Annotated in this window: 53 protein-coding genes and 1 tRNA gene (2 of these 54 running past the window's edge); 19 read left to right on the top strand and 35 right to left on the bottom strand. The window is 74.6% G+C overall.

From position 1 onward, the window contains the following. A protein-coding gene (locus ACZ5NJ_RS12570; RefSeq protein WP_468764808.1) for a TetR/AcrR family transcriptional regulator crosses the window boundary here: on the bottom strand, positions 1-534 show its 5' portion. The gene continues 108 nt to the left of window position 1, outside the view; 534 of the gene's 642 nt are visible here — the first part of the coding sequence; the start codon lies at positions 532-534; its stop codon lies off the left edge, out of view. 201 nt (positions 535-735) lie between these two features. On the opposite strand from ACZ5NJ_RS12570, the gene ACZ5NJ_RS12565 reads away from it, so the two are divergent. The 4 genes from ACZ5NJ_RS12565 (at position 736) to ACZ5NJ_RS12550 (ending at position 5,803) form a co-directional block, all read left to right on the top strand. Then, positions 736-2,424, top strand: coding sequence for a ricin-type beta-trefoil lectin domain protein (locus ACZ5NJ_RS12565; RefSeq protein ID WP_468764807.1), 1,689 nt, complete (start codon positions 736-738; stop codon positions 2,422-2,424). 178 nt (positions 2,425-2,602) lie between these two features. Next, positions 2,603-2,788: a hypothetical protein gene (locus ACZ5NJ_RS12560; RefSeq protein ID WP_468764806.1), complete on the top strand. Its 186-nt coding sequence runs from the start codon at positions 2,603-2,605 to the stop codon at positions 2,786-2,788. Between the two features lie 256 nt (positions 2,789-3,044). Beyond that, complete coding sequence (locus tag ACZ5NJ_RS12555) at positions 3,045-4,634, top strand: molybdopterin-dependent oxidoreductase (protein WP_468764805.1); 1,590 nt, start codon at positions 3,045-3,047, stop codon at positions 4,632-4,634. A gap of 98 nt (positions 4,635-4,732) precedes the next feature. After that, the gene (locus tag ACZ5NJ_RS12550) at positions 4,733-5,803 is read left to right on the top strand and encodes an alpha/beta hydrolase (protein ID WP_468764804.1); all 1,071 of its coding nucleotides are present in this window, start codon (positions 4,733-4,735) and stop codon (positions 5,801-5,803) included. 3 nt (positions 5,804-5,806) lie between these two features. Here the strand turns inward: ACZ5NJ_RS12550 and ACZ5NJ_RS12545 are convergent, their stop codons facing one another. Then, on the bottom strand, positions 5,807-7,069 hold the full coding sequence (locus tag ACZ5NJ_RS12545; RefSeq protein WP_468764803.1) for a cytochrome P450 family protein: 1,263 nt from the start codon (positions 7,067-7,069) through the stop codon (positions 5,807-5,809). Positions 7,070-7,146: 77 nt separating this feature from the next. Beyond that, positions 7,147-7,899, bottom strand: coding sequence for a class I SAM-dependent methyltransferase (locus ACZ5NJ_RS12540; RefSeq protein WP_468764802.1), 753 nt, complete (start codon positions 7,897-7,899; stop codon positions 7,147-7,149). A gap of 282 nt (positions 7,900-8,181) precedes the next feature. On the opposite strand from ACZ5NJ_RS12540, the gene ACZ5NJ_RS12535 reads away from it, so the two are divergent. Further along, entirely contained in the window at positions 8,182-8,925 is a 744-nt protein-coding gene (locus ACZ5NJ_RS12535; protein ID WP_468764801.1) for a TetR/AcrR family transcriptional regulator, read from the top strand. 7 nt (positions 8,926-8,932) lie between these two features. Here ACZ5NJ_RS12535 and ACZ5NJ_RS12530 read toward each other — a convergent pair whose 3' ends face one another. Beyond that, positions 8,933-9,982, bottom strand: coding sequence for an enoyl-CoA hydratase/isomerase family protein (locus ACZ5NJ_RS12530; RefSeq protein WP_468764800.1), 1,050 nt, complete (start codon positions 9,980-9,982; stop codon positions 8,933-8,935). A 232-nt stretch (positions 9,983-10,214) separates the two neighbouring features. Between ACZ5NJ_RS12530 and ACZ5NJ_RS12525 the strand changes: the two genes are divergently transcribed. Next, complete coding sequence (locus ACZ5NJ_RS12525) at positions 10,215-10,796, top strand: hydrolase (protein WP_468764799.1); 582 nt, start codon at positions 10,215-10,217, stop codon at positions 10,794-10,796. Here ACZ5NJ_RS12525 and ACZ5NJ_RS12520 read toward each other — a convergent pair. From ACZ5NJ_RS12520 to ACZ5NJ_RS12505, 4 genes are all read right to left on the bottom strand, one after another. Further along, a complete protein-coding gene (locus ACZ5NJ_RS12520) occupies positions 10,768-11,316 on the bottom strand; it encodes an ATP-binding protein (protein WP_468764798.1) in 549 nt (182 codons plus the stop codon). The two genes, ACZ5NJ_RS12525 and ACZ5NJ_RS12520, sit on opposite strands and share 29 nt — an antisense overlap. 40 nt (positions 11,317-11,356) lie before the next feature. After that, positions 11,357-11,707, bottom strand: coding sequence for an STAS domain-containing protein (locus ACZ5NJ_RS12515; protein ID WP_468764797.1), 351 nt, complete (start codon positions 11,705-11,707; stop codon positions 11,357-11,359). An 81-nt stretch (positions 11,708-11,788) separates the two neighbouring features. Further along, positions 11,789-13,600 (bottom strand): ABC transporter ATP-binding protein, encoded by a 1,812-nt coding sequence (locus tag ACZ5NJ_RS12510; RefSeq protein ID WP_468764796.1) that lies wholly within the window; start codon positions 13,598-13,600, stop codon positions 11,789-11,791. A 142-nt stretch (positions 13,601-13,742) separates the two neighbouring features. Continuing rightward, the gene (locus tag ACZ5NJ_RS12505; protein WP_468764794.1) at positions 13,743-15,575 is read right to left on the bottom strand and encodes a glycoside hydrolase family 15 protein; all 1,833 of its coding nucleotides are present in this window, start codon (positions 15,573-15,575) and stop codon (positions 13,743-13,745) included. Positions 15,576-15,818: 243 nt separating this feature from the next. Between ACZ5NJ_RS12505 and ACZ5NJ_RS12500 the strand changes: the two genes are divergently transcribed. Further along, positions 15,819-17,435 (top strand): serine/threonine-protein kinase, encoded by a 1,617-nt coding sequence (locus tag ACZ5NJ_RS12500; protein WP_468764793.1) that lies wholly within the window; start codon positions 15,819-15,821, stop codon positions 17,433-17,435. A gap of 124 nt (positions 17,436-17,559) precedes the next feature. On the opposite strand, the gene ACZ5NJ_RS12495 is transcribed toward ACZ5NJ_RS12500, so the two are convergent. Then, positions 17,560-18,774, bottom strand: coding sequence for a D-alanyl-D-alanine carboxypeptidase family protein (locus tag ACZ5NJ_RS12495; RefSeq protein WP_468764791.1), 1,215 nt, complete (start codon positions 18,772-18,774; stop codon positions 17,560-17,562). Between the two features lie 169 nt (positions 18,775-18,943). Between ACZ5NJ_RS12495 and ACZ5NJ_RS12490 the strand changes: the two genes are divergently transcribed. Continuing rightward, the gene (locus ACZ5NJ_RS12490) at positions 18,944-20,008 is read left to right on the top strand and encodes an NAD-dependent epimerase/dehydratase family protein (protein WP_468764789.1); all 1,065 of its coding nucleotides are present in this window, start codon (positions 18,944-18,946) and stop codon (positions 20,006-20,008) included. A gap of 101 nt (positions 20,009-20,109) precedes the next feature. On the opposite strand, the gene ACZ5NJ_RS12485 is transcribed toward ACZ5NJ_RS12490, so the two are convergent. Both ACZ5NJ_RS12485 and ACZ5NJ_RS12480 read right to left on the bottom strand, forming a co-directional pair. Then, positions 20,110-21,219, bottom strand: coding sequence for a sensor histidine kinase (locus ACZ5NJ_RS12485; protein ID WP_468764787.1), 1,110 nt, complete (start codon positions 21,217-21,219; stop codon positions 20,110-20,112). Then, positions 21,212-22,006: a response regulator transcription factor gene (locus ACZ5NJ_RS12480; protein ID WP_468764785.1), complete on the bottom strand. Its 795-nt coding sequence runs from the start codon at positions 22,004-22,006 to the stop codon at positions 21,212-21,214. Before ACZ5NJ_RS12480 ends, ACZ5NJ_RS12485 begins: the two co-directional genes overlap by 8 nt. A gap of 124 nt (positions 22,007-22,130) precedes the next feature. Here ACZ5NJ_RS12480 and ACZ5NJ_RS12475 point away from each other — a divergent pair, with 124 nt between their 5' ends. From ACZ5NJ_RS12475 to ACZ5NJ_RS12465, 3 genes are read left to right on the top strand one after another with little or no spacing between them, the layout of a single operon-like run. Continuing rightward, positions 22,131-22,847, top strand: coding sequence for a glycosyltransferase family 2 protein (locus ACZ5NJ_RS12475; protein WP_468764783.1), 717 nt, complete (start codon positions 22,131-22,133; stop codon positions 22,845-22,847). Beyond that, entirely contained in the window at positions 22,844-23,464 is a 621-nt protein-coding gene (locus ACZ5NJ_RS12470; protein WP_468764781.1) for a TIGR04282 family arsenosugar biosynthesis glycosyltransferase, read from the top strand. Before ACZ5NJ_RS12475 ends, ACZ5NJ_RS12470 begins: the two co-directional genes overlap by 4 nt. Beyond that, positions 23,461-24,120: a class I SAM-dependent methyltransferase gene (locus ACZ5NJ_RS12465; protein WP_468764779.1), complete on the top strand. Its 660-nt coding sequence runs from the start codon at positions 23,461-23,463 to the stop codon at positions 24,118-24,120. The genes ACZ5NJ_RS12470 and ACZ5NJ_RS12465 overlap by 4 nt, the downstream gene beginning before the upstream one ends. A gap of 90 nt (positions 24,121-24,210) precedes the next feature. On the opposite strand, the gene ACZ5NJ_RS12460 is transcribed toward ACZ5NJ_RS12465, so the two are convergent. Both ACZ5NJ_RS12460 and ACZ5NJ_RS12455 read right to left on the bottom strand, forming a co-directional pair. Then, a complete protein-coding gene (locus ACZ5NJ_RS12460) occupies positions 24,211-24,672 on the bottom strand; it encodes a hypothetical protein (RefSeq protein WP_468764777.1) in 462 nt (153 codons plus the stop codon). Beyond that, a complete protein-coding gene (locus tag ACZ5NJ_RS12455) occupies positions 24,669-25,811 on the bottom strand; it encodes a molybdopterin-dependent oxidoreductase (protein ID WP_468764775.1) in 1,143 nt (380 codons plus the stop codon). Before ACZ5NJ_RS12455 ends, ACZ5NJ_RS12460 begins: the two co-directional genes overlap by 4 nt. Before the next feature lie 114 nt (positions 25,812-25,925). Here ACZ5NJ_RS12455 and ACZ5NJ_RS12450 point away from each other — a divergent pair, with 114 nt between their 5' ends. After that, positions 25,926-27,374, top strand: a complete 1,449-nt coding sequence (locus ACZ5NJ_RS12450; protein WP_468764773.1) for a glycosyltransferase 87 family protein — start codon at positions 25,926-25,928, stop codon at positions 27,372-27,374. A gap of 6 nt (positions 27,375-27,380) precedes the next feature. Here ACZ5NJ_RS12450 and ACZ5NJ_RS12445 read toward each other — a convergent pair whose 3' ends face one another. After that, entirely contained in the window at positions 27,381-28,193 is an 813-nt protein-coding gene (locus ACZ5NJ_RS12445; RefSeq protein ID WP_468764771.1) for a DUF2182 domain-containing protein, read from the bottom strand. A 255-nt stretch (positions 28,194-28,448) separates the two neighbouring features. Here ACZ5NJ_RS12445 and ACZ5NJ_RS12440 point away from each other — a divergent pair, with 255 nt between their 5' ends. Continuing rightward, positions 28,449-29,102, top strand: a complete 654-nt coding sequence (locus tag ACZ5NJ_RS12440; protein ID WP_468764769.1) for a DUF1326 domain-containing protein — start codon at positions 28,449-28,451, stop codon at positions 29,100-29,102. Positions 29,103-29,336: 234 nt separating this feature from the next. Then, on the top strand, positions 29,337-29,552 hold the full coding sequence (locus tag ACZ5NJ_RS12435; RefSeq protein WP_468764767.1) for a DUF6243 family protein: 216 nt from the start codon (positions 29,337-29,339) through the stop codon (positions 29,550-29,552). A 68-nt stretch (positions 29,553-29,620) separates the two neighbouring features. Here ACZ5NJ_RS12435 and mhpA read toward each other — a convergent pair whose 3' ends face one another. The 3 genes from mhpA to ACZ5NJ_RS12420 are packed head-to-tail and all read right to left on the bottom strand — an operon-like array spanning position 29,621 to position 33,381. After that, positions 29,621-31,240: a bifunctional 3-(3-hydroxy-phenyl)propionate/3-hydroxycinnamic acid hydroxylase MhpA gene (gene mhpA / locus ACZ5NJ_RS12430; protein WP_468764765.1), complete on the bottom strand. Its 1,620-nt coding sequence runs from the start codon at positions 31,238-31,240 to the stop codon at positions 29,621-29,623. A gap of 19 nt (positions 31,241-31,259) precedes the next feature. Next, positions 31,260-32,198, bottom strand: coding sequence for a fumarylacetoacetate hydrolase family protein (locus tag ACZ5NJ_RS12425; RefSeq protein WP_468764763.1), 939 nt, complete (start codon positions 32,196-32,198; stop codon positions 31,260-31,262). Positions 32,199-32,226: 28 nt separating this feature from the next. Further along, complete coding sequence (locus ACZ5NJ_RS12420; RefSeq protein ID WP_468764761.1) at positions 32,227-33,381, bottom strand: VOC family protein; 1,155 nt, start codon at positions 33,379-33,381, stop codon at positions 32,227-32,229. Between the two features lie 135 nt (positions 33,382-33,516). Here ACZ5NJ_RS12420 and ACZ5NJ_RS12415 point away from each other — a divergent pair, with 135 nt between their 5' ends. Continuing rightward, positions 33,517-34,152 (top strand): TetR/AcrR family transcriptional regulator, encoded by a 636-nt coding sequence (locus ACZ5NJ_RS12415; RefSeq protein WP_468764759.1) that lies wholly within the window; start codon positions 33,517-33,519, stop codon positions 34,150-34,152. A 93-nt stretch (positions 34,153-34,245) separates the two neighbouring features. On the opposite strand, the gene ACZ5NJ_RS12410 is transcribed toward ACZ5NJ_RS12415, so the two are convergent. Beyond that, positions 34,246-34,647, bottom strand: a complete 402-nt coding sequence (locus ACZ5NJ_RS12410; RefSeq protein ID WP_468764757.1) for a cytochrome P450 — start codon at positions 34,645-34,647, stop codon at positions 34,246-34,248. A gap of 71 nt (positions 34,648-34,718) precedes the next feature. Further along, a tRNA-Pro gene (locus ACZ5NJ_RS12405) sits at positions 34,719-34,795 on the bottom strand. Positions 34,796-34,878: 83 nt separating this feature from the next. Here ACZ5NJ_RS12405 and ACZ5NJ_RS12400 point away from each other — a divergent pair. Continuing rightward, positions 34,879-35,388, top strand: a complete 510-nt coding sequence (locus ACZ5NJ_RS12400; RefSeq protein WP_468764755.1) for a DUF309 domain-containing protein — start codon at positions 34,879-34,881, stop codon at positions 35,386-35,388. On the opposite strand, the gene ACZ5NJ_RS12395 is transcribed toward ACZ5NJ_RS12400, so the two are convergent. Genes ACZ5NJ_RS12395 through ACZ5NJ_RS12380 form a run of 4 tightly spaced genes read right to left on the bottom strand, consistent with a single transcriptional unit; the run spans position 35,368 to position 38,642 of the window. After that, on the bottom strand, positions 35,368-35,763 hold the full coding sequence (locus ACZ5NJ_RS12395; RefSeq protein ID WP_468764753.1) for a VOC family protein: 396 nt from the start codon (positions 35,761-35,763) through the stop codon (positions 35,368-35,370). The two genes, ACZ5NJ_RS12400 and ACZ5NJ_RS12395, sit on opposite strands and share 21 nt — an antisense overlap. A 4-nt stretch (positions 35,764-35,767) precedes the next feature. After that, positions 35,768-36,400, bottom strand: a complete 633-nt coding sequence (locus ACZ5NJ_RS12390; RefSeq protein ID WP_468764751.1) for a LutC/YkgG family protein — start codon at positions 36,398-36,400, stop codon at positions 35,768-35,770. After that, positions 36,397-37,890, bottom strand: a complete 1,494-nt coding sequence (locus tag ACZ5NJ_RS12385; protein ID WP_468764749.1) for a lactate utilization protein B — start codon at positions 37,888-37,890, stop codon at positions 36,397-36,399. The genes ACZ5NJ_RS12390 and ACZ5NJ_RS12385 overlap by 4 nt, the downstream gene beginning before the upstream one ends. Further along, complete coding sequence (locus ACZ5NJ_RS12380) at positions 37,887-38,642, bottom strand: (Fe-S)-binding protein (RefSeq protein WP_468764747.1); 756 nt, start codon at positions 38,640-38,642, stop codon at positions 37,887-37,889. The genes ACZ5NJ_RS12385 and ACZ5NJ_RS12380 overlap by 4 nt, the downstream gene beginning before the upstream one ends. A gap of 18 nt (positions 38,643-38,660) precedes the next feature. Between ACZ5NJ_RS12380 and cobF the strand changes: the two genes are divergently transcribed. Beyond that, positions 38,661-39,413, top strand: a complete 753-nt coding sequence (gene cobF / locus ACZ5NJ_RS12375; RefSeq protein WP_468764745.1) for a precorrin-6A synthase (deacetylating) — start codon at positions 38,661-38,663, stop codon at positions 39,411-39,413. A gap of 13 nt (positions 39,414-39,426) precedes the next feature. Here the strand turns inward: cobF and ACZ5NJ_RS12370 are convergent, their stop codons facing one another. Next, complete coding sequence (locus ACZ5NJ_RS12370) at positions 39,427-40,578, bottom strand: aminotransferase class V-fold PLP-dependent enzyme (RefSeq protein ID WP_468764743.1); 1,152 nt, start codon at positions 40,576-40,578, stop codon at positions 39,427-39,429. 253 nt (positions 40,579-40,831) lie between these two features. Beyond that, positions 40,832-42,517, bottom strand: a complete 1,686-nt coding sequence (locus tag ACZ5NJ_RS12365) for a glycoside hydrolase family 71 protein (RefSeq protein WP_468764741.1) — start codon at positions 42,515-42,517, stop codon at positions 40,832-40,834. A gap of 316 nt (positions 42,518-42,833) precedes the next feature. Between ACZ5NJ_RS12365 and ACZ5NJ_RS12360 the strand changes: the two genes are divergently transcribed. Beyond that, complete coding sequence (locus ACZ5NJ_RS12360) at positions 42,834-43,307, top strand: hypothetical protein (RefSeq protein ID WP_468764739.1); 474 nt, start codon at positions 42,834-42,836, stop codon at positions 43,305-43,307. 82 nt (positions 43,308-43,389) lie between these two features. Here the strand turns inward: ACZ5NJ_RS12360 and ACZ5NJ_RS12355 are convergent, their stop codons facing one another. From ACZ5NJ_RS12355 to ACZ5NJ_RS12320, 8 genes are all read right to left on the bottom strand, one after another. Next, positions 43,390-45,609 carry an NADP-dependent isocitrate dehydrogenase gene (locus tag ACZ5NJ_RS12355; protein ID WP_468764737.1) on the bottom strand — a complete coding sequence of 740 codons (2,220 nt, stop codon included), beginning with the start codon at positions 45,607-45,609 and terminating at the stop codon, positions 43,390-43,392. A gap of 197 nt (positions 45,610-45,806) precedes the next feature. Then, the gene (locus ACZ5NJ_RS12350; RefSeq protein ID WP_468764735.1) at positions 45,807-46,160 is read right to left on the bottom strand and encodes a DUF805 domain-containing protein; all 354 of its coding nucleotides are present in this window, start codon (positions 46,158-46,160) and stop codon (positions 45,807-45,809) included. A 158-nt stretch (positions 46,161-46,318) separates the two neighbouring features. Further along, on the bottom strand, positions 46,319-47,167 hold the full coding sequence (locus ACZ5NJ_RS12345) for a chitosanase (protein ID WP_468764733.1): 849 nt from the start codon (positions 47,165-47,167) through the stop codon (positions 46,319-46,321). Between the two features lie 123 nt (positions 47,168-47,290). Next, positions 47,291-47,926, bottom strand: coding sequence for a GNAT family N-acetyltransferase (locus tag ACZ5NJ_RS12340; protein ID WP_468764731.1), 636 nt, complete (start codon positions 47,924-47,926; stop codon positions 47,291-47,293). Positions 47,927-48,029: 103 nt separating this feature from the next. Then, positions 48,030-49,112 (bottom strand): magnesium/cobalt transporter CorA, encoded by a 1,083-nt coding sequence (gene corA / locus ACZ5NJ_RS12335; protein WP_468764965.1) that lies wholly within the window; start codon positions 49,110-49,112, stop codon positions 48,030-48,032. A gap of 73 nt (positions 49,113-49,185) precedes the next feature. Then, positions 49,186-49,578 carry a TOBE domain-containing protein gene (locus ACZ5NJ_RS12330; RefSeq protein WP_468764728.1) on the bottom strand — a complete coding sequence of 131 codons (393 nt, stop codon included), beginning with the start codon at positions 49,576-49,578 and terminating at the stop codon, positions 49,186-49,188. A gap of 70 nt (positions 49,579-49,648) precedes the next feature. Continuing rightward, positions 49,649-50,089, bottom strand: a complete 441-nt coding sequence (locus ACZ5NJ_RS12325; protein WP_468764726.1) for a nucleoside deaminase — start codon at positions 50,087-50,089, stop codon at positions 49,649-49,651. Next, positions 50,086-50,901, bottom strand: coding sequence for an LLM class flavin-dependent oxidoreductase (locus ACZ5NJ_RS12320; RefSeq protein ID WP_468764724.1), 816 nt, complete (start codon positions 50,899-50,901; stop codon positions 50,086-50,088). Before ACZ5NJ_RS12320 ends, ACZ5NJ_RS12325 begins: the two co-directional genes overlap by 4 nt. 93 nt (positions 50,902-50,994) lie before the next feature. On the opposite strand from ACZ5NJ_RS12320, the gene ACZ5NJ_RS12315 reads away from it, so the two are divergent. Further along, entirely contained in the window at positions 50,995-51,444 is a 450-nt protein-coding gene (locus tag ACZ5NJ_RS12315) for an Lrp/AsnC family transcriptional regulator (protein WP_468764722.1), read from the top strand. 57 nt (positions 51,445-51,501) lie between these two features. Here ACZ5NJ_RS12315 and ACZ5NJ_RS12310 read toward each other — a convergent pair whose 3' ends face one another. Both ACZ5NJ_RS12310 and ACZ5NJ_RS12305 read right to left on the bottom strand, forming a co-directional pair. Continuing rightward, on the bottom strand, positions 51,502-53,304 hold the full coding sequence (locus ACZ5NJ_RS12310; RefSeq protein WP_468764720.1) for a serine/threonine-protein kinase: 1,803 nt from the start codon (positions 53,302-53,304) through the stop codon (positions 51,502-51,504). A 248-nt stretch (positions 53,305-53,552) separates the two neighbouring features. Next, positions 53,553-53,879, bottom strand: the end of a protein-coding gene (locus ACZ5NJ_RS12305; protein ID WP_468764718.1) for a LysR family transcriptional regulator ArgP. It continues 627 nt past the right edge of the window; only the last 327 of its 954 coding nucleotides appear in the window; its start codon lies off the right edge, out of view; the stop codon is at positions 53,553-53,555.

The raw sequence follows: 53,879 nt of genomic DNA, 5'->3' as shown, positions 1-53,879 counted from the left end.
GAACTCGGCCGGGTCGAGCGCGGCGAGCGCGGCCCGCGAGGCGGCGGTGGCCCCGGCGGGATCGCGGTGGTCGACGAAAGCGGCGCTGCCCAGGGTCAGCAGGTACATCCGGCGGTAGGCGGTCATGGCCTCGGCGCGGGTCATCCCGGCGGCGAGGCTGTCGGCGAGGGCGGGTTCGGCGAGCCGGGCCAGCAACCGGCGGCCGAGCCAGGGGCGTCCGCCGCGCAGGAGGAGCAGGCCGGGGTGGGCGGTCAGCAGCCGGTAGAGGGCCCCGAACCGCAGTTCGGTGGCCTCGGCCCAGTCGGTGCCGGGCGGGACCTCGGGGAGCTGGGCGGCGAGGTGCTCGGTGCACAGGTCCATCAGGCCCGCCAGGTCGGTGCAGCGGCGCTGGACGGTGGCGTGGGAGACGTCGAGGCGGCCGGCGAGGGCGCGGAAGCTCAGGGCGGCGGGCCCTTCCTCGTCGAGGATGCGCAGGGCGGCGGCGGCGATGGCCTCCGGGGTCGCCCGGTCGAGGGCCGCTGATCTTCTGGGCATGAGATACACCGTATCAGCCAGCGTCACATACGGCGTAGCTTCCCGATGGCCGGCCGGCCGGCCCGACACGGGCGTGTGAACCGGCTGCGGCCATATTGCTGGTCATCGGCCCTTCACCCCCGACTCGCGTTGACAGCGAGTGGTCGCGCCGCTGCACTGAGGCACGATCCCCGCCGGTACGCACCACGCCAAGGAGACCCCGTGCCGCCTCGCCTGCGCGCCTCACTCCCCTGTCTGACCGCGGCCGCCCTGCTCGCCCTCGCACTCTGCCCCGCCCCGGCGACGGCGGAGCCGACCGCGACCTCGGACACCCCGCTCGCCCTCACCCCGCCCATGGGCTGGAACAACTGGGCGCACTACATGTGCGACATCGACGAGGCCAAGGTCGTCGCCAACGCCGGGGCGCTCGTCTCCAGCGGCCTCGCCGCGAAGGGGTACGACACCGTCACCGTCGACGACTGCTGGATGCTCAAGCAGCGCGACGCGCAGGGGAACCTGGTCGCCGACCCGGTGAAGTTCCCGCACGGCATGGCCTGGCTCGGCGAGCACCTGCACGCGAAGGGGCTGAAGTTCGGCATCTACGAGGACGCCGGCTCCCTGACCTGCGAGCGCTACCCGGGCAGCGGCGCCCCCGAGGGCGGCGGCGCGGACCACTACGCCCGCGACGCCCGGCTGTTCGCCTCCTGGAACGTCGACTACGTGAAGATGGACGGCTGCAACCTGTGGGTGCCGCCCGGGAAGACGAAGGAACAGGCCTACCGGGACGCGTACAACTCGGTGGCCCGGGCACTGCGCGACAGCGGGCGTCCGATGGTCCTCTCCGCCTCCGCCCCCGCCTACTTCCAGCAGGGCGAGTGGGGCGGCTCCGACTGGCACAAGGTCCTCGACTGGGTCGGCGAGACCGGCCAGTTGTGGCGCGAGGGCAAGGACATCAAGGTCTACCGGGCGACCGCGCCGCAGACCTCCCGCTGGAGTTCGGTCCTCGGGAACTACGGCTACAACCGCTGGCTCGGCCGGTACGCCGCCCCCGGCAACTGGAACGACCCCGACTTCCTGATCGCGGGCGCCCCCGGGCTTACGGACGCGGAGAGCCGCAGCCAGGTGGGGCTGTGGGCGATGATGGCCGCCCCCTTCATCCTGTCCTCCGACGTGTCGGCGCTCAGCCCCGGCGGGCTCGCGGCCCTCGGCAACACCCGTCTGATCGCACTGGACCAGGACCCGCTGGGCCGCCAGGGCGCGGTCGTCTCCTCCGACGCGGCCTCCGACGTGCTGGTACGGCCGCTGGCGAACGGGGACCGGGCCGTGGCGGTGCTCAACCGCTCCGGGGCCGGCCGTGACGTCTCCGTACCGCTGGCGGACGTCGGACTGCCCGCCCCCTGCGCGGTGGACGCCGAGGACCTGTGGACCGGGAAGCGCACGGAGGCGGGCGACGCGCTGACGGCGCGGGTCGGCGCGCACGACACGGCGGTGTGGCGGCTCACCCCGCGCGGCGGCTGCGCCGGGGCCGTGCCCACCGGACAGATCAACGGGCTCGGGGCGAAGTGCGCCGACGGGGCGAGCACCAGCGGCGTCGGCGCGGTCGTCCTGGCCGCCTGCACCGGCGGGAGCGACCAGCGCTGGACCCTGGGCGGCGGCGGACGGCTGAGGCTGGCCGGCCAGTGCCTCACCGCCGGCGGCGGCGCCCTGGTGGAGCTGGCGGACTGCGCGGCCGGGCGCCGGGCGGGGCAGAGCTGGCGGCACCGGCGGGACGGGTCGCTGGTGGAGGAGGCGAGCGGGTCGTGCCTGACGGCCCCGGCGACCCCCGCGGCCGCCGACGCCCCGGCCGAGCGGCTGCGGCTGGCCGCGTGCGGCGACCACCGGGCGGACCAGGCCTGGTCGCTGCCCGTGTGACGGTGCGGCTTCACTCTTCCGGGGGAATCGCCCGACGGGCGGCCCCGCCCGGCACGGGCGCTGGGTTCACTGGCGGCAACGGCCGGAGCAGGCCCTGGGGGCGGCGCCGGAACGATCCGGCGCCGCCCCTTCCGGCGCCCGCTGGGCCGGCCACGCGAGCCGACAGGAGTGCACCGACATGTACGAGAACGCTCAGGAGCGGCCCCGGACCCCCGCCCCGCAGGCCGCCGCCGGGATCACCGACGGGGTCGTGGAACTCCGCAAACGCAGACCGTCCGCCCCGGCCGCCGACCGCTCCGCGGAGCCCGGCCCGCAGAACGGCACCGGCTCGGTCCCGAACCCGGACGCCCCAGGGGGTGCGTGACGCGCGACGCGGGGGTTGCCGCCGCGCGGAGCGGTCCCCTACCCGCCCTTCCACCGTTCCCGGGGGCTCCGCCCCTGACCGCGGTACCGGCCGCTCCTCGCCCGGTGCGCTCGAACGCCGCGCGGGCCATCCACAGCCCCTCCGGCGTGTGAGGCGCGGGGGTTCGGGGGCGGGGCCCCCGGGAGACGGCTCCGTGCAGCGGCAGCGGGGGCGCCGGGGCTATGTTGGCGGAGGGGCGGCCGCGTGGAGGTGGGTCATGGCATCCGTACGGGCGGACCCCGCACACCCCGGACGCCGCACGGCGGCCGGCGCCGCCGCCGGTCTGGCCGCCGCCTTCGCGGGCCTCGCGGCGGCCGAGCTCGCGGCCGCCTTCGTACGCCCGGAGGCGTCCCCGCTCGCCGCGGTCGGCGGGGCCGTCGTCGACCGTACGCCCGCCGCCGTCAAGGAGTGGGCCGTCCGCTCCTTCGGCACCTCCGACAAGCTGGTCCTGACCCTCGGCATCGCCGCCGTCCTGGCCGTCCTCGCCGCCGGAACCGGCGTCCTCGCCGTCCGCCACCCGCTCCCGGGCTGCGCGGCCGCCGCGGCGGTCGGGCTGCTCGGGGCGGCGGCCGCGCTGAGCCGCCCGGAAGCCGGGTGGAAGGACGCCCTGCCGTCCCTGGCCGGCGCGGCGGTCGCGGCTGGGGTGCTGTACCTGCTGGTCACAGCCCTACGGCGGCCCCGTCCGGCGCCGGGTCGGCCCGCCGGGACGTGGCCGCTGGACCGGCGCGGCTTCGGCCGCCTCCTGGCGGCCACCGTCGCCGCCTCCGCCGTCGCCGGATACGCCGGCCGCCGCCTCGGCGCCCACGGCTCGGCCGCGGCCACCGCCTCCCGGGCCGACCTGGTCCTCCCGCCCCCGGCCGCACCCGCGCCGCCGTTGCCCGCGGGCGCGGACCTGCGCGTGCCGGGCGTGGGCCCGTTCCTCACCCCCGCCGGGGACTTCTACCGGGTCGACACCGCCCTCGTCGTCCCCCGCGTCGACGCCGGGGACTGGCGGCTGACCCTCCACGGCGACGGGGTCACCCGGCCGCTGACGCTGACCCTGCCGGAGCTGCTCGCGCGGCCGCTGACCGAGCACGACGTCACCCTGTGCTGCGTCTCCAACGAGGTGGGCGGCCCGTACGTGGGCAACGCCCGCTGGCTCGGCGTGCGCCTGGCCGACCTGCTGCGCGAGGCCGGGGTGCGGCCGCCGTCCCGGGGCGGCACGGCCGACCAGCTCGTGGCGCGCTCGGTGGACGGCATGACGATCGGCACGCCCGTCGAGACGGTGATGGACGGCCGGGACGCGCTGCTGGCCGTGGGGATGAACGGCCGGCCGCTGCCCTTCGCGCACGGCTTCCCGGTCCGGATGGTCGTCCCCGGCCTGTACGGCTACGTGTCCGCCTGCAAGTGGCTGACCGAGCTGCGGCTGACTACCTTCGCCGCGTACGACGCGTACTGGGTGCGCCGCTCCTGGGCGCAGCAGGCACCCGTCAAGACGCAGTCGCGGATCGACACCCCGCGCCCCTTCGCGAAGCTCGCGGCGGGACGGGTGGCGGTGGCCGGGGTGGCGTGGGCGCAGCACCGGGGGATCGCCCGGGTGGAGGTACGGGCCGACGGCGGCCCCTGGCACGAGGCCCGGCTCGGGGCGTCGGACGGGGCCGACACCTGGCGGCAGTGGGTGTGGCCGTGGGAGGCGGCGCCCGGGGAGCACACCCTGGAGGTCCGTGCGACGGACGGGCGGGGCGACGTCCAGCCGGAGGAGCGCCGGGGGACCCTTCCGGACGGGGCGACGGGCTGGCACTCCGTCACGGTGAGCGTCCGCGCGTAGGAGTTCCGGGACCGTACATTGTGGTGGGATGCCGGGGATACCGCTCCACACGCCGCCAAACGCCTCCATTCGCCTCCATACCCTCAGGAGCCGACGCCGTGGAACTGACCAGCACGTCGTTCCTCGCCACGCTGATCGCCGTGACCGCGCTGGCCATGCTCCTGGCGCTGCTGCTGTGGAACCGGGTGCCCGGTCCGGCCGTGCTGCGGTGGGTGGTCCGGGTGCTGATGATCGGGGTGTGCCAGCTGACGGCCATCGGCGTGGTGGCCGCCTGGATCAACGACGGCTACGGGCTCTACGCCTCCTGGGACGACCTGCTGGGCACCGGCGCGGGTGCGAACGCTTCGGCGATGACCGGGCCCCCGCCCGGCCGGGCCCGCTTCACCCCGGGGGAGAACGGCACCCGGAGCACGTACTTCCGGGGCAGTCACTCGAAGCTGGCCGGCCAGGTGGTCGTGTGGACCCCGCCCGAGTACGACGCCCCCGGCGCGCAGAAGACCCGTTTCCCGGTGCTGACGTTGCTGCACGGGTATCCGGGCACCCCGCGTTCCTGGATCGACCTGGGGTCCATGCCGGACGCGCTGGAGCAGCTGGTGCGCCTCGGCGCGGCGCACCCGTTCATCCTGGTCATCCCGGAGCTGTACCCCGGCGGGGTGAACACCGACTGCACCGACACCCCGCAGCGCAAGATCGCGACCTGGCTGGCGGAGGACGTACCGGACCTGGTGCGCAAGAACTTCCGCACCCTGCCGGAGCCGAAGGGGTGGGGGCTGATGGGCGTGTCGACGGGGGCGTTCTGCGCGGTGAAGCTGCCGCTCCAGTACCCGAAGGTGTTCCGTGCGGGCGCGGCCCTGGACCCGGATCCGCTGACCGGGGATCCGCAGGTGCTGCCGGATCCGGTGCTGCGGGAGCGCAACAGCCCGATGTGGCTGGTCGGGCAGGCCAGGGGCGCGGACGTCGGGCTGTTCCTGGCCACTTCCGCGCAGGACCGGGACAGCCCGCCGCAGCAGCTGGCCGCCTTCGGCCGGGCGGCGCAGGGCAGCGGGGTCCGGGTGAAGACGCTGGTCCGCCCGGCCGGGGGCCACAACTTCCAGACCTGGTCGGGGATGTATCCGGACGCGCTGGGCTGGCTGAGTACGGAGCTGTCCCCTCCCGACGGCCCGGCGTAGCCGCTACACGGCCTTGCCGGGCCGGACCGGGAGGGCCTCGACGCTGTTGCCGATGAAGCTGCGCTGGTGCGGGAGCCGGGCCTCGGGAACGGCGAGGTCGAGGTCGGGGAAGCGGGTGAACAGCCGCTCCAGGGCGATGGTGGCCTCCAGCCGGGCGAGCGGGGCGCCGACGCAGTAGTGGGCGCCGTGTCCGAAGGAGAGGTGGCGGGCGGCGCCGGGACGGGTGACGTCGAAGCGGCCGGCGTCGGGTCCGTGGGCGGCCGTGTCACGGCCGGCGGCGGTGTAGCCGGCGAGGACCGGGGTGCCCCGGGGGATGAGGGTGCCGTCGACGGTCAGGTCGCGGGTGGGGTAGCGGAACGGGAACCAGCTGACCGGGCCGTCCCAGCGCAGGGTCTCGTCCACCACGTCGGACCAGCTCGCCCGTCCCTCCAGGACCAGGGCGAGCTGGTCGCGGTGGGCGCACAGGGCGCGGACGGCGTTGCTGATGAGGTTGAGGGTGGTCTCGTGGCCGGCGACGAGCATCAGCCGCATGGTGCCGATGAGTTCGGCCTCGCTCAGCCGGTCGCCGTCGCCGTCCCGGGCGGCGATGAGGGCGCTGGTGAGGTCCTCGCCGGGTGCGGCGCGGCGGGCGGCGGCGATGGCGGCGATCAGCTCGACGAGTTCCCGTGCGGCGGCCATGACCTCGGCCGGCGGGACGTCGGTGGCGATGATCACGGTGTGGGAGAGCGCGTGCAGGCGGCCCCGGTGCTCGGGGTCCACGCCGAGGAGTTCGCAGATGACGGCCATGGGGAGCGGCAGGGCGAAGTGGGTGCGCAGGTCGGCGACGCCGTCGGGGGACCCCTCGGCGGCGCGGGCGAGGTCGTCGAGGAGGGCACCGGTCAGCTCCTCGACGCGCGGGCGCAGCCGTTCGACCTGACGGGCGGTGAAGGCGTTGCCGACCAGGGAGCGCAGGCGGCGGTGGTCGGCGCCGTCGGCGGTGTGCATGCCCTGGGCGTTGGCGAAGACCCGCAGCGGCCAGTCGGCGGGGACGCTCCCGTCGTGCAGTCCGGGGAAGTGGCGGGCGTCCTTGGCCACGTCGGGGTGGGCGAGGAACTCCTTCAGCGCCTCGTGTCCGAGGACGACGGCTCCGGGCACCCCGCCGGGCAGGACCACCCCGGCCACGGCTCCGCCGGCGCGCAGCCGGGCGTTGAGGGCGTGCGGACATCCGCCGGCGGGGTCGATGACGTGGGCGTCGGCGGTGGTGTCGGGTCTGCGGTCGGGTGACAAGCCGGCTCTCCTGGTCCGTACGGTCGGTTCGCCGCCAACAGTGCGGCCTGGAGCCCGGGTTGTACAGGGTCGTCGCGTCAGCCGGCGGCGGGGGCCGGGGCGGGGCGGCGGAAGAGGGCCGTCCAGAGGAAGTCCTCGCCGAAGTGCGGGGAGGAATCGGGTTCGTCGTGCATGCGGCGCAGTTCCCGTTCCTCCAGGCCGGCGAAGATCCAGCGCAGGGACTCCGCGGTGTAGGCGAGTCCGCCGCCGAGTCCGCCCTGCCGGTAGTGCTCGGCGTCGGGGAGCTCGGAGCCCATCGCGCCCGACGCGAAGCAGGTGAGGCCGAGGTGGCCGCCGGGGGCGAGGACGCGTTCGAGGAGGGCGAGGTGGCTGACGCGGCGGTGCGGCGGCAGGTGGTGGAAGCAGCCGGAGTCGTAGACCAGGTCGTACGGTCCGCCGAGTGCGCCGGAGGCGGCGAGGGCGAAGGCGTCGCCGTGGTGGAAGCGGATGTCGGCGCCCGCCTCGCGGGCGCGGTCCCCGGCCCAGGCGAGGGCCGTCGGGGACAGGTCGACGGCGTCCACCTCGAAGCCCAGGGAGGCGAGGTGGAGGGCGTTGCGGCCCGGGCCGCAGCCCAGGTCGAGGGCGCGGCCGGGGGTGATCAGGCCGCGGTCGAGCCAGGAGACGAGGTTCTCGTCGGGCTTCGCCACGAAGAACGGCACCGGCTTGTCACGGTCGGCGTAGAAGCCGTCCCACCACTGCGCGCCGTCGGCCGTCCAGCGGTCCGCGCCCGGCGCGAAGAGCCCGTCCAGGAGGCTGAGCACGTCGTCCACCGCGCGTATGTTCCGGTCCATGAACTCCCCTTTCCCGAGGGGGACATCGTACCGATTCGGGCCGCATCGCCGCAGGTCGGAGCCGTTGCGCCGATCCGCCGAGCGGCCGCCTGGCCGCCGTTCGCCCCCTCCTCGGCCGGCCCCTCCCCCGCGCCGGCCGCACACCCGTCCGCACCCCCGTACAGTCCGCCCCGGGGGGTGTTTCCGGGCGCCGCGGGGCCGCTTTCCGAAGAGATCCGGCCCGTCCGCCCTTCAGCTGTACGCATGCTGCGTACAGCGTGCGCAACGGGGTAGGCTGGAGGCATGTCCTCATCAGAGCAGCAGAGTTCCGCGCCCGTCCCCTCCGTCTGGACCCGGCCCCGCCGGCAGAAGGAGCAGCCCGCGCTCAGCCGGGAGCAGATCGTCGCGGCCGCCGTGCGGCTGCTGGACGCCGAAGGCATCGAGGCGCTGAGCATGCGCAAGCTGGGCTCTGGGATGGGCACGGCCGCCACCTCCCTGTACCGGCACGTGGCCAACAAGGACGAGCTCATCGAGCTGGTGGTGGACGAGGTCTACGGCGAGCTCGAACTGCCCGACACCACCGGCCCGGACGGCTGGCGGGAGGCCCTGGCCCACAGCGGGCACAGCCTGCGCGCCATGGTCCTGCGCCATCCCTGGGTGGCGTCCGTCCTCGGCCAGGTGGGGCTGGCGCACCTGGGCCCGAACCTCATGCGCATGTCGGAGCGGATGCTGGCCCTGGCCCTGGCGGCCGGGTTCCCGAAGGAGGAGGCGGACCTCGCGATGAAGGCCGTCATGTCCTACGTGCTCGGCGCGGCGACCAGCGAGGCCTCCTACCTGTCCCTCCTCGCCCGCAGCGGCAAGAGCGAGACCGAGTGGCTGGAGTCCCTGGTCCCGGCCTCCCGGCAGGCCCTGGAGGAGCACCCGCTGACGCAGGACCACGCCGCGGCCTGGCAGGGCAGGGACCCGGCGCGGATGCGCGAGGAGAACTTCGACTACGGACTCCAGCGGATCCTCGACGGCCTGGCGACCCGGCTCGGCCGCGGCTGAACCCCCCTCAGGGGAAAGTCAGTTCGTCGCCCTCGCCGAGCGGGGCGAAGAAGCGGTCCACCGTCGCCGGGCGGACCTGGACGAGGGCCGCCGGGGACCAGCGCGGCCGGCGGTCCTTGTCGATCACCTGGGCGCGGATGCCCTCGACGAGGTCGGGGGCGGACAGGGCGGCGCTGGAGACCCGGTACTCCTGCTCCAGCACCCGCTCCAGCGAGTCCAGCGCGCGGGCCCGGCGCAGGGCGGCGAGGGTGACCTTCAGGGAGGTCGGGGACTTGGCGTGCAGGGTCTGCGAGGCCTCCCGGGCGGCGGGCAGGCCCGTGGCCAGCAGCCGCTGGTGGATCTCCTCGACGGTGTCGGCGGCGTAGCAGTGGTCGATCCACTCCCGCTCGGCGGCGAGCGGGGCCTCGGGGGCGGTGGCCCCCCGGAACTTCTCCAGCACCTCGGCGACGGGGGCGGCCGTGAGCTCGCGGGTGAACTCCTCCAGCCAGGCCGACGGGAGGCAGTGGTCGGCGAGCCCGCAAAGGATCGCGTCGCCCGCGCCGACCGCCGTGCCGGTCAGGGCCAGGTGGGTGCCGAGTTCGCCGGGGGCGCGCGAGAGCAGGTAGGTGCCGCCGACGTCCGGGACGAAGCCGATGCCGGTCTCCGGCATGGCGACCCGGGAGCGTTCGGTGACGATCCGGACACCGCCGTGGGCCGACAGGCCGACCCCGCCGCCCATCACGATGCCGTCCATGAGGGCCACGTACGCCTTGGGGTAGCGGGCGATGCGGGCGTTGAGCCGGTACTCGTCGCGCCAGAAGGCGAGGGAGCCGGTGGTGCCGGCCTTCGCGTCGGCGTGGATGGCCCGGATGTCACCGCCGGCGCACAGGCCCCGCTCGCCGGCCCCGCGCAGCAGCACCTGCCGGACGGCGGAGTCGTGCTCCCAGGCCGTCAGGGCTTCCGCGATCCGCTGGACCATGGGGCGGGTGAGGGCGTTGAGGGCCTCGGGGCGGTTGAGGGTGATCAGGCCCGTACAGCCCTCGGTACCGATCTGAACGGTCTCGTCTTCGGTCTTCACAACCGCCAGTATGTCGGGCCCGGCGCCCTATGAAGATCGTTTCTGACGATCTTGTCATGTCTGGCCGAATTCGGGCCGAACGCGCCCCGCGGCGCCGGCGCCCTGAGCAGGCCCCGGCACCGAGCGCGGCCGGTCCGCGCGGCCGCCACCACCCGTCGGCCCCGCCGGGCGGCACCCGGCAGACTGAGCCCTCGTCAGCACCCGTACGACGACGCCCGAGGAGCCCACCCCCATGACCGCCTCAGCCCTCACCCTCGACCCCGGCACCGCCCTGGTCCTGATCGACCTCCAGCAGGGCATCCTCGCCCTGCCCACGGCCCGGCCCTCCGGCGAGGTCCTCGCCCGCGGCATCGCCCTCGCCGAAGCCTTCCGCGCGCACAAGCTCCCGGTGGTCCTGGTCAACGTCGCCTGGTCGCCCGACGGCGGGGACCTGCCCACCACGGACGTCGACCGTCCCGGCCCCGCCACCGCCCCGCCGGCCGCGTTCTCCGAGATCCCGGCCGAACTGGCGGCCCTGGGCGACGTCACCGTCACCAAGCGCCACTGGGGCGCCTTCACCGGCACCGAGCTTGACCTCCAGCTGCGCCGGCGCGGCATCCGCCGCATCGTGCTGGCCGGCATCTCGACCAGCATCGGGGTCGAGTCCACCGCCCGCACCGCGTGGGAGCACAGCTACGGGCTGGTCTTCGCCGAGGACGCCACCGCCGACCTGGACGCCGCCTCGCACGCCCACACCTTCGAGAAGATCTTTCCCCGCATCGGCCGGGTCAGTTCCACCGCCGAGGTCATCGCCGCGCTGAACCGCCTCCGCTGAGCCCCGCCCGGTCGCTCGGAGCCGGCGGGCACCGGGCCTCGGGCGGGCAGGGCACCTCCAGCCAGACGCATTTGCCGGCCGCCCCCGGGCGTGAGCCCCACGCCCGGGCCAGGCGGTCCACGATCAGCAGGCCGAACCCGCCCGGCCACCCGGGCCCGCCCGGCCGGGCGCCGGCCCTCCGCCCGTCGGCCCCCGTCCCACGCCCTCCGCCTCCGGCACGGAAGCCGGTGGGAACGGGCGGCGCCGGGTTGATGTCCGTCACCTCGATCCGGAGCCGCTCCGGCGTGCAGTCCAGCACCAGCGCGCCCGCCCCGCCCCCGTGCAGGCAGGCGTTGGCCACCACCTCCGACACCAGCAGCATGACGTCCTCCGCCGCCTGCCGCCCCACCGCCGTGGCGGCGGGCAGCCAGCGCCACGCGGTCAGGGCCCGGTGGGTGAAGTCGCGGCTGCGCGAGACGGGGTCCGCGAGTCCGTCGAGGACCAGGAGCCAGTTCCGGTGGACCGGCCTGCGCTCTTCCATGGCCCCGCTCCCCCTCTCCCTTCGCTCCTCGGCGGCCGGGTCAGGCGCCCAGCGCCTGCGCGACGTCCTCGTGGACGGGGAAGACCCCGTCCGCGCCGGTGATCCGGAACATGCGGGCGACGGGCCCGGCGAGGCCGGCCAGCTCCAGGGTGCCGCCGGCCTCGTCGATGGCGATCCGGCCGTGCAGCAGGGCGTTCAGGCCCGTGGAGTCGCAGAAGCGCAGCCCGGACATGTCCACCACCAGTCGCCCGCCGTGGGCGGCCGCGGCGTCCAGGGCCTGCCGGAGGGGTTCGGCCGTGTCGTGGTCCAGCTCGCCGCCGAGGGTGAGGAGAACCGCCCCGCCGACCGTACGTACCGCGACGCTGAACCGTTCGTCTTCCGTTCCCGGCATCACCATCCGGCATCATCCTTCCGCGCGCTCCCTGCGCCTGCCCCGGTCCCGGCGCCCTATGCATGCATACCCCTTCCACGCCTAGACCAGGTCGGCCCGTGCCGGAGTGTCGTCGAGGAAGCCGCCGGACTGGTGCTGCCAGAGCTTGGCGTACGCCCCGTCGGCGGCGAGCAGCTCCCGGTGGGTGCCCTGCTCGACGATGCGTCCGCGGTCGAGGACGACGAGCCGGTCCATGGTGGCGACCGTGCTCAGCCGGTGCGCCACCACGAGCGCCGTCCGCCCGTCCATCAACCGCCACAGCGCGTCCTGGACGAGGAGCTCGCTCTCGGAGTCGAGGGCGCTGGTGGCCTCGTCGAGCAGCAGGACGGGCGCGTCGCGCAGGATCGCCCGGGCGAGGGCGACCCGCTGGCGCTGTCCGCCGGAGAGCTTGATCCCGCGCTCGCCGACCATGGTGTCGAAGCCGTCAGGGAGGGCGTCGGCGAACTCGGTGACGTGCGCGGCCTCGGCCGCGCGGCGGATCTCGGCGTCGGTGGCGTCCGGCCGGGCGAAGGCGATGTTCTCGCGCAGGGTGCGGTGGAACATGGCGGGGTCCTGCGGCACGTAGGCGATCATGCCGCGCAGGTCGGCCTGGGAGAGGCGGGTGATGTCCTGCCCGCCGATGAGGATCCGGCCGGCGTCGATGTCCGTCATCCGCAGGAGCAGCCGCGTGAGGGTGGTCTTGCCGCCGCCGGAGCGGCCGACGAGACCGATCTTCTCCCCGCCGGCGACGGCCAGGTCGAGGCCGTCGAAGAGCGGCTCGGAGCCACCCGCGTGGGTGAAGCGCACTCCTTCGAAGGAGACGTCGGCGGTCCGCCGTCCGAGCGGTTCCGGGTGGGCCGGGTCGAGCACCTTCGGCGGGGTCAGCAGCAGTTCGGTGAACTGGGCGGCCTCCGTCATCGAGCTCTCCAGGCGGCGGTAGATCTGGTTGAACTCGAACATGATCCGGGTCGCGTTGCCGTAGTAGGTGAAGGCGACGACGACCGCCTCCACCCCGTGCCCGCTGCCGGCGAGCGAGACGGCGAGGAACAGGCCGAGCACGTTGGTCAGTACGGACATGGGGGCGACCACGGTGTCGATGCGCAGGTTGCCGTAGTCCCAGGAGCGGAGCATGAGGCGGCGCGACTCCGCGACCCGGGACCGGTGTTCGGCGGCCTCGCGCCCTTCGGCGGCGAAGGCGCGGACCGTGTCCATGTTCATCAGGCTGTCGGCGACGTGCCCCGACACCCGGGCGATGGCCTGTTCCCGCTGGTCGACGAGGGCCTGACGGCGCCGGATCAGGGGCGTCACGACCACCGCCGTCACCACGATCATCACCAGGAGCCCGGCGACGAGCAGCGGGTCGTACCGCCAGAGCACCACCGACCCGAACACCAGGGGCACGAGCCGTCCGACGACGTTGAAGGTCAGGGCGTCGACGAACTCCTCGAAGCGGGAGGCGAAGCTCAGGACCCGTTTGGTGAGCGAGCCGGCGAAGTTGTCGTGGAAGAACGCGGCGTCCTTGGCGAAGAGTTCGTCCAGGCCGATCACGTACAGGCGCTCGACGCCCAGGGCGTCGACGCGGTTGAGGCAGTGCAGTCCGAGGCGCCACGTCCCCTCGGAGAGGAGCAGGACCACGGCGAAGGCGGCGACGTACGGGAGCATGGCACCCGTTCGGGTGAGGCCGCCGTCGGCGATCCGGCCGACGAGTTTGGCGACGAGCAGCGGCGCCACGTAGTTGATGCCGGTGTTGCCCAGCGCCGGGAGCAGCATCGCCGGGACGGCCCACCGTTTGAGGCGGGCCAGTTCCCGGCCGTAGTGACGAAGTGCGAGGACCACCGAGCCCCTGCTCGGCGGATTCGTGCATGGTTCTGGCATTCCCGTACCAACCCTGCTGTGTCGGACCGTCAGACAAGGTTCCGCAGTGTTCCGCAAGGGCGCCCGTACGGTCCATCCGTTTTTCGACCGGTACGGGCATCACGCACTGTAGGGGAACGGGTGCGGTGTGCGACAGGGCGCCTCAGTGGTCCGACCGGTCGAGCTCCTCGTCGAGGGCGAGCGCCGCGGCGATGAGCGCCAGATGGGTGAACGCCTGCGGGAAGTTGCCCAGTTGTTCGCCGGTCGGTCCGATCTCCTCGGCGAACAGCCCGACGTGGTTGGCGTACGTGAGCATCTTGTCGAAGGCGTACCGGGCCATGTCCAGCCGTCCGGCGCGGGCGAGGGCGCCGACGTAGAGGAAGGTGCACAGGGAGAACGTGCCCTCCTCGCCGCGCAGTCCGTCCGGTGACTGCCCCGGGTCGTACCGGTGCACCAGGCTGTCGGAGACCAGCCCCGCCTCGATCGCGTCGAGGGTGGACAGCCATCGGCGGTCCTTCGGGGAGAGGAAGCCGACCGTGGGCATCAGCAGGAGCGAGGCGTCGAGCACGTCACCGTCGAAGTGCTGGACGAACGCGCCGCGGCGCTCGCTCCAGCCGCGCTCCATGATCTGGTGGAAGACGGCGTCGCGTGCGGCGGTCCAGCCGGCCACGTCGGCGGGCCGGGCCAGTCGTGCGGCCAGCCGGATGCCCCGGTCGAAGGCCGCCCAGCACATCAGCCGGCTGTAGGTGAAGTCGCGGCGGCCGCCCCGGGTCTCCCAGATGCCCTCGTCGGGGCGGTCCCAGGAGCGGGTCAGCCAGTCGAGGAGGTCGCTGAGGTTGCGCCAGCCGTCGTACCCGGCCAGCTGGGCCAGGTCGGCGGCGTGACTGAGGGCGAAGACGGCCTCGCCGTAGATGTCGAGCTGGAGCTGCTCGGCGGCGCCGTTCCCGAGGCGTACGGGCGCGGACCCCCGGTAGCCCTCCAGGTGGCCGAGGACCTCCTCGGTCAGGTGCGGGTCGCCGTCGACCCGGTACATGATCTGCAGGGGCTCGCCGGTGACCGTCCCGCCCCTGTGGACGCGGGCCCCGAGCCAGTGCCGGAACGCCTCGGCCTCGTCCTCCAGCCCCAGGTCGATCAGGGCCTTCACCGACAGGGACGCGTCGCGCACCCAGGTGTAGCGGTAGTCCCAGTTGCGTTCCCCGCCGATCCGTTCGGGCAGGCCCATGGTGACGGCGGCGACGGGGGCTCCGGTGGGGGCGTACGTCATGAGTTTGAGGGTGATCGCCGACCGGTTGACCATCTGCTGCCAGCGCCCCCGGTAGCGGCTGCGGCCGATCCAGCGGTGCCAGTGGTCGTACGTGGACCGGAACGCCCGGCGGAGTTCGGGCGCGGTCATCGGCTCGGGCGGTGCGGCGGAAGGGTCGTGACAGACCGTCAGAACGGCGGCGGCGAGCCCGTCCTGTTCCAGCTCGGCCTCCCCCCGTACCCCCGTACCGTCCCCGCGTATCCGTACCGGTCCGCTGACCTGGAGGAACGCCGAGACGTCCGGTCCGCCGAACCGGGCGGTGTCCGCGTCCACCGTCAGAGCGTGCCCGGCGCGCCCGTAGTCGAACGCGGGCCGGCAGTCGATGCCGAACCGGACGGTGCCCCGGGTGACGCGCAGGATGCGGATGATCCGGTGCCGGTCGGGGGGTGCCTCGGCCTCTCCCAGCGGCATGAAGTCGACGACCTCGCCGACCCCGTCCTCGGTCATGAACCGGGTGACGAGGACGGCGGTGTCGGCCAGGTACAGCTGCCGGGTGACGGCGTCGCGCCCCTCGGCGGCGACGGCGAAGTACCCGCCGTGCTCGTGGTCGAGCAGGGAGGCGAACAGACTGGGCGCGTCGAAGCGCGGCGCGCAGAACCAGTCGACCACCCCCTCGGAGGAGACCAGCGCGGCCGTCCGCAGGTCCCCGATGAGCCCGTGGTCCCCGATCGGCGGATACCGGCGTCGACGCATGGCGCTCCCTCCACAGCCCCGACCGCTCCCCTCCCCACGCTACGGTCACGCCCGCCCCCGGGCACCCCGTGCCGGCCCGCCCCCGTGTCCGCCCGCCGCGGCGCCGGTTCCCCGCTGGACGGCCCCGCGGACGGCGGCCTCCGGATACGATCCCCCCTCCGGGCCCGCCCGGACATCCGGCCGACGGGGGCGCCCGGCCCCGTCGCGCCCCGGTCACAGAAGGGGAACGGACGCTCCGTGAGCATGGCCCGCTCCGACGGGCGGGTGCAGCCCGCCCGCCCCGGCGACCCCCGGCGGGTCGGCCCGTACCGCGTCATCGGCCGTCTCGGCTCCGGCGGAATGGGTACCGTCCACGCCGCCCTCGACCCGGCCGGGCGGCGCCTCGCGGTGAAGGTCGTCCACGCCTCGCTGGCCGGGGACCCGGAGTTCCGGGCCCGCTTCCGCCGCGAGGTGCGGCTCTCCGCCCGCGTCCAGGGTCCGTGCCTCATCCCCCTCGTCGCGGCCGACCCCGAGGCCGCCGCACCGTGGCTGGCCACCGCCTACGCCGCCGGCCTGACCCTCGACCGCCACCTCGCCGCCCACGGCCCCCTCACCGGCGGTACGTTGTGCGCCTTCGCCGCGGGTACCGCCGAGGCCCTCGCGGCCATCCACGCGGCGGGGGTCGTCCACCGGGACGTCAAGCCGCAGAACGTCATCCTCACCCCCACCGGGCCCCGGGTGCTGGACTTCGGCATCGCCCACGCCGTCGACGGCACCTCCGTGACCCGGACCGGCGTCATGACCGGCACGCCCGGCTGGATCAGTCCGGAGCACTACCGCACCGGCACCGCGGGCCCCGCGGGCGACGTGTTCGCGTGGGGCGCGCTCGTCGCGTACGCCGCCACGGGCCGGGCGCCGTTCGGCACGGGAGCCCCGGACGTGGTCGCCTTCCGCGTCATGTCCGCCGACCCCGACCTCTGCGGCCTGCCCGGAGCGCTGCGCGGCATCGTGGAGGGCGCCCTCGCCAAGGATCCGGCCGCCCGCCCCACCGCGCGCGGGGCCGCCGACGCCTGCGCCGGCCTGCAGGCCGCCCGGCCCACCGAGGTGGTCCGCTCGGGGGCGGCGCCGACCGTCGTCGGCGGCCCCTTCGGGGCGGAGTGGTCGGTACCCGCGCCGTACGACCCGTCGTGGCCGCGGCCCGCCGCGGTGGGCACCCGTATCGCCGTCATCCTGGTCGCCGGGGTGGTCGTCGGCGGTCTGGCGGGCGGGGGCGTCGCGTTCCTGGCCGGCGACGCGCACACCCGGTCCGCTTCCCCCGCCGCCTCCCCGGCGACGGCCGCGACCGCCGCCGGTGGGCCGCCGGCCACGACGGGCACGGAGCCCCGGCAGCCGGCGCCGTCCGACGACGGGACACCGCGCGCCGCTCCTCGGCCCCTACCCGGCACCGACACCGACGGCGCCGAGGGCCAGGACGGCCCGCGGCCCACCCGTGCGGGCCTGGCGGCCGCCCGGATCCCCAGTACCGACCGCGAAGAGGTCCGCATGGCCACCGAGACGGTCCACCGGCTCTTCGGCGAGTGGAACGGCAACTCCCGCCTCGTGCACGACCCCCGCTACATCGGCGACGCGAACACCAGCATCGGCTTCGCCCCGGACGAGCGCGTGATGTACGTGTGGGCCACCAAGCCCGAATGGAGCCCGGCCACGCGGGAGGAGTGGGCGCGGACGGCCGCGCGCGTGGCCTGCGACGCCCTCCGTACCGAGGCCCGCGCCCGCGCCGGGTGGCCCTACGCCCGCTACGCGGTCGGTGTCGTCGACGGCGACGACGACACCGGCCCGCGCTTCCTCCGCTGGGGCACTGCCGGGACGTGTGTGACGTGACACGTCGGCCGGCTTGCGGTCGTCGAGTCCGTCGACGCCGACGATCCGCGCGCTGCCCACGATCCGCGCCAGGGCGCGCCGCCCGGGCGTGCGGCACGGCCCCGAGCGGTGGTCCGGCCCCCGCTCATCCGCCCGCGGCGTCCACGGCCGCGTCGGCGTCCCGGCGGGGGCGGCGCCGCCGCAGACGGTACGCGGCCACCGCGGCGGCGGCTCCCGCGAGGAGGCCGGCGGGCCACGCGTAGCCGGTCCCGTCCCGCGCGGGTTCCGGGGCGGCGGCCGCGGGCGGTCCGCCGGCCGGGGCCGCCGGCCGGGGTGGCGGCGGGGGCTGGAGCGATCCGACCGGGGTCACCCGTCCGGCGGCGGCGAAGCCCCAGTCCAGCAGGGACCGCGCCTCCTCGTACACCGCGGAGGCGCCGCCCCGCTGGGGGTTCATGACGGTGGCCAGGAGGGTGCGGCCGTCGCGTCGTGCGGCCGTGACCAGGGTGAAGCCGGCCTCGGAGGTGTAGCCGTTCTTGATGCCGAGGATGCCCGGGTAGCGGCCGACGCCGTCCTCGCCGGTGAGCAGCCGGTTGGTGTTCTCGATGCCGTACGTCCAGGCGGGCCGGCCCTCGGCGTCCGTGTCCCCCGGGAACGGGGCGTCGGTGAGTGCGGCGTAGCGGGCGAAGTCGGGGTCGGTGAGGCCGGCGCGGCCGAAGACGGCGAGGTCGAAGGCGGAGGACACCTGGCCTTCGGCGTCGTAGCCGTCCGGGGAGACGACGTGGGTGTCGGTGGCGCCCAGGGCGCGGGCCTTGGCCTGCATCTGGGCGGCCGTCTGCGCCCAGCCGCCATTCATGGCCGCGAGGACGTGGACGGCGTCGTTGCCGGAGCTGAGGAAGACCCCCCGCCACAGGTCCTGGATCCGGTAGGTGAGGCCGGGGTCGAGGCCGACCAGGCTGCTTCCCTCGCCGACGTCGGCGAGTTCGGCGTCGGTGACGGTGTGGGTGCCGGTGCGGGGCAGGCGGGGCAGGGCCGTCACCGCGAAGAGCGTCTTCATGGTGCTGGCCGGCGGCAGGCCGAGGTGGGCGTTGTGGGCGGCGAGCACCTCACCGCTGCCGGCGTCGGCCACCAGCCAGGACAGCGCGGAGAGGTCGTCGGGCAGGGCGGGGGCGCCCGGGCGGGCCCGTAGCTGCACGCCGGGCCGGTGCAGCAGGGCCGGGTCCGGTGGGGCCTCCGCCCGTGGCGGAGCCGGCTCGGCCAGGGCCGCCGCGCCGGCGGGCGGGGGCGTGAGGGCGAGGCCCACGCCGGCGGCCAGGGCGGCCGCACGGCAAAGGGACCCGCGCGCTGACGTACTGAGGCTCATCCGGTCACGGTAGGTACGCCCCCGGCAACGCGCAGCCCGGCCTGGGCCGACCGGCCTATGCCGCCTCCACCGGCGCGCGCCCGCCTCGGCCCGGCCGTCTCATGACGGAAGTCTTACGGGTACGCGTCGCGGGTCCCGGGGAGGCCGCGTCCTGCGTAGCGTCCTCGGCATGCGCGTACTCGTCACCGGAGGAGCGGGTTTCATCGGCTCCCACATCGTCACCGCCCTCGAGGACCGGGGGCACGAGCCCGTCGTCCTCGACGCCCTGCTCCCGGCCGCCCACCCCGGCACCCCGCCGCTGCCCGACGCGGAGTTCGTCCGCGCCGACGTCCGGGACGCCGACGCCGTCCGGGCGGCGCTGCGCGGAGTGGACGCGGTGTGCCACCAGGCGGCGATGGTCGGCCTGGGGAAGGATTTCGCGGACGCCCCCGACTACGTCGGCTGCAACGACCTCGGAACGGCGGTGCTGCTGGCGCAGACGGCCGCCGCCGGCGTACGGGACCTGGTCCTCGCCGGTTCGATGGTGGTCTACGGGGAGGGGCGGTACACCTGCGGGCGGCACGGCACGGTACGTCCCGGGCCGCGCCGGGCCGAGGACCTCGACGCGGGCCGGTTCGAACCCCGCTGCCCCGACTGCGGCGCCGAGCTCGCGCCCGGCCTGGTCGGGGAGGACGCCCCGGCGGATCCCCGGAACGTGTACGCGACGACGAAACTGGCCCAGGAGCACCTGGCGGCCTCCTGGGCCCGTTGTACGGGGGGCCGTGCGGTCTCGCTGCGCTACCACAACGTGTACGGGCCGGGGATGCCCCGCGACACCCCCTACGCCGGGGTGGCCTCGTTCTTCCGCTCGGCGCTGGCCCGGGGCGAGGCCCCCCGGGTCTTCGAGGACGGGGCGCAGCGGCGGGACTTCGTCCACGTCACGGACGTGGCGGCGGCAAACGTGGCGGCGCTGGAGGCCGTCGGCGCCATGCCGGACGGAGGGCTGGTCGCGTACAACACCGGCAGCGGGGAACCGCACACGGTCGGGGAGATGGCCCGCGCGCTCGCCTCGGCGCACGGCGGGCCGGCGCCGGTGGTCACCGGCGAGTACCGGCTGGGCGACGTACGGCACATCACCGCCGACTCGGCCCGGTTGCGCGACGAGCTGGGCTGGCGTCCGCGGGTGGGTTTCGCCGCCGGGATGGCCGAGTTCGCCCGGTCCGGTCAGCGGGCGTCGGCAGGCTCCGCCGCCTGAGGACGTACCGCGTCCGGCAGGACGGTCGCCGCGGAGAGGGCGGCGGGCCGCCGAAGGCCGCGGGCCCCCCGCCGAAGGGCGCAGGCCCCCGCCCCATCCGTCTACGCGAGGGCCGGGAGGGTCAGGACGAAGCGGCAGCCGCCGGGCACGTTGTGGACGTCGGCGTGTCCGGAGTGGGCCTCGACGATGCCCCGGACGATGGCCAGGCCCAGCCCCGCCCCCGAGGGAGGGGTACGCGCCCGGCTGCCCCGCCAGCCGGTGTCGAACACCCGGGGCAGGTCCTCCTCGGGGATGCCTCCGCAGGCGTCGGTGACGGTCAGGACCACCGCGTCCGCACGGCGTTCGGCGGCGATGGCGACGGTGCCGTCGGCCGGGGTGTGGCGGATGGCGTTGACCAGGAGGTTGGACAGCACCCGCGTCATCTCCTTGCCGTCGACCTCCACCGGGAGCGCGGCGACGCCCCCGTCCGCCAGCCGCACCCCGTGCGCCCGGGCCAGGGCGTCCGCGCCCGCCAGCGCGTCGCCCACCAGGTCGTGGAGGGACATCCGGGTCGGGCTGAGGCAGAGCGCGCCGGCGTGGATGCGGGAGAGCTCGAAGAGGTCGGTGACCATGGAGTTGAGGCGTTCCACCTCGGCGCGCATCTGCCGGTGGTAGCGGGCCGGGTCGGCCGCCATGCCGTCCTCCAGGGCCTCCGACATCGCGCGCAGGCCGGCCAGCGGGGTCCGCAGGTCGTGCGAGATCCAGGCCACCAGCTCGCGCCGGGAGGTCTCCAGCGCGCGCTCGCGTTCGCGCGAGGCCGCGAGGCGCTCGCTGGTGAGGGCCAGTTCGCGGCTGAGCGCGGCGAGTTCGGCCGGGGCCGGCACGGCGGGCGCCGTGAAGGTGCCGTCCTCCCCGAAGTCCCGCGCCGCGCCCACGAGTTCCCGGCAGCGCAGCACCACCTGGCGGCCCAGCAGCAGGGCCGTGCCGAGCGAGACGGCGGCGGCCGTCGCGGCGACGGTGGTGACCACCGCGAGGTCGTGGGAGGACAGGAACATCGCCCAGGCCACCGCGAGGGTTCCGGCGAGCATCGCGGACACGGCGACCGCCGCGACGACGGCGAGGGACGCGGCGACGCTGCGCCGGCGCAGTATCCGCAGGGCGGCGGCGCCGAGGAGGCCGGCGGCGGCCGCGCCGAGGAAGGCGTACAGGGCGATCAGGAGCAGGTCACGCACCGGCGCCGCCCTCCCCCGGAGCCGCCGCGGCCGCCGCGGGGCCGGACGGGCGGGGGACCGCGTCGAACCGGTAGCCCGCCCCCCATACCGTCGTGATCAGCCGCGGGTCGGCCGGGTCCGCCTCGATCTTGCTGCGCAGCCTGCGTACGTGCACGGTCACGGTGGACAGGTCGCCGAAGTCCCAGCCCCAGACCTCGCGCATCAGCCGCTCCCGGCCGCAGACCTGCCCCGGGTGCCGGAGGAAGTAGGCCAGGAGGTCGAACTCCCTCAGTGTGAGGGGGAGTTCCGCGCCGTCCTTGGTCGCCCGGCGGGCGGCGGGGTCCACCGCCAAGGCCCCGGCCGTGAGCCACGGGGCGTCGGCGGGGGCCGCCGGGGACGCCCTGCGCAGCACCGACCGTACGCGCAGGACCAGCTCGCGCGGGCTGAAGGGCTTGGTCACGTAGTCGTCCGCGCCCACCTCCAGGCCCAGGATCCGCTCCTCCTCGTCACCGCGCGCGGTGAGCATGACCACGGGGACGGGGAGCCTCCCGTCGGCCCTGGCGCGCAGCCGGCGGCAGACCTCCAGGCCGTCCATGCCCGGCAGCATGAGGTCGAGGACGACGAGGTCCGGGCGGTGCCGGGCGGCGGCCTCCAGGGCGGCCGGTCCGTCCGCGGCCCGGTCCACGGCGAACCCGGCCCGTTCCAGGTAGCCGGCCACGACTTCGGAGACGGTCGGGTCGTCGTCCACCACGAGGACCCGCCCGCCGGTGTCGTCGGGGGCGGGGACGGCTGCGTCAGGGGGTGCCATGCCCCAAGGGTGACATCGCGGCGCCCCCGCACGGGCCCCGGTCCGCGGCCGTGCGGCGCGGTGTCCGCGTTTCGTAAGGTCTTCGGGCGCCCGTCCCGGCCGTCAGGTTCCTACGGTGTGGAGGGTGACTCCTTCTGCTTCCGGTCCGCTCCGCGCGGACCTCGTACTGCCCTGCCTCGACGAGGCGCAGGCCCTGCCCTGGGTGCTGGCCCGGGTGCCGGCGGGCTGGCGGGCCATCGTCGTCGACAACGGTTCCGCCGACGGCTCGGCCGACATCGCGCGCGCCCTGGGCGCCACCGTCGTGCACGAGGCCCGGCGCGGCTTCGGGGCCGCCTGCCACGCCGGTCTGCTCGCCGCCCGCGCCGAACTGGTCTGCTTCTGCGACTGCGACGCCTCCATGGACCCCGGTCTGCTCGCCCCGATGGCGGGGCGCGTCGCGGCCGGCGAGGCCGACCTGCTGCTCGGCCGGCGCCGGCCGAGCCGGCGCGGGGTCTGGCCGGTCCACGCCCGCGCGGGCAATCTCGCGCTGGCCCGGATGCTGCGCCGGCGTACCGGGCTGCGGCTGCACGACCTCGGGCCGATGCGGGTCGCGCGCCGGGAGGCGCTGCTCGGCCTGGAGCTGACCGACCGGCGCAGCGGCTATCCGCTCCAGATGGTCGTCCGGGCCGCCGACGCGGGCTGGCGGGTGGCCGAGACGGACGTCCCCTACCTGCCGCGCTCCGGGAAGTCCAAGGTCACCGGGACCTGGCGGGGCACCTGGCACGCCGTGCGCGACATGCGCCGGGTCCTGGCCGAGCCGCCCCGCGCCCGACGGGCACCGGCCGAGGGGATGTCCGCATGAGCACGCTCCTCGTCATCGCCAAGGAACCCGTCGCGGGCCGCGTGAAGACCCGTCTCACGCCGGCGTTCACCCCGGAGCAGGCGGCCGCCCTGGCCCTCGCCGCGCTCCGGGACACCCTGGACGCCGTCGTGGCCGCACCGGCCCGGCGCCGCGTCCTGGTCCTCGACGGGCAGCCGGGGCCGTGGCTCCCGGACGGGATCGAGGTCGTCCCGCAGGCGGCGGGCGGTCTGGACGCCCGGCTGGCCGCCGCCTTCGCGGTGGCCGACGGGCCCGCGCTGCTCCTCGGCATGGACACCCCGCAGGTCACCGCGGACCTCCTCGCCTCCGGCCTCGACTTCACCGGGACGGACGCCTGGTTCGGGCCCGCCGACGACGGGGGGTTCTGGGCGCTCGGCCTGGGCCGCCCCGACCCGGCGCTGCTGCTCGGCGTGCCCATGTCCGTACCGCACACCGGCGCCGTGCAGCGCCGCCGGCTCACCGGCGCGGGGCTGACCGTACGGGACCTGCCCGGGCTGTGCGACGTGGACACCCCCGCCGACGCGGCCCGGGTGGCCGCGGCCGCGCCGCGGACCCGTTTCGCCGCCCTGCACGCCGAGTTGTGCGCGGTGGCGCGATGACCGCCCAGCTCACCGAACCCGCCGCCCGCGCCTGGCGGGCCGACCCGTACGCCGACGCGCTGCGCGTGGGCCGGGGCCCGCTGTACCTGCGCCGTCACGACGGCTGGCTGCTGCCGCTGGACGTCGAGCGGTGGTGCGCGGAGCCCGACGCGGCCGACGACACCGTCCTGGCCCGGTGCACCGGCAGGGTCCTGGACATCGGCTGCGGACCGGGCCGGCTGGTGGCGGCCCTGGCCCGGCTCGGCCGCACCGCACTCGGCGTGGACGTCACCCCCGAGGCGGTGGCGCGGACCGTGCGGGCCGGCGGAAGCGCCCTGTGCCGGTCGGTCTTCGACCCGCTGCCCGGCACGGGCGGCTGGGACACGGTGCTGCTCATCGACGGGAACATCGGCATCGGGGGCGATCCGGCCGCCCTGCTCCGCCGGGCCCGCGAACTGACCGCTCCCGGCGGCTCCCTGCTGGTGGAGGCGGCGGCCGCCGATGTCGACGAGCGCGTCGACGTCCGCGTCGAGGACGGCAACGGCGGCCGAGGCGCCTCCTTCCGCTGGGCCCGGCTCGGCACCCGGGCCCTGTGCGCGGGGGCGCGGGACGCGGGCTGGACCCCGTACGGCACCTGGCAGGCGGCGGGCCGGCACTTCGTCCACCTCACCCGCTGAGGGCGGCTCCCGCCCGGCGGACGGCGGGGGCGGGAGCCGTACCGTACGGCTCCCGCCCCCGCGGCGTCCGTCCTCCGCCCGGCGCGCCGGTCAGCCCTTCCGGCGGGCCCGGCGTACGTGGCCCACGCGGCGTACCCGGCCCGCGCGCCGTGCCCGGCCCGCGCGGCGCCACGCGGCCCGGGTGGCCGCTGGGCCGAGGGCGAGGAGGGCGAGGGCGGCCATGGCGAGCAGCCAGTTGCGGGGATAGTCGAGCGGCAGGACCGTGGGGTTGGCCACCCCGCCGGGACGCAGCAGCGGGGGCAGGGCGATCACGGTCAGGGAGCCCGCCACGACCAGGACCGCCCGCGGGAACCCGCGCGGCCGCAGGCCTGCCCACGCCGCGAGCGCGCCGGTCGCGATCACCAGCGGCGCGACGAAGGCGTCGTGCACCACGACCGCTCCCGCGAGCCAGACGGCGATCCGCCAGGGTTCGGGCTGCCGCAGCAGCAGCCATCCGCCCCAGCCGGCGAGCACCAGCCCGAACCCGCCCGTCACGTACCGCGTGCCCCTCACAGGACCTCCAGCCGGCCGACCCACTTGGTCTGCAAAACGCCGGGCCGGTTCGGGGCGATGATCCGCGCCGGGTACCCGTGGTCCAGGGACAGCTCCTCGCCGTTCAGGCGCAGCGCGAGCAGGGTGAGCGGGTCCTGCGCGTACCGCAGGCCCAGCTCCGTCACCCGGTAGGCGCCCGCCGCTTCGAGGGAGACCACGCGGGCCCGCGCCCCGGGGCCGCCGCCGGCCCGTTCGAGGAGGTCGCGCACCCGTACCCCGGTCCAGTCGGCGGACACGCTCCAGCCCTCGACGCAGGCGATGGGCAGCGTCACCCGGTGCTGGGGCATGGCCCGCAGCTCGTCCAGGGTCAGCGTGAACGGCCGGGGCCCCCGTACGGTCAGCCTCCAGTCGGCCGTCGAGGCCCGGGTGACGCGGGCGGCGGCGGCCGTGCGGTTCACGGGCAGCCCTTGGACCCCGTGGGCCGGGCTGCGCGCGCCGAACAGGTCGAGCGGCCCGAGGGCGGTCACGGACTGTCCGGCCGTGGTCAGGGTCACCGCTCCGACGGCGGCGGAGACGCCGAGGAGGAACCGGCGCCGGTCGGGCCCGTTGGCCTCGGGCAGCGCCAGGGTCCCGGGGGAACGGAGCGTGAAATGGCCGCGGATCGCGGGCCATTGCACGGCGACGTGCAGGAGCAGGGCGCCGATGAGCAGCCAGGCGACCGCGTAGTGCACGGGAACGAAGGAGAAGGGCCACGGGTACCACTGGAACGTGTTCAGCAGCCCCGTGGACAGCTCGAACAGCCCGGCGGCGACGAGCACGGCCACGGAGGTCCGCTCCAGCGCGTGCGCCACCGACCGTACGAACGGCCGGGCGAACAGCCGCGGGTAGACCGCCCAGAGCTTCGCCAGCAGCAGCGGGATCGCGGCGGTACCGGCCGTGACGTGCAGGCCCTGGGTGACCCGGTATCCCCAGTACGGGCGGCTCGGCAGGCGGTCGGCCAGCCATCCCGGGGGGTGCTGGAGGTAGTGGCTCAGTACCCCGGTCGCGAAGCAGACGGCCAGGGCGAGGCCGAGCCACCGGCCGATCGCGGTCGCGGTACGGGCGTCGTGCAGGCGCGCCTTGAAGGTGACGGGCGGCACGTGGGGAAGGGTGATGCGCATGCCCCCATCACACCCCCGGCGGGGCCGGCCCGGGGGTGCGGAACACCTTACGAAACGCGGACGGCGGCGGCGCCGGCCGTCCCCGGACGGCCGGTTCCTGGAAGGCTTCCGCAGGTGAACCCCCTTACGGCCCGCACCCCTCGTACCGCGCTCGCCGCCACCGCCGTGGCCCTCGCCGCCCTCACCGCGGTCCTCGTCCTCACGCTCCGGCACGGGCACGGCTCCGGCGGCTCCGGCGGCTCCGTCGGCCTGTTCGGGTGGTACGCGGCCTGCTGGGCGCTGTTCGCCGTGGCCCTCCTGGCGCTGCGCCGGGTCCCGTCCCGCCTCGTCGCCGCGGTGGTCGTGGCGGGCGCCGTGGCCGTCACGGTGTCCGGGCTGGTGTCCGCGCCGCGGACGAGCACCGACTCCTACCGCTACGCCTGGGACGGCCGCGTCCAGTCCGCCGGCGTCTCCCCCTACGACCACGCCCCGCAGGACCCGGCGACCGCCCCGCTGCGCGACCCCTGGCTCTTCCCCACGGGCTCCGCCTGCGCGGGTCCCGACCTGGCGCGCATCCCGTCGGCCGACGGCACCCGCCGCTGCACCCGCATCAACCGGCCCGCCGTCCACACCCTCTACCCGCCCGTCGCCGAGGCGTACTTCCTGGCCGTCGACCGCCTCTCCCCCGGCGGCGCCCGGCACAAGCCGCTCCAGACGGGCGCCGCCCTGATCTCGCTCGGCGTCACCGGTGCGCTCCTGACGATCCTGCGGCGGCGCGGCGACGACCTCCGCAAGGCCGCCTCCTGGGCCTGGTGCCCCGCCGTTCCCCTGGAGGCCGTCAACAACGCCCACGTCGACGTCCTGGGCGTCCTCCTCACGGTCGCCGGACTCGGCCTCGTCGCCTCGCGCGCACGCACCCGGCGGGCGGCGGGCGGCGTACTGATCGGGGCCGCCATCGCGACGAAGCTGATGCCGGCCGTCGTCCTCCCCGGCGCCCTGTCGGGCGTGCGGCGCCTGCGCGACGCGGCGGCCGTCCTGCTGCCCGCCGCCGCGTTCGCCGTCCTCTCGTACCTCCCGTACGTCCTGCTCTCGCACGACTCGGTCTTCGGCTACCTCGGCGGCTACGTCCAGGAGGAGGGCTACGGGGACGCCTCGACGGGCTCCCGCTACTCGCTGCTGCGCCTGCTCCTGCCCGACTCCTGGGCCTTCCCCGTCCTGACCGTCGTCCTCGCCGCCGTCTCCCTGCACGTGATGCGGCGGGGGGACCCGCGGCGCCCGTGGAGCGGCGCCCTGACGGTCACCGGCTGGGCTTTCCTGCTCCTGACGCCCGGCTACTCCTGGTACGCCCTGCTGCCGGTCGCCCTCGTCGCCCTCGACGGCCGACGGGAATGGCTGGGCGTCGCCCTGGCGAGCGCGGCGGTCTACCTCCTCGGCCCACCGCTCCACTACCAGCCGGCCCTGAGCAACCTGGCCTACGGATCCGCGACCGCCCTGGTCCTCACCACGACCTGGACCCGCCGCCGCGCCCGCCGCGACCGCACCCGCACCACGGGCCCGGGCGCACGCAAGTCCCTCCTGTCCTAGGCCGTCTCACATCGGCGGCATCGGGTTCCGCAGGCCCGGCAGGAGCCAGGACTGGGAGGGGGCCAGGACCGCCAGGACCAGGAACACGGCGCCGGCCAGTCGGGCCAGCCACGGGCCGCGGTACCAGAGCTTCTCCAGGAAGATCAGCGCCGCCACCCCCGCCATCGCCGCGAGGTTCATGACGCCCAGCGGGACCAGCACGACCATCAGCGCCCAGCAGCAGCCGACGCAGTAGGCGCCGTGGTGCAGCCCGACCCTGAGGTCGCGCAGCCTCGGCCGGTAGGCGGCGTACCGCATCAGCTGGGCCATCGGGCTGCGGCAGTGCCGCAGGCAGACGTCCTTGAGCGGGCCCCACTGGTAGAGCCCCGCCAGCGCGAAGGCGGCCGCCCCGATCCACTTCCCGACGTCCGGGTCCCGGTCGACGAGAGCGCCGGTGAGCGCCAGCCCGCCGTACGCGAGGAGGCCGAATCCGGTCCACGCGATCAGGTAGCCGGCGAGGAACCCGGTGGTGCGCAGGGCCCGGACGGCGCCGCCCGATTGGCGGGCGATCCCCCGGGCCCAGGTGACGGCGACGGGGGCGACAGAGGGCAGCATCATCGCCGCCATCATGGCTAGCCACAGCAGCAGGAACAGCGGCAGCGCCATCCCCATCGTGCCGGGCCCGACGCCCATGCCCCGGGCCTGGCCGACGGTGAGCACCCAGGCCAGGGCCGCGATCAGGACGATCAGCGCCCAGGCCGCGGCGAGGTCCCGGACGGGCAGCAGCGCTCCCGTCCGCAAGGGACGGTCGTTCGTGTCCGGCCGCTGAACCGTACGCATGACGGACTCCCCTCGGACCCTTCCAGCACAGCACGGATCGCGCCGACGGCAACCCACCCACCGCTGGCCGCCCCGACGGCCCGGGCGCACGATGGAGGTGAGGAAAGGAATCGACCCGTTCGCGGCCGCCGGGCGCGGCCGGACGGGCGGCCGTGGATCCGGTCCGGGTCAGCCCCCTCCGCACCTCTCCGCCCTCCTCCGTCCCTCGGCTCCCTCCCGCGACGCGCGGACACGGCTGTGTGAGGAGTGAGAGCGATGACACAGGCGGCAGCGGCCGTGCCGGCCTGGCGTCTGGCGGGCGACTGGTTCGACGTGTGCAAGTGCGGCATCCCGTGCCCGTGCTCGTTCGCCCAGCCGCCGACCACCGGCGACTGCGACGGCATCCTGGTCTGGCACATACGCGAGGGCACCTACGGTGACGTCCGGCTGGACGGCCTGAACATGGTGATGCTCGGCTCCTTCACCGGCAACCTCTGGGGGGAGCACTCGGACGCGTACGCGGCGTTCGTCTTCGACGAGCGGGCCGACGAAGGGCAGCGCCAAGCCCTCCAGATGATCTTCAGCGGGCAGGCGGGCAGCTGGCCCGAGCAGCTGGTGACCATGGGCGCCTTCGAGGTCCGCGGCATGGACTTCGCGCCCATCGAGGTGGAGATCGACGAGGACCGGGGCGGCTGGCGGGCCAGCGTCCCCGGGGTACTTGAGGCCCGCGCCGAGGCGCTGACCGGCCCGACCACCCCGGACGGCGCCCGCGTGCAGTCGACCAACCTCCCCGGCTGCGAGACCGGCCCCGGCCAGGTGGCGACCTGGGGCCGCGCCACCACCGACCGGGCCGACGCCTTCGGTTTCAGCTGGGACCGCACCGGCCGGTCCAGCAAGACCATCACCTTCGACTGGTCCGGCCCCACCTGACCCCGGTCAGCGGCGCGCGTGTACGGGGCGGGGGGCACGTCGCGAGCACCGCCGGTCCGGCGGAAGGCGTGGCGCGGGGGGCCCGCGAAACCGGGTAACGTCTTTGTCATGTTCCTCCCGACACCGATGTACGAGTGAGAGCGTGACGGGCCCCCGCTGACGTCCTCCACGTCGCCGCGCCCGTCACCCACCGATGAATCCGCAGATCACTTCACATCACCACCGGGAGAACCCGTGACCGACAGCAAGAACATCAACAACCCCGTCGGCCAGGGCGGCGGCCAGCGCAAGAGGCAGTCCCGCGCCGAACGGCAGAACAACGGCCCGCACCGCAACCTCGACCGCCAGGACGCCGCCGACAGGAAGGCGGAGCTGGTGCGCAAGATGCGCGAGAAGGCGGCCGCAGCCGAGGCCGCCGGCCAGGCGAGCGACGACACCGCACAGAACTGACGCACCACCGCCGTCGATCTTCGCCGCTCCCAAGGGCAGGGTCATGAAGGGGTCCGGGAACGGCATGGTCATCGTGGGGCGCTCCTCGGCAGGCTGTTCTCCACGGTCCGTGGGGACGGGTGGGGGCTGCGCGTGGTGTGCAGGAGGGACGCCCAGGCGGCGCTGTCCGTGAAGGCGTGCCTCCCGGCCGGGACGACGTCCATGACGACACGGTCGGGGCGCAGCAGGACGGCGTCCGCCCGGCCGGCGCGCAGCCAGGCGGTGAGGGTGCCGTCGTCACGGAGGTCGGTCACGGGGATCGCCGGGACGCCGAGCCCGTGGGCCAGGGCCCGCAGCGAGGGCCCGGGATCGGCGGCGGTCAGCACGGTGAAGCTGTTGCCGAGCCGTTCGTCGAGGCGGGAGCGCCGGCCGTCGGGCCCCTCCACCCATGGTTGGGGGCAGTGGGTGCCCACCAGGCTCCTGCGCATACGGCGCCGGACGAGGGGCCCGGCGGTCAGGGCTGGGCTGAGGTCGCGGCCCGCCGCCGCGGTGAGGCCGGGCATGCGGCAGGCGGCGGCCAGGATCCCGCGGCGCAGTGCGGCGGCGCCGTCCTGGCCGCCGGTCATGGCCCAGCCCATGGCGACCGCGAGCCGGATCGCGTGCCGTGCGTGCGGCTTGCGCTCGCTCTCGTAGGTGTCCAGCAGCCGTTCGTCGCCGCCCTGCTGGAGGACGCGGGCCAGCTTCCAGGTGAGGTTGTGGGCATCACGCAGGCCCGAGCACAGTCCCTGCCCGATGAACGGCGGGGTGAGGTGGGCGACGTCGCCGAGGAGGAAGACCCGTCCGCTGCGCCACCGGTCGGCCACCCGCGCCCGGAAGGTGTACTGCGTCTCCCGTACGACCTCGAAGTCCCCGTCGTACGAGGGCGACAGCCACGGGGCGATCAGTTCGCGAACCGGTCGCCGCCCGTCCTGCAGCCGGAACTCCCAGCGGTAGCGGTCCTCACCGACGCGCATGAACGTCGCGGGGCGGCGCGGGTCGCAAACCTGGTCGACGCCTTCCCAGCAGCGGACGTCGGCCTTCGTGCGGACGTCCACGACGGTCCAGCGTTCCTCGAAGCGCAGGTCCTCCCATGCGGCGCCGATGGCGTCGCGGGTGAGGCTGCCCGCGCCGTCGCAGCCGAGGACCGCCTCGGCCCACAGCTGATGCTCACCGTCGTCGTCGCGGTAGGACACCCTCACGGGGCCGGTGGTGTCCGGGCCGACGCCGGTGACCTCGACGCCGCCCCTCAGCTCGCACTCCGGGCGCTGGGCGAGGGCGTCGCGCAGCAGTCGTTCCAGCTCGGGCTGGTCGAACATGCTGGTCTGCGGGTAGCCGTGGTGGCCGTGCCCGGAGCGCCGGAACTCGGCCATGACCCGGTGCCGGGCGTCCAGCAGCCGAAGTCCGTTCGCGGGGCGGGCGATGGCGGCGAACTCCTCGCCCACGCCTGCGGCCTGGAGGATGCGGCGCACCTCGTCGTCGGTGGCGACGGCGCGCGGGAGCGGGTAGACGTCCTGGTGGCGTTCCAGGATGAGGGTGCGGATACCGCGCCGGGCGAGGAGGAGAGCGGCGGTCACACCCACCGGCCCGGCGCCGATGATCACGACGGGCACGGGGGCTGTCTGTGCGGGCCCGGGTGCGGTGTGCCCGGGCCCGGTCTGGTCGGCAGTCATGTGTGGCTCGTTCCGGGTCTTACTTCGCGGCCGTGACGGGCGTGCGCTGTTCGCCGAGGTCGATCCGCCGGTCCGCGGTCGAGATCGTCGCCGTGATCACATCACCCGTGTGCAGGTAGTGCGGGTTGCGGGCCTGGCTCTTGAAGAACGCCTTCCACTTCACGGCGGGCGGCAGCAGCGCGCCGATCTTCTCGACCGCCTTGGGCGGAGCCTTGAGGGCCGTGCCGCCGGGGGTCCCGGTGAGCAGCAGGTCGCCGGGGTCGAGGGTCTGGAAGCGGGCCAGCAGGGTCAGCGCCTGGGCCGGGCGGACGATCATATCGGCGAGGGTGCGGTCCTGGCGCGGCTCGCCGTTGACCGACAGCTTCAGCCGCAGATCGAGGAGGTGGGCGAAGTCCTCGGGCTCCAGCAGCGCCAGGTGGGGTCCGGTCGGTGTGAAGGTCGGGTAGGACTTGCTCTCGTAGAACTGCGTCTTGGTCAGCTGCACCTCACGGGCGCTGACGTCGTTCGTGATCACCAGCCCGGCGACGTACGACGGCAGGTCGCGCTCCTCGACGACGGTGCCGATGGGCAGGGGTGCGCCCATGACGAGCCCGAGTTCGATCTCGTAATCGAGGAACTTCACGTGCGACGGCCGGACGATCGCCTCGCCCGGGCCGCTCACCGACCCGGACGCCTTGCGGAAGAAGGCGGGCGGGATGTCGCCGGTGAAGCCCGAGTCGCGGGCGTGGCTGCGGTAGTTGACCATCTGGGCGACCACCCGGCAGGGGGTGGTGACCGGCGAGAGGGCGACCAGCTCGGCGACGGGCGTGCCCGCCTCACCGGAGAGGGCGGCCTCGCGCACGGCCGCCCGGTCGGCGATGAGCTCGGCGGTGGTGGCGGCCGAGGTGGCGACGGGGACGGCGCGGTCGCCGCGGAGGACCCACCAGCCGTCGGCGGTGCGCAGGACGTTGGTGCTCATGTCAGTACCTTCGTGAAGGGGTCGGGGTTCAGGACTTGGCGGCTTTGAGCAGGCACAGCAGGCGTGCGGGGTCCATCTCGTTGTCGCCCCGCAGGGCTTCGATGACGTCACGGACCCGCTGCGGGGAGGGGCTCGCGCCGAGGAAGTCACGGGTGGCAGGGGGTCCCCACTGGGCGAGGCCGGTGGTCGACATGGGTGCCCAGCCGGGCTCCAGGTCGCAGGAGAACAGGTCGCCGTCGGCGAAGTGCTCCAGCATGAAGCGGTCGGGGTCGCGCCAGTAGTCGAAGAGCTGGCTGCCCTGGACGTGCCGGCCGATGCCCCAGCTGCGCTGGTAGCCGCGCTCGGCCAGGTACTCGCCGCCCGCGGCGATGGAGTCGAGGTCGGTCACCTGGTAGGCGGAGTGGACGTAGCCGTTGCCCGGGCCCAGGTGCATGGCCAGCGTGTGGTGGTCGACGGCCCGGCTGCCCTGGTCACAGCGGATGAACGCCATCGTCGGGCCACGGCCGCGCCGGCCGTCCAGGAACAGGAAGTCGGACACGATCATCCCGAGGGTGTCCAGGTACCAGTCCAGGGCGCGCCCGAACACCCTTGTCTCCAGGACCACATGGCCCAGGCGCTGGATGCGGGAGGGTTCACGCGGCGGGCGCTGGGTGACGTTCGTGCGACGGTGATCGGTGCCGAAGTTGAGCAGGAGCGGCTGCTGCTCGGGCAGCGCCGGCAGTTCCTCCGCGCAGTGCACGACCCGGACGGGGAAGCCGGAGGGGTCGAGCAGGTCGACCGCCTTGCCGCCGCCCGGCACGTCCGCGTCCCGTACGGACGTGCCCGTGGCGCGGGCCAGCCGGTCCAGGTCGGACCGCTCGGCTGCGCGGAACGCCGGGCCGATGAAACGGGAGGTCCGGCCGCGCCGGATCACCATGCACGGCGAGCCGGCGAAGGTGCCCCGCAGCCACAGCTCGCTCTCGCTCCGGGCGGCGATACCGAAGCCGAAGTCCCGGGCGAAGACCTCGGCCCGGTCCAGGTCGGGCTTCTCGAACTCCAGCCAGGCCAGGTCGGCCACCTTGATCACGGGGTTGCGGGACCGCCCGGGATGTTCGCCGCGCAGGGCGCCCTGCGCGCTGTGGAGGTCCTGATGGGCCGTCCTGACGTCCGGGACGCCGACCGCGTCGACGCGGGTTTCGGACATGGTGTCCTCCAAGCGACATTGCCTTGATGAGGAAATCATCAAGTGTGATGACTTCATCGTCAAGGGGCTCGCCGCAGGAAATGATGAATTCATCAGGACTGCGATGGTCATCGCCCCGACGGTTAGAATCAGGGCATGCCTACGTCAGCCCCGCCCAGCAACCGCTTCGAGCGGCGTCGCGCCGAAACCCGCGGAGCCCTCGTCCGCGCGGCCCGCCGGATACTCGCCGAGACCGGGGAGACCAGCGTCAGCATCCAGGTGATCGCCGAGCGCGCCGACGTGGGCTTCGGCTCCTTCTACAACCACTTCGATTCGAAGACGGAGCTGTTCGAGGCCGCGGTGCAGGACGCGCTGGAGGAGTTCGGCCGGACCTTCGACGAGCGCCTCGCCGGCATCGACGACCCCGCGGAGCTCGTCGCGGCAGGCTTCCGGCTGAGCGCCCGCATGGCCGAGTCGCACCCGGAGCTGATGCAGGTGCTGCGCCGCCGCGGCCTGGGCCACATCCACTCGGAGAACGGCCTGACCCGACGGGCCCTCCGGGACGTCGAGGTCGGCATGGCCTCCGGCCGCTTCACCGCCGTCGACCCGATAGTGGCCCTGTCCGCAGTGGGCGGAACCCTGCTGTCCCTGGTGGAGCTGCGATTCGCCCGCCCCGACGTGGACGGCGACGACGCCGCGGTGAACCTCGCCGAGATGGTCCTGCGCATGCTGGGCGTCCCCCCCGACGACGCCCACGAGGTCGCCCGACGCCCCCTCCCCGACCTCGCCTGACCGACTCCCCCACGCCCCCCTACGCGGTAAACGACGAGCCCGGGACAGCCCTCCAGGGCCTTGCCGAGCCGCGCCTTCAGGGGCGGGGTCGGCTCACCCTGGACCGTACGGACGTCCGTAGGGGACGACCCCCGGTGCCGCCGCGACCGCGCTTCCCGCCGGGGTGTTCGGGTGGGCTGAGGCGCCCGGACAGTAGTGGATGCCGGCGCCGAAGACGAGCAGCGGGGGTGTGTCGGTGCGGGCGGGATCGAAGGTGTCGGGGTCGTGCACGGGGTGGTGCTCGTCGCGGGCCGCCGAACCGAGCAGGAGGAGCAGGCGGGCCACGGTGGGGAGTTCGGTACCGGCGGCGGTGGCCGGGCGGTTGGTGACGCGCAGCCAGCCGACCAGGGGCGGGTCGTGGCGGAGGGTTTCCCAGGCGGCGGCCTCGGCAAGCTCCGGCTGGTCGCGGCCGCGGTCGTACCAGGCGCCGGTGAGCAGGTGGTGGAGTCCACGCACTGCGCCACCCCGGACGCACCAAAGGCCGCCCTCTCATGGTTGAGAGAACGGCCTCCGACCTGCGTGAAGCATGGTCGGGACGACAGGATTTGAACCTGCGACCCCTTGACCCCCAGTCAAGTGCGCTACCAAGCTGCGCCACGTCCCGTTGCCCCTGCGACCTGGGGTTTCCCCCTCGTGCGCCGGGCACATGCAGAACATTACCCCACGTCGAGGGGTGCGTGTGCACGGGTGAGCGGGGCGGTGGAGGATGGGCGGGTGGACGGTCGGGAGCGGGATCGGGATGGTGCGGGGCGGGCGCGGAGCGGGCGGCCCCGGGACGGGTTGGGGCGGCCGCTGGCCTACGGGGCCGAGGGGGTGGCGCGGCAGCCCGAGGGGGTCGTGCGGTCGCCCGGGGAGTCGGTCGCGGAGGCGCAGCGGCTGCTGGACGCCGGGATGCCGTTCCACGCGCACGAGGTGTTCGAGGACGCCTGGAAGTCCGGGCCGGAGGAGGACGCCCCGCTGTGGCGCGGGCTGGCGCAGCTCGCGGTCGGGCTGACGCACGCCGCGCGGGGGAACGCCGTCGGCGGGGCGCGGTTGCTGCGGCGCGGGGCGGCTTCGCTCGGCGGGGTGGAGCGGGCGTACGGGATGGACCTGCCCGGGCTGGTCCGGTGGGCCGGGGAGCTGGCCCACCGGGTGGAGGCCGGGGCGGTGGTGGACGCGGCGCGGGAGGCGCCGCGGCTACGCGGGGGCGGGCTGTAGCAGGTCCCAGCGGTTTCCGTAGAGGTCCTCGAAGACGGCGACGGAGCCGTACGGCTCGTGGCGCGGCTCCTCCAGGAAGCGGACGCCCTCCGCGGTCATGCGGGCGTGGTCGGCGGCGAAGTCGGCGGTGTAGAGGAAGAAGCCGACCCGGCCGCCGGTCTGGTCGCCGATGCGCGAGCGCTGCGCGTCGTCCTTGGCCCGGGCCAGGAGCAGGGCGGATTCCTTCGCGCCGGGCGGGCGGACGACGACCCAGCGCGAGCCGTCGGGACGGGGGGTGTCCTCGGCGAGTTCGAAGCCGAGGGCGCGGGTGTAGAAGTCGACGGCCTCGTCGTAGTCGCGGACGACGAGGGCGGTGAGGGCGATGTGGGAGGGCATGCCCTCATTGTGCGGGCGTGTCGAGGAGGACCACGTCCAGGGTGCGCGGGCCGTGTACGCCCTCGACCCGGTCGAGTTCGATGTCGCTGGTGGCGGAGGGGCCGGAGATCCAGGTCAGCGGGCGGGCCGGGTCGAGGCGTTCGAGGGCCTGCGGGACGGAGTCCACGACCTGGGCGGGGACGCGGACCACGCAGACGTGGTGGTCCGGGATCAGGGTGATGCGGCGCCGGCCCTGGTCGGGGCCGCCGTCGAGGACGATCGTGCCGGTTTCCGCGATGGCCAGGGCGCAGCCGGTGACCACGCTGGAGACGCCGTCCAGGTCGTGGGCGGTGGAGGCCGCGTCGTCGGGGACGCGGACGGCGTCGGACGCCGCGAGCCAGTGCGGGGGCAGGGCCGGGGGGACGAGGACGGTGCGGGAGGCGGAGAGCAGGCGGGCGAGGAGGGCGGGGAGGCCCGCCTCGTCGGTGCGGTGGACCCTCGCCCGGTACTCCGTGAGGTGGGCGGCGAGCAGGTCGGCGGTCTCGGCCGGGGTGCGGGTGCCGTGGACGCGGAGGTAGTCGCGGGGGACGGGCGGGGCGTCGGGGGCCTGGGCGGTGGCCCGCCGGATGCGGGCGAGGACGCGGTCCCTCGTGGTCATGTCCGGATCTCCCGTTCTCGGCGCCACCAGTCGCGGAAGGGTTCCGCGGGGATGTCGGGCAGTGCGCGGGTGTCGGTCCAGGCGCGGCCCGGTCCGGGGAGCCGGCGGGGGCGCAGGCGGCGGGCGCGGGCCAGGAGGCGTTCGCCCGCGCGGAGCGCGCCCGGATGGTCCAGGAGGAGCCGGGCCGCGCGCAGGGCGGCCCGTTCGGCGGTGTGGCCGTCCGCGGGGCGCAGGCGTACGCGGATCCCGTCGCGGGTGACGGGGCCGCCCTGGGCGATGCGTTCGCGCAGGTGGACCAGGATCTCGGGGATGTCGATGGCGACGGGGCAGACCTCGTAGCAGGCCCCGCAGAGGGTGGAGGCGTAGGGCAGGGTGGCGTCGATGGCGCTGCCCGTGCCGCGCAGTTGGGGGCTGAGGACGGCGCCGATGGGGCCCGGGTAGACGGAGCCGTAGGCGTGGCCGCCGGCGCGTTCGTAGACGGGGCAGACGTTGAGGCAGGCGGAGCAGCGGATGCAGCGCAGGGCCTGGCGGCCGGTCTCGTCGGCGAGGGTGTCGGTGCGGCCGTTGTCGAGGAGGACGAGGTGGAAGGCGGACGGGCCGTCGCCGTCCAGGCCCTTCGACGGTCCCAGTCCCGTCCACATGGTGGTGTACGGGTTCATCCGCTCGGCCGTGGAGGAGCGCGGCAGGGTCTGGAGGAAGACCTCCAGGTCACGGAAGGTGGGGACGACCTTCTCGATGCCGACGACCGAGATCAGCGTCTCCGGCAGGGTCAGGCACATCCGGCCGTTGCCCTCGGATTCGAGGACGACCATCGTGCCGGTCTCGGCGACCATGAAGTTGGCGCCGGAGACGGCGACCTTGGCGCGCAGGAACTTCTCCCGCAGGTGCAGGCGGGCCGCTTCGGCGAGTTCGCGGGGGTCGTCGCCGAGGTCGTCGGGGGCCGGGCGGCCCCAGCCGCCCATCTCGGCGCGGAAGATGTCGCGGATCTCGCCGCGGCTCCGGTGGATGGCGGGGACCAGGATGTGCGAGGGCCGGTCGTGGCCGAGCTGGACGACGAGCTCGGCGAGGTCGGTCTCGTACGCGGCGATGCCGGCGGCCTCCAGGGCCTCGTTGAGGCCGATCTCCTGGGTGGCCATCGACTTGACCTTGACGACCTCGCGTTCGCCGGTGGCCAGGACCAGGCCGATCACGAGGCGGTTGGCCTCGTCGGCGTCGGCCGCCCAGTGGACGGTGCCGCCCGCCGCGGTGACGGCGGCCTCCAGCTGGAGGAGGTACCGGTCGAGGTGGCGCAGCGTGTGGTCCTTGACGGCCTTGCCGGCCGCGCGCAGCCGGTCCCAGTCGGCGAGTTCGGTGACGGCGCGGGCCCGTCGGCCGCGGATGGTGTGGGTGGCGCGGCGGAGGTTGGCGCGCAGCACGTCGTCCCGTACGGCTTCCTTCGCCGCCTCCGGGAAGGGCGGGAAGGCGGGCATGCCCAGTGGTGTGGGCGTCATCGCAGCGGGTCCTCCTCGGTCGACGCCAGGATCTCGGCGAGGTGCAGGGTGCGCAGCGGGGCGCCGGCGCGGCGGAGGGTGCCGTCGAGGTGGGTGAGGCAGGAGTTGTCGGCCCCGCACAGGACTTCGGCGCCGGAGGCCAGGGCGGCGGCGGTCTTGTCGGCGCCCATGGCCGCGGACACGTCGGGGTTCTTGACGGCGAAGGTGCCGCCGAAGCCGCAGCACTCGTCGGCGCCGGGCAGCTCGACGAGTTCCAGGCCCTTGACGGCGGCCAGCAGCCTGCGGGGGCGTTCGCCCAGCCCGAGGGTGCGCAGGCCGTGACAGGAGGGGTGGTAGGTGACGGTGTGGGGGAAGTACGCGCCCACGTCGGTCACGCCGAGCACGTCGACGAGGAACTCGGTGAGTTCGTACACGCGCGGTACGAGCTCCTCCGCGAGCCGCTCCAGCCCGCTCCCCCGCCCCTCCCGGGCGGCCAGGCGGGCGATGCGCGGGTAGTGCGCGCGCACCATCGCGGCGCAGGAGCCGGACGGGGTGACCACGTGGTCGTAGCCGGCGAAGGCGCGGGCGGTGCGGCGCAGCAGCGGTTCGGCCTCGCGCCGGTAGCCGGTGTTGTACTGCGGCTGGCCGCAGCAGCTCTGGGCCGCCGGGAAGTCCACGTCGACCCCGAGCCGCTCCAGCAGGCGGACCACGGCGATCCCCGTACGGGGGTACAGGGCGTCGTTGACGCAGGTGACGAACAGGGCGACACGCATGGTGGGCACAATAGCCCGGTGAAGAAGTTCTCAGTGATCGGTATAGGCGCGGGCGACCCGGACCACCTGACCCTCCAGGCGGTCAAGGCGATCGGCGCGGCGGACGCATTCCTCATCCTGGAGAAGGGGGAGGAGAAGGCGGACCTGACGGGGCTGCGGCGCACCATGCTGGAGGCGCACGCCCGGCCGGGCCACCGTCTGGTGGAGGGCCGCGACCCGGACCGCGACCGGACCCCGGCCGACTACGCGCCGACCGTGGACGGCTGGCGCAGCGCCCGGGCGGAGATCTTCGAGCGGTTCATCGCCGAGGACCTCGCCGAGGGCGAGACGGGCGCCTTCCTGGTGTGGGGCGACCCCTCCCTGTACGACTCCACGCTCGCGATCCTCGACGAGGTGCTGGAGCGCGGCCGGGTGGCCTTCGAGCACGAGGTGGTGCCGGGCATCAGCAGCGTGTCGGCGCTGCTGGCGCGCCACCGCACCAACCTGAACCGGGTGGGCCGCCCGGTCCAGATCACCACGGGCCGGCGGCTGGCGGAGGGCTGGCCGCAGGACGTGGACGACGTGGTGGTGATGCTGGACGCGCGGCACGCGTTCACCGCCCACCTCGACCAGGACCTGTTCATCTACTGGGGCGCGTACGTGGGCACCCCGGACGAGATCCTGGTCGCGGGGAAGCTGTCGGAGGTGTCCGGCCGCATCGAGGAGCTGCGGACCGAGGCCCGGGCCCGCAAGGGCTGGATCATGGACACCTACCTGCTGCGCCGCTCGTGACGGCGCGGGCGGGTCAGCGCAGGTAGGCGGGCAGGGCCGCGGCGAGGCGTTCGTACTCCTCGGGCCGGTTGTAGACCTGTCCGCAGACCCGCAGCCCGCCGCCGCCCGGCCGGGGCCAGACCAGGACGCGGATACGGAGCTTCGCGGCGAGTTCCTCGCGCAGTGCCGTGGCCGCCTCCCGGGTCTCGGCCACGCCGGGCGGCAGCAGCAGGGAGCGCAGGGCCAGGCCGGGGGTGTGCGGCAGCGGGGTCAGCCCGGGGATGCGGGCGAGCAGTTCGGCCCCGTAGCCGGCCAGCGCGCTGTTGTGGGCCCGGACCCGTTCGGCGCCGAGGCGTTCGAGGAGGTCGAGGCCCTCGGGGGCGGCCAGCCAGCCGGTGTAGTCGAAGGTGGCGCGGTACTCGACGGAGAGCGGGAAGCCGCGGTGGTCCTCCCAGGACGGGCTGAGGGAACGGACCCGGGCCCGGTGGGCGGGGGCCACGGCGAGGAGGGCGCTGCCGGAGGGGGCGTACCCCCATTTGTGCAGGTTCCCGAACCAGAAGTCGGCGCCGGCGGCGATCGGCTCGGCGAGCATGCCGGGGGTGTGGGCGCCGTCGACGACGGTGGTGATCCCGCGGGCGGCGAGGTCCGCGAGGAGGCGGGGGCCGGCGATGAGGCGGGCGGTGGGCGAGCTGACGTGGTCGAGCACGGCCACCCGGGTGCGGGGCGTCACCCCGGCCAGTACGGCCTCCCGTACGGCGTCCTCGTCGGGGAGGCGGGGGTCCAGGGCCACGGTGGTGACCTTCGCGCGGCGGGCGGCGGCGTCGACGACGGTGCCGTAGCCGTGGTCGGTGACGAGGATCTCGTCGCCCTCGGCGAGGGGGATGGCGTCGAGGGCGAGGTTGGCGCCCTCGGTGGCGTTGGAGATGAAGGACAGGCCGTCCGGGTCCGCCCCGAGGCGTGCCGCGATCCGGCCGCGGGCGGCGCCGAGCCGGTCGGAGACCCCGTTGAAGAAGGCGTCGGGGTCGGCGTGGGCCTGGGCGCGCAGGGCCTCCTGGGCCTCCTGGACGGGCAGCGGCACCGCCCCGTACGAGCCGTGGTTGAGGTGCGCGACGGCGGGGTCCAGCCGGAAGAGGCCGGGGCCGCCGGGGAAGACGGAGGGGGCGGTCGGATCGGTCGGATCGGTCACGGAAGCCTCCGGATCGGGGACGGGCGGGCGCGCCTGGCCTCGTGGGCCGGCTCCGGGCAGGATGCGCCGCGCACGGGGCGGAGGGAAAGGGCCGCTTGGGCGGGATTGGCCTGGCAGCACCCCCGCCGCGCCCGTTTTCGCCGCCTCTGCACGGCGGGCCCGGGCCGGCCCGTCCGGGCCGCCTGCCCGCCCGGCTCGCGCCGAACGCCCGACGCGCCCGGCCCGCCCGACCCGCACCGCCCGCCCGGACCGGTCAGCCCGCCCGGCCGCTGGTCGCCGCGTAGTACTGGAGGTCCTGCACCGGCACCGTGCGGTCGGCCGGGTACGGCAGTTCCACCGCCGCCGTGGCCTTGCCGTCGCGGAGCAGCCGGGCGGAGCTGATGCCGGGTCCCAGCGGGAGCAGCTCGGAGTGGAGGCCGGCGGGGGCGCCGTACTCCCCCGCGGTGCGGCCGACGGCGGTGCGGACGGTTCCGGGGCGGGTCAGGAAGCTGAGCACCTCCACCGTGTCCCGGGCGGCGGCGCTGCCCTTGCGCAGGGACATCACCAGGGACTGGGAGCCCGTCGGGTCGGCGTCGGCGAACTGGGTGCGGGCGGTGAGGTACAGGGTGTCGCGGACGATGTCCGGCCAGGCGCCGGTCTTGAAGCGGGTCAGGTAGTACGAGCTGAGGTCCAGGTAGGCGTGGCCGTTGTGCAGGGACGGCGCGAACTGGCTGCCCTCGGAGTAGTCGTTCCAGGTGGTCAGCTGCACCCAGTCGGCGCCGTCGTCGATGGCATGGGTCCATGTGGCGCGCAGGGTGGCGGTGTTGCCGGCCTCGTCGTAGACCCCCTGGTTGGGGCGGGCGTCCTGGACGGACACCGGCTGCATCCAGATCCTGCCGAGGGCGTGGGCGCGGCGGACGTCGGCGGTGGCGCCCTCCTGGCCGGCGTAGCTGCGGCTGCCCCACGCGGAGAACCCGTGGCTGATCGGTGCGAAGGCCTCCGCGTGGGCGTCGAAGTCGAGGAAGAGCGGGACGAAGGCGGTCCGGATCCCGTGCCGGGTCCTGAGGGTGTCGAGGACCCGGGTCCACCAGGCGGGGTCCTTCTGCTCGGCCTTGAACGGGGAGAGGACGAGGCGGCCGTCGGCGAGCCGGTGGGCGGCCGGTGACGCGGCGAGGGCGGCGACGGCGCCCGCGAGCACGGCGGGGTCGTCGGTGTCCAGGGCGGTCATGTCGGGCATCAGCATGATCCTGAAGGCGGGGTCCACGGTGTGGGCCGCCCGCATCAGCTGCTGCGCCCGCTCCCAGTTCCTGCCGGAGAGGGCGAGCAGGTCGAGGGTGAAGCCGTCGATGCCCGCGGCGCGGGCGGTGCGCACCTCCTGCTGGAGGTTGGCGTACTCCCAGTCGCCGCCCTGGGGCGGGACGGGCAGGGGGCGGTCGCGCAACAGCCCGCCGTAGCGCTGGTGCTTGCCGCCCTCTCCGGCGGGGTCGAGGTGGTTGCGGGTGTAGTAGTCGGCGTCGGCGCCCGCGTTGTCGAGGGAGAGCGGGTACGGGGTGAAGTAGTGGGCGAAGACCAGCTTCCGGCCCGCTTCGCCGGAGCGCAGCACGGCCGGGCCGGGCAGGTCGAAGGGGAGGGCCGCGGCGGGGCGTGCGCCGTCGGTGCCGGCCGGTCCGCGGGTGGCGGGGGGTGCGGTCCCGGCCGGGGCCGCGCCGCCGTCCCCGGCCGGGGGGCGCGTGGCGGACGGGCCGGCGGGCGGGGGCGCGCCGGTTCCGGGGGCGGCGGCCGGGGCGGGGGCGCCGGAGGGGAAGGGGTCCCGGGCGATGCCGGTGGCGGCGCCGACGCCGACCAGCAGGAACACGGAGAGCAGCAGGGCCGGTAACGCCCTGGCGCCCCGCAGCCGCGGGCGGCGCCGGTGCGAAGAGGCCCTGCGCGCAGGCCCGTTGGTCCGCCGGTCCGCTGTCATGGTCGAGCCCCTCCCCGGTACATGCCCCTCGTGGGGGCTGCACAGCAGTAGAGCCGATGTCCGCGGTCCGGACAACGGCGCGAGCCCGTACGGCGCCACCGGGGACTCCTCGACGAGGCCGTCCACAGCACGGCGGCGAGCCCGCGGCGCGCGGGGTTCGCCCTCCGGCCGGACCGGCAGGGCATCGGCTGAACCGCACCGCTACGGAATACGACATTCCCCTGGCCATACGGGTGAAGTGGCGCATAATCGTCGACACGCGGCTCGAACCATCCCTGCTGCCGCACCGGTCACGCATGCAATGGGGGGCATCGTGATGATGGGGGAACCAGGACCGGTACGGCCGGACGGGGCTACGGGGACGCTCCCGGCCACGTCCGCCGAACTGTCGCAGCTGCTCACCGCCGTCCGGCGGGGCCGGGTACTGACCGTCACGGGCCGCTTCCGCGAGCCGCGCGGCCTGCTGGTGCGGGACATCGCGCGCCGGATCTCGTCCAACTTCTGCGACGGCGCGGCCGTGGTCCCCCTGGCCGCGGGCGGCGGGGTGCACGACCTGGTGGCCGCGCTGGGCCGGCTGCCCGGGATGCCCTTCCTCCCGTGCGGGACCGCGAACGCCGCCTCCTGGCTCGCCGAGCGGGACATGCTGCTGGTGCTGGACGACAGCGACCGGCTCTCCCCCGAGGCCCTGGCCTGGCTGCGGCGGCTGCTCGCGGTGGCGCCCGGCGTGCGCATCCTGGCGGCGGGCCGCCACCCGCTGGCCGTCGGCCAGGGCCGCGTCCACCGGCTCTGATCCGGGTGCGGACACGGGTCCGCCCCGGCCGGCGTGGTGTGCCGGCCGGGGCGGACCCCTACCGCTGCGGGCGCCCGGGGCGTCAGCCGAGGAGCGCGAGCGCCTCGTTCAGCGTCGCGGACGGACGCATGACGGCCGCGGCCTTGGCCGGGTCGGGCTGGTAGTAGCCGCCGATGTCGGCCGGGGAGCCCTGGACGGCGTTCAGCTCGGCGACGATCTTCTGCTCGGACTCGGCCAGCGTCTTGGCGAGCGGCTCGAAGGCCGCGGCGAGCTTCGGGTCGTCGATCTGGCGGGACAGCTCCTGCGCCCAGTACAGGGCGAGGTAGAAGTGGCTGCCGCGGTTGTCGATGCCGCCGAGGCGACGGGTCGGCGACTTGTCCTCGTTGAGGAAGGTGCCGGTGGCGCGGTCGAGGGTGTCGGCCAGCACCTGGGCGCGGGCATTGCCCGTGGTGGTGGCGAGGTGCTCGAAGGAGGCGGCCAGCGCGAAGAACTCGCCGAGCGAGTCCCAGCGCAGGTAGTTCTCCTTGACCAGCTGCTGGACGTGCTTCGGGGCGGAGCCGCCGGCGCCCGTCTCGAAGAGGCCGCCGCCCGCCATCAGCGGGACGACCGACAGCATCTTGGCGCTGGTGCCCAGCTCCAGGATCGGGAAGAGGTCGGTCAGGTAGTCGCGCAGCACGTTGCCGGTCACCGAGATGGTGTCCTCGCCGCGGCGGATGCGCTCCAGGGAGTACTTGGTGGCCTCGACCGGGGAGAGGATCTCGATGGTGAGACCGTCGGTGTCGTGCTCGGCCAGGTACGTCTTGACCTTGGCGATCAGCTGCGCGTCGTGGGCGCGGGTCTCGTCGAGCCAGAAGACGGCCGGGGCGCCGGTGGCGCGGGCGCGGGTGACGGCGAGCTTGACCCAGTCCTGGATCGGCAGGTCCTTGGTCTGGCAGGCGCGGAAGATGTCGCCGGCGGCGACCTGCTGCTCGATGAGCGCGTTGCCCGCGGCGTCGACGACGCGGACGGTGCCCGCGGCGGCGATCTCGAAGGTCTTGTCGTGGCTGCCGTACTCCTCGGCCTTCTGCGCCATGAGGCCGACGTTCGGCACCGAGCCCATGGTGGCCGGGTCGAACGCGCCGTGGGCGCGGCAGTCCTCGACGACGGCCTGGTAGACGCCGGCGTAGCTGCTGTCCGGGAGGACGGCGAGGGTGTCGGCCTCGGCGCCGTCCGGGCCCCACATGTGGCCGGAGGTGCGGATCATGGCCGGCATCGAGGCGTCGACGATGACGTCGGACGGCACGTGCAGGTTGGTGATGCCCTTGTCGGAGTCGACCATGGCGAGGGCCGGGCCCTCGGCGAGCTCGGCGTCGAAGGAGGCCTTGATCGCGTCGCCGTCGGCGAGGGCGCCCAGGCCGTTCAGGATGGTGCCGAGGCCGTCGTTCGGGGAGAGGCCGGCGGCGGCCAGGGTCTCGCCGTAGCGGGCGAAGGTCTTCGGGAAGAAGGCGCGGACCACGTGGCCGAAGACGATCGGGTCGGAGACCTTCATCATCGTGGCCTTGAGGTGCACGGAGAACAGGACGTTCTCGGCCTTGGCGCGCGCGATCTGGTCGTTGAGGAAGGTGCGCAGGGCGTCGACGTGCATGACGGACGCGTCGACGACCTCGCCGGCCAGGACCGGTACGGACTCGCGCAGCACGGTGACGGCGCCGTCGGCGGCGACGTGCTCGATGCGCAGGGTGCCGGCCTCGGCGATGACCGTGGACTTCTCGGTGGAGCGGAAGTCGTCGGCGCCCATGGTGGCGACGTTCGTCTTCGACTCGGGGGTCCAGGCGCCCATGCGGTGCGGGTGGGCCTTGGCGTAGTTCTTCACCGAGGCGGGGGCGCGGCGGTCGGAGTTGCCCTCGCGCAGGACCGGGTTGACGGCGCTGCCCTTGATCTTGTCGTAGCGGGCGCGGATGTCGCGCTCCTCGTCCGACTTCGGGTCGTCCGGGTAGTCCGGAAGGGCGTAGCCCTGGCCCTGGAGCTCGGCGATCGCGGCCTTCAGCTGCGGGATCGAGGCCGAGACGTTGGGCAGCTTGATGATGTTGGCCTCGGGGGTCTTCGCCAGCTCGCCGAGCTCGGCGAGGGCGTCGGCGATGCGCTGCCCCTCTTCGAGGTACTCGGGGAACACGGCGATGATCCGACCGGCCAGGGAGATGTCACGGGTCTCGACATTCACACCGGCCGTCGACGCGTAGGCCTGGATCACAGGCAGGAAGGAATACGTCGCGAGGGCCGGGGCCTCGTCAGTGTGCGTGTAGATGATGGTCGAGTCAGTCACCGGATGCTCCGCTCCACAGTCTGCGTCTCTCGTCTGCAACATTGCTCGACATCAAGATATCTCGTGATCGGCCCGGTCAGGACAGCCCCCTGCCGCAACCCGAGCGAGACGCGTGTCACTGCGGCACGCGAAAGCGCCGTCACCGGCTGCGACGGGCCGGTGACGGCGCTGTGGCGCGCGGGGTGCCCGGGGGCGTGTCAGGCCGCGAGCTGCTTCGGGCTGGGGCCGTACGCGTTCGGCCCGGCGTCACCCTCGGTGGCCATCAGGATGAGCATCCAGATGAACCCGATGAACGGGATGAGGCTGACGAGGTACCACCAGCCGGACTTGCCGGTGTCGTGCAGCCGGCGGATCGAGACCCCCAGGGAGGGGAGGAACACGGCCAGGGTGTAGATCCAGGTGATGACCGGGTAGCTGCCGAGCGCGTAGTCGAGGATCGTGAGGACGATGACGATCGGGATGTTCCAGAGGAGGAACATCCAGTACTCCTGGCGGCGGGCGCGGCCCTGGAAGTCGGCGTACCGCTTGATGACGTCGAGGTAGTAGTTCACGAGTCCCCCCTTGGGACGGAACCTGCGGCCCCTCCCCGGAAAAACGGGGCCGGCCGGGGTTATGCCCTCACGGGGGCGCCCTCAAGCCACTTCGAGCCATCGAAATAAAGCCAGCACCCTTGGTTTCAAGGGCAGTTGGGCTGGTCGGCGGCCCGGGGTCAGCCGATGTGGAAGGAGTCCCCGTACACCTTCCAGTCAAGGGGGGTGTTCAGGTTCAGGTTGCCCTTCTTCAGGAAGACGCGCTGGGCGGTGTCGACGCGGCTGGTGTCGCTGTGCGCCTCCTCCTGCTTCATCGCCCAGACGCGGGCGTCGAGGAAGGCGTTGAGCCAGGCGGTCTCGTTGCCGCCCTGGGCGGGGGGCTTGGCCTTGGACAGGGCCCGCTTGCGGATGTTGCGGAAGCTCGTGGGGTCGGAGCCGTCGCCGTGCATGACGATCGCGTCGTAGTAGGCGAACTGGCCGAGGGTGCCGACCCCGTCGGACTTGCCCTGCTTGACGGCGGGGTCGAAGTAGACCCGGTCGCGCTCGTGGTCCTGGGCCTTCTTGAACACGGCGTCCTGCGCGGCCTTCGCCCAGTCCCTGGTGAAGTTGGAGCCCAGGCCGCTGTGGGAGTCGGTGCCGTTGACCTTGCGCAGGGCCGGGAGGTACTTGGCGAGCACGTTCCCGGGTTCGACCTGGGTGTAGTACTCGACGAGGTCGAGCATGTCGCCGGTGCCGGAGCAGAAGCCGATGATGCCGGCCGTGTAGCCGCGGCCGTCGCCTATGTCCTCGATGTACTTGTACTGGGCCTTCCAGTCGAGGGAGGAGTTCTCGGCGCTGGAGACGATCTGCATGGCGATGTCCTTCTTCGCCGGGTCGTCGAGCCCGGCCGCCGCGCGGGCGGTGACGGGAGCGGGTGCGGTGACGGGAGCGGGTGCGGCGGGCACGGCCTGGGCCGCGGCCGGGACGGCGAGGAGGGCGGCGCCGAGGAGCGCGCCGAGGGGCAGGGTGGTGCGGCGAGGGGTGAACACGAGGCCTCCGTAGGGGGGTTGAGCCTTCCCTGTTCCGTTAGGAAACTTTCCTACCAGATGTGGGAAACGTGGAACACCCCTGGGCCCGCACCCTGTCCGGAATCCGTCCGTCCGGGCCCCGGTTCAGCCCTCCCGGCGGGCCGCCAGGCGCTCGCGCAGGGCCCGCTTCGCGGCCGGCCACTCCGGACGGATGAGGGAGAAGACCACCGTGTCGCGGACGTGGCCGTCCCGCATGACCATGTGCCGCCGCAGGATCCCCTCCTGGGTCGCGCCGAGGCGGGCGATGGCGGCGCGCGAAGCGGCGTTGCGCACGTCGGTGAGCAACTCGACGCGGTTCATGCCGAGTTCCTCGAAGGCGTGCGTGAGCATGAGGAGCTTGGCCTCGGCGTTCACGCCCGTGCGCTGCCGGGTCCGGCCGAGGAAGGTCCAGCCGATCTCCAGCCGCCGGTTGGCGGCGTCGATCTTCATCAGCCGGGTCGAACCGGCGATCCGGCCGGTGGCCAGGTCCACGGTCGCGTACGCGAGGTCCGTGCCGGCCTCGCGTCCCGCGACGGCGTCGGCTATGAAGCCGCGCACCTCGTCGGGGTGCGGGACGAGGGTGACCGCGAGCTCCCAGAGGTTCCCGTCGCGGACCGCCTCGCACAGCCCGTCGTGGTGCCGGTGGTCCAGCGGCTCCAGCCGTACCCGCTCGCCGGCGAGCTCCCCCGCCGCCCGTGCCTCTTCCGCCACTGCCTGTTCCGCCACTGCCTGTTCCGCCATGCCTGACCCGCCCCGTTCGCGCTGATCCGATCCGTCTTCCGACAGCCGGACCCTAATCCGTGCGGCGGCCGATCGCGCCATCGGTTTCGCCGTGCGGACGGGGTCAGAGCCAGCCGTTGCGGCGGAAGCCGCGGTGGATGACCCAGCAGGCCACCGCCATGACCACGAGGACCAGCGGATAGCCGTACGTCCAGTGCAGTTCCGGCATGTGGTCGAAGTTCATGCCGTAGACCCCGCACACCATCGTCGGCACGGCCACGATCGCCGCCCACGCCGTGATCTTGCGCATGTCCTCGTTCTGGGCGACCGTCACCTGGGCCAGGTGGGCCTGGAGGATCGAGTCGAGGAGGCCGTCGTAGGCCCCGATCTGCTCGGTCGCCCGCGTCAGGTGGTCGGCCACGTCCCGGAAGTACGCCCGGACCTCCGCCGGGATCACCGGTATCGGCTGCGTGGCCAGGTGCTCCAGCGGCCGTCCCAGCGGGGCCACGGCCCGCCGCAGTTCGAGGAGTTCGCGCTTGAGCTGGTAGATCCGGCCCGCGTCGCCCCGTCCTCCGTACTCGCTGAACACGGCGGTCTCCACGGCGTCCATGTCGCTCTGCACCGCGTCCGTGACGGCCACGTAGTCGTCGACCACGTGGTCGGCCATGGCGTGCAGCACGGCCGCGGGCCCCTTCGCCAGCTGCTCCGGCTCGGCCTCCAGGGCCTCGCGGACCGGGCCGAGGGTGCCGTGGCCGCCGTGCCGGATGGTGATGACGAAGTCCTCGCCGACGAAGGCCATCAGCTCGCCGGTCTCCACCACCTCGCTGGTCGCGGTCAGTTCCTCGTGCTCGACGTAGCGGACGGTCTTGAAGACGGCGAAGAGGGTGTCGTCGTAGCGCTCCACCTTGGGCCGCTGGTGGGCGTGGACGGCGTCCTCGACGGCCAGCGGGTGCAGCCCGAGCAGCTCCGCGAGCCCGGCGAGCTCCAGCTGCGAGGGTTCGTGCAGGCCGATCCAGACGAAGCCCTCGCCGGTCTTGCGGACCCGGCGCAGCGCCTCCTCGACCTCGGCGCAGCCCTCCTGGCGGATGCCGTCCTGGTAGACCACGCAGTTGACCACCGCGCTGCCGAGCGGCGAGCGGGCGGGGTGGCTGAGGTCGACGGCCCTCCGGTAGCCGCGGCGCACGGCCCGGCGCAGGTTGCTGAACATGGACACGGAGGTACTTCCCTTCGGCGGATCAGCGGCCAGTCTGCCACCGCCGCGGCCGGGGGCCCGCCGGAGGTCAGGCGCGGTCGATGAACACGCTGGTCGACTTCACCCGCGCCGTGGCCCGCGAGCCGACCTCCAGGCCCAGCTCCTCGACCGCCTCCCGGGTCAGCAGGGAGACGATGCGGTGCGGGCCGGCCTGGATCTCGACCTGGGCGTCGACGGTGCCGAGCTTCACGCCGGTGACGATGCCGGGGAAGGCGTTGCGCGCCGAGGTGTACGGGGCCTCCTCGCTCTCGGCGCCCTCCTGCGCGGCCTCGACGCAGAACGCGGCCAGGTCGGGGCCGTCGACCATGCGGCGGGTGCCCTCGCGGCGGGTGGGGAAGCGCTCGGCGTCGGCCCAGCGGCGGGCCGTGTCGACGCTGACGCCGAGCAGCCGGGCCGCCTGGCCGATGGTGTAGGACTCCATGGGCGCAGCTTAGGCGGCCGGGAGATCGCCGGTGTCAGGGGAGGTTGCGACGGCCGTGCCCGCGCCCTGGTCAGCGCGGGGGCCGGTAGTAGGCCGCCACGGGGGCGTGCGCCTCGTCGTGGAGGGCCGGGCCGTCGTGTGGGACGGCCGGCCAGGCGCCCGACGGGGGGTTGAGCGCGATGAGCTGTTCGGTCGACAGGGCGTAGACCACGCGGCCGATGCCGGAGCGGGCGATGCCGCCGTCGCACATGCCGCACGGCTGGCAGCTGGTGTAGAGGGTGGTACGGGCGGCCGACTCCGGGTCGAGTTCGCGGGCCGCCCAGCGGGCGAGCTTCAGTTCCGGGTGGGCGGTGATGTCGTCGTCCCGGCGGACCGTGTTGTGGGCTTCCGCGAGCACGGCGCCGTCCGGTCCGGCCAGAAGGGAACCGTACGGGGCATCGCCCAGGGTGACGGCGTGGGCGGCGATGCCGATGGCACGCCGCAGAAGGGCCTCGTCGGCCGAGGTGATCATGATGCGGTCTTCTTCCAGTGGGTGGCCACGGTGGTGAGGGCCTGCCATGCCGCGTCGGGCCGGCGGGTCTCCTCCGGATCTCCGTGGTAGGGGTCGAGTACGACGGTGTCCGCCCCCAACAGGCGCAGTTGGCGGAGGTCGTCGGTGATCTGCTCGACGGTGCCGACGCCGGCGGGCCGGTCGGGGGCGTCGACCGGGGCGTCGGTGACGCGCAGGGCGATCCGGGGGGCGAACCCCGGCAGGGCGTGCCGCCGCAGGATCGCGCGCATCCGAGGAAGGGGGAGCCGCAGCGGGTGCCAGGCGTCACCGAACCTGACGGCGCGCCGCAGGGCCGCCTCGCTGTGGCCGCCGATCCAGAGGGGGACGTCGCCCTCCTCGCGCCCTGCCTCCCTGGCCTCCCGGAGGAGGCCGAGGCACTCGTCCGTCAGCCGGCCGCGGGCGGTGAACGGCACGCCCAGCGCCTCGAACTCCCGGCGGGCCCAGCCGACGCCCACTCCGAGGACGAGGCGGCCGCCGCTCAGTTGGCGGAGGTTGGCGGCCATGCGGGCCACCAGCAGGGGATGCCGGTAGGGCAGGACGAGCACGGTCGTGCCCAGCCGCACCGTGGTGGTGAGACCGGCCAGCCACGCCAGGGTGGTGAACGGCTCGTAGAACGGCTCCGGGTACCGCTCGGCCACATCGGGGGTGACCACCACATGGTCCGACACCATGAGGGCGCCGAGGCCGAGGCCTTCCGCGAGCCGCGCCCATTCACGCAGGATGCCGGGATCGGTCCCGGGGCCGAAATTCGGTACATTGACGCCCAGTTGCATGGCCCGAGGCTATCCCGGCGATCATGGCACACGGAACCGGAAGCTCCCTGCGTAAAGGCCGTCTGGCCATGATTTTGCTGGTACTTTCGGCAGATGACCGGGAATCTCGACCACGTCGACTGGGCGATCATCGAACAGCTGCAACGGGAGGCCCGCGTCTCCCTCAGCGAACTGGGCCGCCGTGTGAACCTCAGCCCCTCGGCAACCACCGAACGCGTCCGCAATCTGGAGGCCTTGGGCGTCATCACGGGCTACCGCGCCGAGATCGACCTGGCCAAGGTCGGCTACCCCGTCCTCGCCGTCGTCCGGTTGAAGTATCCGGGCAACCGCCACGAACCGCTGCGCCGCCTCCTCGCCGAACGCCGCGAGGTCCTGGAGTGCCTGCGCACCACCGGCGACGACTGCTACACCCTGAAGGTGGCCGCGACCTCCATGGAGCACCTGGAAACCCTCATGGACGAACTCGCCGGCTTCGGCAGCACCACCACGAGCGTCGTCTACAGCCAGACCCTCCCCTACCGGGGCCCCATCGCCCCGAACTGACGGCGAGCCGCCCTCCGCACTCGGTTCGGTGAGCGGTGACGCCCTGGGAAACGACCGCTAACAGGCGGGGGACGATCCCTTCTGGCCGGTCAGGTCTCGGTTGTAGAGCCAGCCGGTCTGGTTGGTGCCGTCCACGCGGACGAACGTCCACTGGTTCCCGTACGAGTTGACGATGTAGCAGTGGTACCAGAGCTTCGTGCCGCTCTTGACCAGGCTGCCCTGGGCACACTGCTGGTAGGGGGCGGCCAGGAGGTGGTGGTCACCGGATATGAAGCCATAGGTGCCGGGCTTGGGGTCCTTGTGGGTCCAGCCGGCGCAGCCCGTCGGCACGGGGCCCGGCTTGGCGGCGGGTGAGGACGCCGGGGCGGAGGGCGACGCCGTGCCGGGCTTCTTCGACGGGGTGGCGGAGGGGCCGGTCCTGGACGGGGACGGGGAGGGGCCGGGGGCCGGCGTCGCCGGCAGGTCGCCGGTGGGCGGGGAGTCGGGGGCGGCGGCCGGCGGTGTCGCCTTGGCCTGCGCCTTCTTCCCGCCGTCGCCGCCTCCGGAGGTGACGGCGTACGTGACCCCACCGGCGGCGAGGACGGCGACCACGGCGACGGCGACCGCGAGCCGGCCGCGGCCGCGCCCCCGGCCCCCGTCCGGCGCCCCGGCCGCGCCGACGGCGGCCGGCGGCTGCCCCGACAGGCCGCCCTGCGGGGGGAACGGGGCGTAGGGGGACGGGGCGTGGGGCTGCTGCGGAAACGGTCCGCCGGCAGCGCCCGGCGGCGGCCCGAACCCGGGCGCCGGCCCGAACGGCGGCGGCGCGGCGGCGGACGGGGCGGTTGGCGCCGGCCCGAACCCGCCGGCCGCGGGCTGCACCGCGGCGGTGTGGCCCGGCGGGCCGGGATGGGCCGCCGTGCCGTCCGGGCCCGACGGCACGGGCTGCCCCGGATACGCCGCGCCGGCTCCCCCGGCCCCGGCGGCGGCTGCGGCCCCCCACGCCCCACCGGTACCGGCGCCCCCGGCGGCCACCGACTCCAGGATCGCGCGGGCCTGTTCGGCGGTCGGCCGGGACTCCGGGTCCTTCGCCATCAGGGCCTGGAGCACCGGCCCGAGCGGGCCCGCGCGCCGGGCCTGCGGCAGGGGTTCGGCGACGATCGCGGACAGCGTCGACCACACCGACGTGCGGCGGAACGGCGACACGCCCTCCACCGCCGCGTACAGGGTCATCCCCAGCGACCAGATGTCCGAGGCGGGTCCGGGTTCGCGGCCCTGGGCGCGCTCCGGCGGCAGGTAGTCGAGGGAGCCGACGATCTCCCCGCTGCGGGTCAGCTTCGCCCGTTCCTCGTCGTCGGGGGCCTGCATGCTGGCGATGCCGAAGTCGGTGAGGACGACCCGGCCGCCCCGCTCCAGCAGCACGTTGCCCGGCTTGACGTCCCGGTGCAGGACCCCGGCCCGGTGGGCGGCGTCGAGGGCGTCCATCAGCCGGGCGCCGATCGCGGCGGCCTCGTACGGGTCGAGCGCGCCGTCGCGTTCGACGACGGCGTCGAGGGAGGGGCCGTCGACGAGTTCCATGACGATGACCGGCAGCCCCTGGTCCTCGGTGACGTCGTGCACGGTGACCACGCCGGCGTGCCGGATCCGCGCGGCGGCCTGCGCCTCCCGACGCATCCGGGTCCGCAGGTCGGCGAGTTCGGCCGGGCTGGCGTCGGTGTAGGCCCGCAGCAGCTTGACGGCGACCTCCCGGCCGAGCACCTCGTCCACCGCCCGCGCGACCACACCCATGCCGCCGCGGCCGATCACCGCGGTCACCCGGTAGCGGCCTCCGAGTGCCCTGCCGACCAGGTCTCCGTCGTTCGCCTGTTCCGATGGCACCGGCACCGCCCGCTCCGTTCCCTCACCGGCCGTCCGTCGACGGCCTGCCGGGGCCAAGCGTAGAGGCATGATCACGTCAGGGTTCAGGCGGTGCCCTGCCGGGGCGGACGGGTCCGGGCGTCCTCGTAGGGGGCACGAGTTCGCCCTCCTGCGGCAGCTGCGGGTGCCCCGGCGAAGCCCTCGTAGGTCCTGCGGCCGAGGAGGAGGGTGTCGGCCGCGCCGACGCCCCGGCCCCGCCCTCATCCTGGGGGCGGTCAGCGGGGGCGGTCGCCGGCGGCGGGTCCGCCGGAGCGGGGCCGGCCGGGCGGCAGGAGGGCCGCCCGGGCGGTCTCGGCGACCAGCCGGGCCAGTGCCGCCAGGGCGGGCGAGTCCAGCTTCCACTGCTGCCAGTACAGCGGTACGTCCAGCGTCCGCCCCGGCGCCAGCCGTACGAGCGCCCCGGCGCGCAGCAGGGGCTCGGCCTGCGGCTCGGGCAGCAGCCCCCAGCCGAGGCCGGCGACCACCGCGTCACGGAAGGCCTCGGCGGCCGGCATGCGGTGGCGGACGGGCGAGGCGCCCGTGCCGTCCCGGGTGAGCGAGCG

This window comes from Streptomyces sp. NPDC032091 (assembly GCF_055580265.1).
Note: the sequence above shows the minus strand (reverse complement) of the source record. Positions and strands in the feature narration are given on the sequence as shown.

What these genes read in the sequence shown, in the direction of transcription:
- ACZ5NJ_RS12560 (WP_468764806.1), top strand. Translation starts at nt 2,603, where the DNA reads ATGTACGAGAACGCTCAGGAGCGGCCCCGGACCCCCGCCCCGCAGGCC.
- ACZ5NJ_RS12555 (WP_468764805.1), top strand. Translation starts at nt 3,045, where the DNA reads ATGGCATCCGTACGGGCGGACCCCGCACACCCCGGACGCCGCACGGCG.
- ACZ5NJ_RS12540 (WP_468764802.1), bottom strand. Translation starts at nt 7,899, where the DNA reads ATGGACCGGAACATACGCGCGGTGGACGACGTGCTCAGCCTCCTGGAC.
- ACZ5NJ_RS12535 (WP_468764801.1), top strand. Translation starts at nt 8,182, where the DNA reads ATGTCCTCATCAGAGCAGCAGAGTTCCGCGCCCGTCCCCTCCGTCTGG.
- ACZ5NJ_RS12525 (WP_468764799.1), top strand. Translation starts at nt 10,215, where the DNA reads ATGACCGCCTCAGCCCTCACCCTCGACCCCGGCACCGCCCTGGTCCTG.
- ACZ5NJ_RS12520 (WP_468764798.1), bottom strand. Translation starts at nt 11,316, where the DNA reads ATGGAAGAGCGCAGGCCGGTCCACCGGAACTGGCTCCTGGTCCTCGAC.
- ACZ5NJ_RS12515 (WP_468764797.1), bottom strand. Translation starts at nt 11,707, where the DNA reads ATGCCGGGAACGGAAGACGAACGGTTCAGCGTCGCGGTACGTACGGTC.
- ACZ5NJ_RS12510 (WP_468764796.1), bottom strand. Translation starts at nt 13,600, where the DNA reads ATGCCAGAACCATGCACGAATCCGCCGAGCAGGGGCTCGGTGGTCCTC.
- ACZ5NJ_RS12505 (WP_468764794.1), bottom strand. Translation starts at nt 15,575, where the DNA reads ATGCGTCGACGCCGGTATCCGCCGATCGGGGACCACGGGCTCATCGGG.
- ACZ5NJ_RS12500 (WP_468764793.1), top strand. Translation starts at nt 15,819, where the DNA reads ATGGCCCGCTCCGACGGGCGGGTGCAGCCCGCCCGCCCCGGCGACCCC.
- ACZ5NJ_RS12495 (WP_468764791.1), bottom strand. Translation starts at nt 18,774, where the DNA reads ATGAGCCTCAGTACGTCAGCGCGCGGGTCCCTTTGCCGTGCGGCCGCC.
- ACZ5NJ_RS12490 (WP_468764789.1), top strand. Translation starts at nt 18,944, where the DNA reads ATGCGCGTACTCGTCACCGGAGGAGCGGGTTTCATCGGCTCCCACATC.
- ACZ5NJ_RS12480 (WP_468764785.1), bottom strand. Translation starts at nt 22,006, where the DNA reads ATGGCACCCCCTGACGCAGCCGTCCCCGCCCCCGACGACACCGGCGGG.
- ACZ5NJ_RS12470 (WP_468764781.1), top strand. Translation starts at nt 22,844, where the DNA reads ATGAGCACGCTCCTCGTCATCGCCAAGGAACCCGTCGCGGGCCGCGTG.
- ACZ5NJ_RS12465 (WP_468764779.1), top strand. Translation starts at nt 23,461, where the DNA reads ATGACCGCCCAGCTCACCGAACCCGCCGCCCGCGCCTGGCGGGCCGAC.
- ACZ5NJ_RS12455 (WP_468764775.1), bottom strand. Translation starts at nt 25,811, where the DNA reads ATGCGCATCACCCTTCCCCACGTGCCGCCCGTCACCTTCAAGGCGCGC.
- ACZ5NJ_RS12445 (WP_468764771.1), bottom strand. Translation starts at nt 28,193, where the DNA reads ATGCGTACGGTTCAGCGGCCGGACACGAACGACCGTCCCTTGCGGACG.
- ACZ5NJ_RS12440 (WP_468764769.1), top strand. Translation starts at nt 28,449, where the DNA reads ATGACACAGGCGGCAGCGGCCGTGCCGGCCTGGCGTCTGGCGGGCGAC.
- mhpA (WP_468764765.1), bottom strand. Translation starts at nt 31,240, where the DNA reads ATGACTGCCGACCAGACCGGGCCCGGGCACACCGCACCCGGGCCCGCA.
- ACZ5NJ_RS12425 (WP_468764763.1), bottom strand. Translation starts at nt 32,198, where the DNA reads ATGAGCACCAACGTCCTGCGCACCGCCGACGGCTGGTGGGTCCTCCGC.
- ACZ5NJ_RS12420 (WP_468764761.1), bottom strand. Translation starts at nt 33,381, where the DNA reads ATGTCCGAAACCCGCGTCGACGCGGTCGGCGTCCCGGACGTCAGGACG.
- ACZ5NJ_RS12415 (WP_468764759.1), top strand. Translation starts at nt 33,517, where the DNA reads ATGCCTACGTCAGCCCCGCCCAGCAACCGCTTCGAGCGGCGTCGCGCC.
- ACZ5NJ_RS12395 (WP_468764753.1), bottom strand. Translation starts at nt 35,763, where the DNA reads ATGCCCTCCCACATCGCCCTCACCGCCCTCGTCGTCCGCGACTACGAC.
- ACZ5NJ_RS12390 (WP_468764751.1), bottom strand. Translation starts at nt 36,400, where the DNA reads ATGACCACGAGGGACCGCGTCCTCGCCCGCATCCGGCGGGCCACCGCC.
- ACZ5NJ_RS12385 (WP_468764749.1), bottom strand. Translation starts at nt 37,890, where the DNA reads ATGACGCCCACACCACTGGGCATGCCCGCCTTCCCGCCCTTCCCGGAG.
- ACZ5NJ_RS12380 (WP_468764747.1), bottom strand. Translation starts at nt 38,642, where the DNA reads ATGCGTGTCGCCCTGTTCGTCACCTGCGTCAACGACGCCCTGTACCCC.
- ACZ5NJ_RS12365 (WP_468764741.1), bottom strand. Translation starts at nt 42,517, where the DNA reads ATGACAGCGGACCGGCGGACCAACGGGCCTGCGCGCAGGGCCTCTTCG.
- ACZ5NJ_RS12360 (WP_468764739.1), top strand. Translation starts at nt 42,834, where the DNA reads ATGATGGGGGAACCAGGACCGGTACGGCCGGACGGGGCTACGGGGACG.
- ACZ5NJ_RS12340 (WP_468764731.1), bottom strand. Translation starts at nt 47,926, where the DNA reads ATGGCGGAACAGGCAGTGGCGGAACAGGCAGTGGCGGAAGAGGCACGG.
- corA (WP_468764965.1), bottom strand. Translation starts at nt 49,112, where the DNA reads ATGTTCAGCAACCTGCGCCGGGCCGTGCGCCGCGGCTACCGGAGGGCC.
- ACZ5NJ_RS12330 (WP_468764728.1), bottom strand. Translation starts at nt 49,578, where the DNA reads ATGGAGTCCTACACCATCGGCCAGGCGGCCCGGCTGCTCGGCGTCAGC.
- ACZ5NJ_RS12325 (WP_468764726.1), bottom strand. Translation starts at nt 50,089, where the DNA reads ATGATCACCTCGGCCGACGAGGCCCTTCTGCGGCGTGCCATCGGCATC.
- ACZ5NJ_RS12320 (WP_468764724.1), bottom strand. Translation starts at nt 50,901, where the DNA reads ATGCAACTGGGCGTCAATGTACCGAATTTCGGCCCCGGGACCGATCCC.
- ACZ5NJ_RS12315 (WP_468764722.1), top strand. Translation starts at nt 50,995, where the DNA reads ATGACCGGGAATCTCGACCACGTCGACTGGGCGATCATCGAACAGCTG.